Here is a 57,671-nt window from a genome sequence, read left to right as displayed (position 1 = left end):
CTAATTTCCTATCCGTAATATTCGGTTCATACAGATCCATTTTTATAACGACTTTCCTAATTCCACCAGCAACTACTAATTGCATCACAACCTTGGCAACCCATTGACCTAATATGGCATAGGGCACTAGATTCCACGGAACGAATTCCAGTCCAAGCGGTCCAATACCGATAATGACAAAGATTGCTGAATCCAAAAATCCTGCAACGATACCTGAATACATGACCCTTTTTACAAATGGTAATTTAAACCGTGTATAAATTTCGGTGTCGGCTGTCTCGGAAATAATGAAGCTTAATGTACTTGCAAAAACGACCCATAATGGATCCCCTATTAAATAGCTTGAAAGAGCTGAGAGTAACAGGGCTAGCCCAATGAGCAGATAGGTCCGTAATCTGCCGAATCTATTTTGCACCATATCTCTCATGACAAGGGTTAATCCGATCAGCAAGGTACCATACGGGATGATGAGTGGACCTAGTTCCAAGGGAGCGAATCTTGCAGTAATGACATTGGCTAAAATGATAGATAATAGGTAGATAGCTATTCGAATCATACTACATGTCGCCCTTGTAGATAGGTTTCTAACCCATCATTTCTTAGTTTACAAGCAGGGCATTCACCACAACCATCCCCGATAATCCCGTTATAGCATGTCAACGTGTTTTCCCTAATATACGCTAGGCGATCCATCCGATCTGCCATTTTCCAAACCTCTGATTTATCTTTCCACATGAGAGGGGTGATTAATTTAAAAGGAAAATCCATTGCAAGATTTAACGACGTGTTGAGTGATTGAATAAAAACATTTCGACAATCCGGATATCCGCTGGACTCTGTTTCACTGACCCCGGTGATAATATTTTTTATGCCCATTGATTTTGCATAAATGGCAGCAAATGAAAGGAAGATATGATTTCTTCCTTCTACATATGTATTTGGTATTGTTCCTTCTTCTATTTCCATATCTTTTCTCGTTAAGGAATTTTCAGTTAATTGATTCAGTAGATCCATCTGAATAATTTTCTGATTGACACCGAGATCCTTTGCTATTTTCTTCGCGCATTCGACCTCCGATTCATGTCTTTGCCCATACAAAAAAGTGACGGTTTCCACTTGATCGAATTCTTCCAATGTCCATAACAAGCATGTGGTCGAATCCTGTCCGCCACTAAATACAACCATTGCCTTTTCCATTGTACATTCCTCCATAGTTTTTATTTAAGAGGGGATGGTTTCGAACCCTCTATGAGTAGTTAGAACGAGATATCCATTATTGTTGGTCTTCCTATTCTAACCGTTTCCTTTATAGGATGGATAATAAAGTAACCAAATTTTTATATTCACCATTATAAGGAAAGAAAAGTGGAAACGCAATAGTAGTAAAAAATTGTATGGAGTTGTGTTAATTCTGGCGTTGGGTGTACTGAATTATCGAGGACGCTGTCGTAAGTTAAATTTCTAACTCAAACCTTCTGCGTCTGCCCCGAACCCTAGCATTCTCTTTTCGTTTTTTCAGTATGGATAACCATCTCGCAGTTATCCGTACTGGTTATATAATTAAGGATTGTTCAGTAAACCCTTCCTAAAACATTAAATCCTATTCCTTTAAAAGCTTATAAATACAACACTGTCCACTACTACTATTTGTTAGTAATTGTGATCTCCGTTACAGTCAAATTATCACGCGGTTCAACATTGTTCATAATAATTTCTGCTACGTCGTCCGGATTCATTAAGTGTTTTGTTTCTTCTTCCGTATAAATCCCATCCCAAAATTCAGTTTTCATGCCTCCCATGTATGCAGCATAAACATGAATATTCGTATTTTTTAATTCGGCTACTAGGCTCTCTGTAAATCCTCGTACTCCAAATTTGCTAGCACAGTATACCGATTCGTTTATTTTACCAGTCTTTCCTGCTGTTGAGACAACGTTAATAATTCTTCCTTGGTTCCTTGCTTTCATCTCTTTTAGGGCTTCTTGCGTACAAAAGATGGTTCCTTTCAAATTAATATCAATCATTTGGTTTATATGGGTTTCTTCGATATTTTCAGCGAGATCAAATACACCTAGCCCAGCATTATTTATTAACAGATCTATGGTACCGACTTCACGCTTAATGGAATTAAAGACATTTACTACCTCTGTTTTAGAGGAAACGTCAAGCTCGTAAATTGTATAATCTGATACGAGTGACTCTGAAACCTTAAGAAGCTTCTGTTTCGTGCGTCCTAATAAAACAACATGAAACCCTAATTTCGAATATTTTATTGCTAAAGAGGCACCTAGTCCGCTTCCTGCACCTGTTATGATCACATTCTTTTTCCTCATCTTTACATTCATTCTCCTTTGTGAATAAAGTATTTTAAGTAATATACGTTTGTTTTTAATCGCTAGCCTATGTCAAAATAGAATAATGTGTAACCCTTTACACATATATGATAAAATACTTCTAATTTGATTTCAACTCTCTAATGTAATTGTTTATAATTATTTATTTCCAGTTGAACATGGAATGATTCAAATTTAAAATAAGTATCTGCTCGTAATATCATCATATCGTATTGCAATAATGTTTTATAACAATATATAGCTTATAATAGAGATTAAACTATGATCCTATCTTACTTAGTCTTTACATAGGATCTAAATAGGTGGGGGTTTGTATGGTTACGATAAAAGAAGTGGCAGAAGAAGCAGGGGTTTCGGTTGCAACTGTTTCCCGGGTAATCAATCAAAATGGTTATGTTAGTGAAGAAACTTTGGAAAAAGTAAAAAGTGTAATTGACAAATTAAATTATAAGCCGAATTCAATAGCTAGATCACTTTATCATAAAACTTCAAATATGATTGGTCTCATTATTCCTGACATAACTAACCCTTTTTTTCCAGAATTGGCAAGGGCAGTTGAAGATGTTGCAATGATGTATGGATTTAAAGTTGTACTTTGCAACTCAGATCAAAACCCAGAAAAAGAAATGAAATATCTCGATTTGTTTAAGGAAAAATATGTTGATGGCATTATCTTTACTACACAATCACAAGAATCAACGGTTTATTCAGATTTAAATGTCCCTATAGTTGCTTTGGACCGTATTGGAGATACGACGATCCCTTCCGTTGTTTCAAATAACTATAAAGGTGCTAAGAAAGCTACTGAGCTATTGTTGCAAAAAGGTGTAAAAAATATTGCTCATATTAGAGGTCCAAAAAATATCGCACCTTCAGAAGCACGTTATCACGGTTTTATCGATGCCGTGGAAGGAAAAGGAGTTAATTATACGATAAGTGAAGCTGAATTTCAGCTGAAAGATGCGGAAAGAAAAGCCGAGCAATTCTTTGAAACTCACACAGGTATAGATGGAATTTTTTGTAGTAATGATACAATTGCAGCTGGGTTTTTGAAAGTAGCTTTAAAAAAAGGAATTAAAGTACCCGAAGACCTTCAAATTGTTGGATTCGATGGATCGTTTTTTGGCGAATTTATTTATCCAGAATTAACGACTGTATCCCAGCCTATATATGATATGGGAGCAGTAGCTACTCGATTGTTAATAAAAATAATTCAGGGCAATCAACCGGAAAAGTTACTATATGAAATGCCAACGACAATTATAGAGAGAGGTACGACCAGATAGTAATGGAGGAGATTGTATGAAGAAACCAGTGGTTTCAGTAGTTGGAAGTATAAATATGGACTTAGTGGTGAGTGCCTCCAAGCGTCCCATAGCCGGTGAAACAATCTTAGGAAATGACTTCCAGATTATTCCGGGCGGGAAAGGGGCGAATCAAGCTGTTGCCATTTCGCGTCTTGGGGCTGAAGTTCATATGATTGGAAGAGTTGGAGAAGATACGTTTGGTGCCAATTTAATAGAATTTCTAGAGAAGGAAAGTATATTCTTAGGTGGAGTAGAAACATTACCTGATATATCTTCAGGAGTAGCAGTTGTTACTTTAGCAGATCAAGACAATGATATTATTGTCGTACAAGGAGCCAATAAATATGTAACACCTGATTATATAAGAAAGTTCGAAAAGCAAATTGCGGAAAGTGACGTTGTGCTTGCCCAACTAGAGATTCCTATTGAATCAGTAGACGAGGCTGCAAGGCTTTGTCATAAGTATGGAACTACATTTATCTTAGATCCAGCTCCTGCCCAAGAACTTCCTTCTTCATTAGTAGAATATGCGGATTATATTACACCTAATCAATCAGAGCTTTCTCAGTTAACGTCAGAAGGAATGATGAGTTTAAAACAATACCCACAAAAACTGATTGTTACAGAGGGGAAAAGTGGAGTTATGTATTTTGATGGAAATGATATTATTAAAATATCTAGTTACCCTGTTAAAGCAGTAGATACTACGGGTGCCGGTGATACGTTTAACGGAGCATTCGGTTATGCTATCAGTCAAAAATACGATTTACAAACTGCTTGTGAATTTGCAAATGCAGCAGCAGCCTTATCTGTTACGAAGCTGGGAGCTCAAGGTGGAATGCCAACGATGGATGAGGTTAAAGAATTTCTTTATAAAAATGGAAAAGGAGATATTGTAATTGCTTGAAATAATTAAAAAAGAGAAGTACTAAAAGTTGTGGTATCTAAATTATTCTAAGTTTTTTATTGACTCTAGCTTGTGAATTTATTTTCCCTTTAAGCACCAACTACTATCTCTTCGGGGCCAGTTTACGATAAAGGCATAAAGTATACCAATCAGAAGCAACGATGCGGGAATGTTAAGGGAGGGGGGAACGAGAGTCCCCGACATTCCCCCATGTAACTTAATTATTTTTCGTTTGAGCCAAATTCATAATCGTCATATCATCCATCGGCGGGTTATGAAGGCCGGCACGAACATCGCGGTAATAGCGCTGTAATGGATTGTTCTCTGACAGACTTCGGGCACCGACGATACGCATCGCTAGATCCACTACATGAATTGCCTTGTTGACAACCGATAATTTTACGGCGCCAAGCTCTGGTCCCATTGTTTGCCTCATGCTTTCATCTGCTCCGTCCCATTTTCTAGCTACAGAGAAAAGGAAGTGTTTTGATTCTAATATCGCTAATTCCATTTCTCCCATCTTCTGTTTGACGTTTGGCAAGTCGGAAATGGTTCCGGATATGCTGTTAGGTGAATAAGTTCTAGCAAATTGATTAGCATAATCCTGAGCAGCGCGGGCGATACCGAGATAACAGGCTGGAATATGAAGCAGCCAACCCGTTGCTTTTCTCTTTCCACCTGTGAGTTCTTCCACGAGATCATCTTTTTCTACCTGCACATTTTCGAGAACGAGGTCGTGACTGCCTGTTCCTCTCATAGCAATGGAATCCCAGGTTTCATCAATGCTTACTCCTTTAATATCATGTTTAATTAAAAAGTTACCTATTTTCTCCGTCCCATCAATCGAGGCACTTACTACAAAATAATCAAGAATTGGAGCGAGGGTCGTGAATGTTTTTCTGCCATTAATTACCCACCCTTGTTCGGTTTTCTTGGCATACGTTTCCGGCTTTCCTCCACGTGTCGGACTGCCAGTGGCCGGTTCGGATGCTGCGTTATTCAGCAAGGAACCAGTTGCAACCACGTCTTTTGCTACGCTTGCAAACTTATCCTTATCCCAGATATTATTTTCGCCAAGATGTTTCATGATTCCCATATGCCAGCCAATGGAAAGGGCTGTTGACCCGTCTGCTTTACCGATGATCGCTTGCAGGTAAAGCATTTCACTGAGAGAAATCTCGCCACCACCATACTTTTTAGGTAATGTAAGAGCTGGATAACCGATACTTTTTAGTGCGTTGAAGTTTTCAAAAGGAAAAGTGCCTTTCTTATCATGCTGTGCAGCTCGTTCTGTAAAGGGAGCAACTGTTTTCTTGAGTAAATCAGCACGTTCCTCCATCGTTTGTAGCTCTGTGATTTTCATTCCATATCCCTCCGTTAGTTTGAGTAACCTTCCGTAAGTTGTAATCCTATTAATTTACTTGGTTTTATACAATTTATTATGTCATTAGGAGGTAGAAAGTTCAATAAATAGGTGGATTGGTCTCCCGTGATGGTAAGCAAAGTATGCCATTGACACGTTATATTTACTTAGGATGCTAACACGTATTCGTGGTAAATGTGAATTAGTGTATTAACTACATATTTAACTAACAAAATCAACACTTACATAAACTGAAACTTCATTCAGTGGAAGAAAAACAAAAACTCCGACTGAATGAAGTTTCAGTTTATAAGAAGGTACATGGATACCTTTGCCTAATCGTTTACTTATTCAACACACTTCCCTTTTCATAAGCAAGTGGTGTTACTTCCTTCTTGTTTCGGATTCTTTTTATATCTAGTCGTATCCATAAGGAAAGTGCCAAGGCGACGACGAATAATAAACTAAAAATCATCATAGTCAAATCATAACTATTGGTTGAATCATAAATCAGGGATAAAAGAAGCGGTCCAGCTAAACCAGCCATTGCCCAGGCAGTCAAGATGTAACCGTGTATAGCGCCCAGCTGCTTTGTACCGAATAAATCCCCAATATACGCAGGAATCGAAGCGAATCCTCCACCATAACACGAAAGAATTGCAAACAATAAAATTTGGAAAACGATTGGGTTGCTTGCAAAAGGTAATATAAAGAATGCAGCAACTTGAATAACAAAAAATACGGTGTATACATTCGGGCGTCCAATATAATCACTTAACGAGGCCCAGCCTAGTCGACCGGCACCATTAAACACACCCATGATGCCGACCATCGTAGCTGCAGCAAGCGCGGTCATCCCTGTGATCTCCTGTGCCATTGGAGATGCAACTGCAAGAATCGCAATGCCACATGTAATATTGATAAATAACATGAACCAAAGAAACCAGAAACGTCGTGTTTTAATTGCTTCATTTGCTGTTAACTGAGATAGATCGGGTTTGATCTTTTGGTTACTGGATTTCTTTTCCTCAAATCCTTTTGGTACCCAATCTTTTGGTGGCGGCGCTAAATAAAGGGAGGAAAGGTTCATGACAGTAAAGTATATTACTCCTAATATAAAGAAGGTGGCGGGAATATTGATTGCGTCAATTAACGCTGCAGCAAGAGGGCCGGAAATCATTGCCGCAAATCCAAATCCCATAATAGCTAGTCCAGTAGCAAGCCCCCTGCGATCCGGGAACCATTTCACAAGTGTAGAAACCGGCGCGATGTAACCAATTCCGAGCCCAATCCCACCAATAACACCATAGAATAAGTATAATAATAGTAAGGATTCTGTTAATGTAGCAAGTCCCGAACCAGCGACTCCAACGCTGAAAAATAAGGCAGAAAGCATCCCGGATTTTTTAGGACCATGCTTCTCTACAAATCTACCCATAAAAGCGGCGGACATTCCTAAAAAGAAAATTGCGATACTGAATGCTGTAGATACCTGCGCCGTGTCCCATCCGTACTGCTCGACCATAGGATTTGTAAACACACTCCATGCATAAGCAGAACCAATGGAAAGATGAATACCTAAGGCTGAAGCAGCAATTAACCATCTGTTTTTAACTTTTCCCATCTAACATCCTCCTTTTTTAATATATGGAAAATTCTTGGTTGATATAATATTCTCTATCTATTAATCTAAAATATACACCAATTTGTAAGCGATTTCAATTCCGGATTTTATTTTGTTTTTGTCTGTCCACAGCTGAATAATGATAGACCTTTCTGTAATAATTAATGGTGAATTCTATGATGAAGAAGTTAAACTCGGATTTTTAGTTGGAAAGGAGGTCGGCAAGCCTGTTTTATTCCGAGCAAGGTTTTACAGTAAAGAAATGGATTAGGTCTTCAAGACTGCATTTTACGGTAGTGATTGGCAATAAAAGTTAAATCCTCAATGAATAATGAGCGTAAATTCGGTCGGCGTCTGACAGCTAATGGATGATAAGCCACCGCTGTCTTAAACCCATGTATTTCATGCATGAAGCCGCGCAGTGATTTTACATCTACATCGGGATCTTGGAAAAAAGATTGGACTGCAACATTTCCTAAACAGAGAATAAAATCTGGCTGTTTAAGTTGAAGCTGTTGAGTCAAGTGCATCATGCAGACTTGTCGGACTAGCTCTTTATCATAAGCACGTACCGGCCTTCTTTTTAAAATGTATGTAATATACAATTCCTCCATTTCTAGTCCAACCTCTTTGGCACCCTGCTGAAGTGTCTGCCTTGTGCCACAAACAAATGCATTACCTTCACGATCTTCACGTGCACCAGGATTATCAAGAATAACCATAATAGGTGCATTTGGATGTCCTTCACCCCACACCATACGTGAGCCTTGTAGGTATAACCCGCATTCCTTGCACTCTCTAACGTCTTTTGGGACCGGTTCCTCAGGCCACGGCATCGGACAAAAATCAGACAAAGAATTCGCCTCCTTTTGCTTGCAAAATGTATACATCTTAATCTGCCCAAATATCCTCAGTTCATAACTTCCCCTGTAGATATTCATTGCTTCTTCATCACCTATTAGTCTAAACTCTTACATAGGAGTAGATAAACTATGAATGAAAGACAAAAAGAACTTCTAAAAATACTTTTAACTGAATATCAAGTCCCGCTCCTTATCCAAGAACTTGCCTCGCGACTAGATTGTTCAGAGAAGACAGTGCGAAATGATTTAAAACAAATTGATTTATATTTAGTCGAGGTGTCAAATGGCAGTATCGAGCGAAAGCCAGGTGTTGGTGTTACGCTTGAAATGGATGAAACGGAACGTATAGAAGTATTGCACTTGCTTTTATCAACGTCTCCTTTTCAAGGTAAGGGAGAGCGAATTATAGAAATTGCTTTTCAATTACTTACAAGTAATAATCCGGTTACAATCCAAGCCTTTGTAAATAAATATTATGTGGCAAAGACTGTGATTAAGAAAGAATTGGACAACATACAGCATTGGTTAGCGTCTTTTGACCTGGAATTGATTTCTAAACCAGGGCTTGGGCACATGATTAAGGGGACAGAATTGCAGAAACGCCAAGCATTATCACGGCTGCCGCTACTAGTTTCAACGGCCGATCGAAAATACGTCCTTGATTTATTTTTGCCCCATGAGATTACGACAATTAAGAAAGCGTTGCGTGATCTGCGGCTGAACTATCGTTTATCTTTTACAGATGAAGCAATGGAGAGTCTCCTTGTACATGCTCTCATTATGCTAAAGCGTACGAGACAAAAATCGCCTGTGCTTGTTAATGAAAAAGAAAAAGTACACGTTTTTGGTCAGGAAGAGTATCGCTATGCTGTCTCTTTTTTTGAACAACTGGAAGCCGTATTTCGAATTTCTTTTCCTGAAGATGAACGTGTTTATTTTACTTGGCATCTTATAAGCAGTAAGGTGACTGAAGACGGTCTAAATGATAAATTAAGTTCCGATTCCTTTTTACTGGAAGTAGTATCTAATCTAATTAGGAAGCTAAGCAAACTAACATTGTTTCCATTTAAAAAAGATGCGGTACTAGAAAAAGGATTAGTTGTGCATATGCATTCTGTGATTAATCGCATCCGATATGGTTTTCCCATTACGAACCCAATGTTACTTGAAATTAAAAAGATGTACCCGTACATGTTTAGCATGATTATTTTGGCATTGGGAGAGATAAGGCAAACATATAATCTTGATATTAAAGAGGATGAGGCTGCATATCTCGTTTTACATTTCCAAGCCTCTATAGAAAGAATGGAAGGATTCAAAAATGAACGTAGGAAAACTTTAATTGTCTGTCATATGGGTGTAGGGATGTCCCATTTACTTGAGGCTAAAATTGCTCAAAATTATAAGGGAATTGAAATTGTCGCTTGTATAAGTAGAGCAGAGATAGATCAAGTTTTAAAGACAAAAGAAGTAGATTTTATTATTTCTACCGTTCCACTAGAAAAAGTGGAGGTACCCTTTATTGTTATTTCTCCTTTGCTGGAGACAAAAGATAAGGAAAAGCTTAGTCAGTTTTTGGATGAGCTAGATCATAAGGTTGAAAAAAGTAGCGGTTCTTTAATTCAAAGCTTCATCTCTAAAGATTTGTTCTTCCTCGAAGTGGACAGGGAACATCGTTATGAAGTAGTTGAGTTACTCGGAAATGCACTGATTCAAAAAGGATATGTAAAGGAAAACTTTACTCATAGCGCACTACTTAGAGAAAGAAAATCTGCAACCTCAATTGGCGGAGGTATTGCTATACCACACGCTGATCCTGTTCTTATAAAAAAATCGGCGATCGCAGTAGCTGTTTTGAAGGATCCGATTGAATGGGGAAATGAATTTGTCTCTGTTGTCTTCATGCTTGCAATAGCAAATGCCGATCAAAAAATAACTAGGGAAGTTATCGGACAAATTGCAGCAATCAGCGAGGAACCGTTAATAGGGAAGGAACTAGCAAATGTGCAAAACATGCAAACATTTATAGACGTTTTAGAGAAGAGAGTAGGTTATTAAGCCTGCTTTCTTTTTTATGTATGGTAAGGTCTAATTGATCATTTATTACCACTAGTTCCGGTAAAAATAAAAACTTATTCATGGACAAGCTAGAGTTATAATAAGTTTAGAACGCAATTACTTTTCAAGGAGGATACATGATGAAAGTATTAGCTGTGACAGCTTGTCCAGTTGGAATTGCTCATACGTACATGGCTGCAGAAAATTTACAAAAAGCAGGCGAAGAAATGGGTATTGACATAAAAGTGGAGACGCAAGGATCAATTGGTGTAGAGAATCCATTAACGGAACAAGACATCGAAGAAGCAGATGCAATTATTATTGCTGCTGATAAAGAGGTATCAAAGGAACGTTTTGTAGGGAAGAAACTGATTGTGACAGGTGTACAGGATGGAATTCGTAAACCAAAGGAATTGATTGAACAAATCCAAAGTGGTGATGTAGCTATTTATCGTCCTGCATTAAGAGATGCAGAAAATATTAAGAACGAACGTAAGAAAAAGGAAAATCCTATTTATAAACATCTAATGAATGGTGTTTCCTATATGGTGCCATTTATTGTTGTCGGTGGTTTATTGATTGCGATTGCATTGACACTTGGTGGAGAGCAAACTCCAGGTGGAATCGTGATACCGGAAGATTCGATCTGGAAACAAATTGAATCTCTTGGCAGTACAGCATTTATGTTTATGGTTCCGATATTAGCTGGATTCATTGCTGTAAGTATTGCTGATAGACCAGGCCTTGTACCAGGTATGATTGGTGGTTATATTGCTGCTAACGGAAGTTTTTACGGTAGTGAAGCTGGCGCAGGTTTTATCGGTGGGATTATTGCTGGTTTTCTAGCTGGTTATGTTGCATTGGCTATTAAGAAAATTAAAGTACCAAAAGCTGTTCAACCTGTTATGCCGATCATATTTATTCCAATTATTGCATCCTTTATTGTTGGATTATTATTTATCTTTGTTATCGGTGCACCAGTTGCACAAATCTTTGAGGCGTTAACGGTATGGCTTGCAGGTATGGAAGGATCAAGCTCGATTTTATTGGCACTTATTCTTGGTGCGATGATTGCGATAGATATGGGTGGACCATTCAATAAAGTTGCTTTCTTATTTGGATCTGCCATGATAGCAGAAGGTAACTATGAAATTATGGGACCAATTGCTGTTGCTATTTGTATCCCACCAATTGGAATGGGACTAGCAACGATGATGAATAAGAAAAAATATCTAGATAATGAAAAAGAAGCTGGAAAAGCCTCTTTTACGATGGGCCTTTTTGGCATTACAGAAGGTGCGATACCATTCGCAGCACAAGATCCACTTCGTGTAATACCAAGTATTGTTGTTGGTTCTATGGTTGGATCCGTTATTGCGATGATTGGTAATGTAGGTGATCGGGTTGCCCATGGTGGACCAATCGTAGCTGTGTTAGGTGCGGTAGATAATGTAGCGATGTTCTTTATTGCATCCATTATTGGAGTTATTGTAACGGCATTTATGGTTAACTTCTTGAAGAAAGACGTGGTTGACGAGTCAACTCTTGCAGTGGCAGGTGGAGGTACGATCGGTGATTTAAATGAGGAAGTTCAAGAAGATGCTGAATCCGAGGAAGTTGAAATAGAAGAAATCAATAAACTAACCTCTATTACGAATATTGATTTAATTGAAACGGATTTAGCTGGTGAAACTCGTGATGATGTTATCGATGAGCTTATTGGAAAGTTTGATGCATCCGGAATTTTAAATTCGAAAGAGGTTTTTAGACAAGCAATTTTAAATCGTGAAAGTCAAAGCACAACAGGACTCGGTATGAATATCGCAATTCCGCACGGCAAGTCAAACACAGTGAAACGCCCTGCGGTTGCATTTGGTATTAAGCGAGACGGTGTTGACTGGCAAAGTTTAGACGGAACGAAGGCGAAGCTCATCTTTATGATTGCAGTACCAGAGGAAAGTGCTGGAGACACTCATTTAAAGATTTTACAAATGTTATCCCGTAAATTGATGGACGAAGAGTTTAGAGAGCAGCTTTTGAATGTGCGCAGTTCAGAAGAAGCTTATGAGCTGTTAGATACGATAAGCTAGTTTGAGGGGCTATCTACTAAAATGACAGAAGGGAACCTTGTGTTTTCTTCTGTTCCTCTTATGATAGAATGACACTGTACATAAAAGAAAAATTAGATTAATGGAGGTCACTATGTATAACGAACCTATTTTTCTACAACCTGTATTTCAAGAAAGAATCTGGGGTGGACAAAAACTAAATACACAATTTAATTATGACATTCCTTATGAACACACTGGTGAGGCTTGGGTTGTCTCTGCTCATCCTAATGGGCCAAGCATTATAGAGAATGGTCCATTAAAGGGAAAGACTTTAGCAGATGCTTGGATGTCGCATGGTGAATTATTTAATAGGCGTAAAGACTATGAGGGTGATTATCCTTTATTAGTAAAAATTTTAGATGCAGCTGATAATCTGTCCGTGCAAGTACACCCGAATGATCAATTTGCACAAGAAGTAGAAGACGTACCATATGGAAAGACAGAGTGCTGGTATGTTTTAAGTGCAGAAGAGGGTGCGGAGCTTGTGTTAGGACATCATGCAACGACACAAGAAGAACTTGAAGATATGATCAATCGTGGTGAATGGGATCAATTGTTACGCCGTGTCAGTGTAAAGGCCGGAGATTTTGTATATGTTCCAAGTGGTACGATTCATGCAATTGGAAAAGGTATTGTAATCTTGGAAATACAACAAAGTTCAGACATTACGTATCGAGTATATGATTATAACCGAACAGATGTAGCGGGGAATAAGCGTGAACTGCATTTAGAACGTGCAAAACAAGTAACAACAGTTCCACATCAAGATGCAGAGGTAGAACAAACGGAAAATGTGGTAGGCGATTTAACAGTTAAGAAATTGGTGGAAGAGAAGTATTTTTCTGTGTATCACTGGGAGTTAAACGGTAATGCTGCACTTACGATGGATGAGGACTTTTTACAGGTGAGTGTCATTGCAGGTCAAGCAAAGCTAACAGTGAATGGTCAGGATTTTGAAATAGAGAAGGGGAGTCACTTTGTAATCCCACATAGTGTTGAAACATATGAGCTTACCGGTGAAGCGGAGTTGGTTGTTTCTCATACTTAAATGAAATTACTTAGAATAGTTATAAAGATGTAAGAACAGAAACCAACTGATAGTTCATGAAAATCACCCTACAAAAAGGTTCCGTCACAAATGATCGGAACCTTTTTTCGATACTCATGACTGTTTATGAGTTATGTCTCAGTTTTTCCCATTCAGCCCAACAAAGCCAGCGCAATAGCACCTTTAATCCCCTGTTCATCATTTAATGTAGGTGCTACAATCATTTCATCCAAATTTTCAAGCTGCATGTATGTATTCGACAATGCCATTACTTTTTTACGAATAAGTGGATATAGCTGCTCCTGTTTCATTACGCCACCACCAATGATTACTTTTTCAGGAGAAAGAATAAGAAGATAATTAATGATAGCTTGTGCTAAATAGTCTGCTGTCATTTCCCATGCAACATGATCTGTTCCTAATAAATCTCCTTTTTTACCAAAGCGCTTTTCAATCGCTGGTCCTGAAGCCAAACCTTCTAAACAGGTACCATGGTAAGGACAGTTTCCTTCAAAATTATCGTCTTTTCTTTGCTGAATAAAGATGTGTCCCATCTCGGGATGATTTTTGCCAATATAAGTCTGTCCGTCTTTCACAAATCCGGCTCCAATACCTGTGCCTACAGTGATATAAAGGACACTAGCAGCATTTTTTGCAGCACCATATTTGAATTCTCCTAATGCTGCAGCATTGACATCCGTATCTAACGTTATTGGTATATTATAATCTAGTTTTAGCTGATCTAATAGACGGTACTGCTTCCATTCTAGCTTCGGTGTGTTTAAAATCCTGCCAAATGTTTTACTTTTTTTATTCAAGTCAACAGGGCCAAAACTTCCTACGCCTAGTGCTTGGATATTATAATTGTTGAAGAATTGCTTTGCTGCACCCAGTGTATTTACAGGGTCTTCTGTAGGGAATGTTACCTTGTCTAAAACATTTCCTGATTCATCTCCAACAGCACATACAAATTTGGTACCACCTGCTTCAATCCCACCTATAAGCATGTTTCTCATCTCCTAAGTACTAGTTTTCTTACTCAATATAAAATAACATGAAAGCGCATAAAGAAAAAGAATAACTTAGATGAGAAGTGTTTTAAAGAAACTACCAAGAAGAATCTTTATGATTTGACTTGGAGGCATTGCACAAGCAAAAAACTAAAACAGATTGTTATTATGCGGAGTCTGTTATAAATTTACGAGAAGTGAAAAAGTAGTGAGAGCGTTTAATAACTTCCCCTTCCTAGAGGAAAAACAATGCGTGTTAATGAAATCGCTTTAGCGTTACTATAAATAATAGATAGGAAATAAATTACATTAGAAACTAGGAGGAATTATCAAATGAAAAATATATTATTAGCATGCTCGTCAGGAATGTCAACAAGTCTTTTAGTTAACAAGATGAAAGAAGCAGCTGCTTCTAGAGGAGTAGAAGTCAATATTTGGGCTGTTGCACAAGATAAAGCACCAACTGAAATCGAAAAGGCTGATGTTCTTTTAATCGGCCCGCAAATGAGATTTATGAAGAAGAAATTCTCAGTAGTGGCAGAGAAGGCTGGAGTTCCATTAGATATTATTGATCCCATGGCTTATGGTCGTGTAGATGGAGAAGCGGTTTTAAATAAAGCATTGGAGCTAATTGGTGAATAATTATTAAGAGGGGGAGCAAAAAATGAACAGGTTTATGGAAGTCTTGGAAAATATACTGTTACCAATTGCAGACAAACTTAACAATAATAAATATTTGACGGCATTACGTGACGGCTTCATGGTTTCATTACCATTAATTATTTTTGGTTCAATATTCGTTGTGCTCGCAAATCTGCCATTTTTAGATAAATTGATTGGGGAAAAAGCATTTGTAACCTATCAAGATGCATTAGGGCCTGCTTCAGCCGCAACCTTAAGTATTATGGGTTTGTTTGTCATTATTGGTATTGGATATAAGCTAACCGAGCAATATGGTTTGGAGGCTATTTATGGTGGGGCGGTTGCTTTAGCTTCATTCTTAATCTTAACACCGCAAGTGGTTGAGGGAGTGTCAGGTGTTATTCCAACAGTAAGCTTAGGTGCACAAGGGATGTTCTTAGGAATCATTACAGCATTCGTTTCGGCTGAACTATACCGGTTTTTTACACAGAAAGATTGGACAATCAAAATGCCACCAGGCGTTCCAGATGCAGTTTCTAAATCATTTAGTGCGTTAATTCCAATCACATTAACATTATCATTCTTTTTAATCATTCGTATTATTTTTAGCTATACACCATTTGAAACCATACAGAACTTTATCTATACCATCATTCAACAGCCATTGACTGCTCTAGGTAGTGGCTTGCCAGCAACTATTGTTGCAGTACTTTTAATTCAAGTTTTCTGGTTCTTTGGTTTACATGGTCAAATTATCGTAAACTCTGTATTTGATCCAATTTGGTACGCATTAAACGATGAAAACCTACAAGCGTTCCAAGCTGGTCTTGAGTTGCCAAACGTTGTAACAAAACAGTTTATTGATACTTTCTTGGTTGGTATGGGTGGGACTGGTATGACGTTAGCGGTCATCATCCTTATCTTTATGATTGGGCGAAGCAGGCAGTTAAAAGAGTTAGGAAAGCTTGGTGCGCCAGCGGGTATATTCAACGTAAACGAGCCAATTATCTTTGGATTACCGATTGTTATGAATCCATTAGTTCTGATTCCTTGGATTATCTCTCCGGTTGTTATAACAATTATTACGTATATTGCGATGTCAACTGGAATCGTACCGAAGCCAGCTGGAATTATTGTCCCCTGGACTACACCACCGCTTATAAGCGGATTTTTAGCAACAGGTAATGCATGGCAAGGTGCGGTACTGCAGGCATTTAATATAATGGTCGTAATGGTAATCTGGTGGCCGTTTTTGAAAATTCTAGATAAAAACTATTATGAGAAAGAGAAAAGCGGGAATAAGTAAATAAAAAAATGGCCCGATTTTTAAAATGGGTTTCATCTTATTTGGGATGTATGATGCTAGCAACTTATGAGAGGTGAAGGAGTATGGACAACATAACAGAAATTGCATTTCAAATCATTTTATATGCAGGAAATGGTCGTTCTAGTGCGATGGAGGCTATTCAAGATGCCAAAGAGGGGATTTTTGAAGAGGCTGATCGAAAAATTGTAGAAGCGGGTGAAGAACTAACGAAGGCACATGATTTTCAGACAAAGCTATTACAAGAGGAAGCTAATGGAGGAGGGGCGAATGTGAATGTTATTTTAATTCATTCACAGGATCATTTAATGAACGCTATGACTATACGGGATCTAGCAGTAGAATTCATTGAAATCTATCGCAGAAAATAATAAGGAGGCACATAAAATGTCAATTCAATATAAGTTCCCAGAAGGATTTTGGTGGGGAAGTGCAACCTCGGCAACGCAAATGGAGGGGGCTGCCAATGAGGAAGGAAAGGGAAAAAATATCTGGGATCATTGGTACGAAATTGAACCAAATCGCTTTTTTGAAGGCGTAGGACCAGAATCTACTTCTGACTTTTATTACCGTTATAAAGAGGATATCCAATTAATGAAGAAAATTGGTCACAACACATTTCGGCTATCAATCTCTTGGTCTCGGCTAATCCCTGGTGGACGTGGTGAAGTCAATCAAGAGGCTGTGAAATTTTACAATAATGTTATTGATGAACTACTTGCTAATGGGATTGAGCCTTTTGTAAACCTATACCATTTTGATATGCCATTCGAGTTACAAGAAGAAGGTGGCTGGGAAAGCAGATCTGTTGTTGATGCATATGCAGCATATGCTAAAGAGGCTTTCCATCTATTTGGTGATCGTGTTTCAAAATGGTTTACTTTCAACGAGCCAATTGTGCCAGTTGAAGGCGGTTACCTATATGACTTTCATTATCCTAATGTAGTGGATGGAAGACGAGCGGTACAAGTTGCATACAACACAATGATTGCTCATGCAAAAGCGGTGGAAGTTTTCCGTACATTTGCGATTAAAGATGGAAAAGTAGGTATAATTTTAAATCTAACGCCATCTTATCCGCGTAGTCAAAACCCTGCTGACTTAAAAGCTTCTCAGATTGCAGATTTATTTTTCAACCGTAGCTTCTTGGATCCAGCAGTCTTAGGGGAGTATCCTGAAGAATTAATCGAAATTTTACGGGAACACGGTCAATTACCTATTACAGAAAATGGAGATCGTGAGCTAATTAAAGCAAACACTACTGATATTCTAGGTGTCAATTATTATCAACCACGTCGTGTAAAAGCAAAAGAGCATTTGCCAAACCCACATGGGCCTTTCATGCCTGATTGGTTCTTCGATAACTATGATATGCCGGGGCGTAAAATGAATCCTTATCGCGGCTGGGAAATTTACGAAAAAGGTATCTATGATATTATGATTAATTTAAAAGAAAACTATGGCAACATTGAATCCTTCATCTCGGAAAATGGTATGGGAGTTCAGGATGAAGAACGCTTCTTAGAAGAAGGAGAAATTCAAGACGACTACCGAATTGACTTTATCCGTGAGCATCTAAAGTGGTTACATAAAGCAATCCAGGAAGGGTGTAACGCAAAAGGCTACCACCTCTGGACATTTATGGACAACTGGTCTTGGATGAACGCTTATAAAAATCGATATGGATTCTTTTCAGTCGATGTAAAGACAAAGGAACGCACACCGAAGAAAAGTGCATACTGGATTAAAGAGGTGTCCGAGCAAAACGGGTTTTAATAAGAATCAAGTAGTATTTCTTTTGTTAGTAAAGTCAATATTAGTAAAATAAGAAGAAGGTATTGATGACTCTATTATATTAGTATTTTTTCTAAAAGGTTCTGGCTCGAGATGTGTATCAGAGCCTTTTATCACGTATTAACGGTCTGTAATCCCCACTGAATGAATTTCACTTTACGGTTAAAATAATGATAAAGGAATCATGTTAATAGGAACTGGTACACCGGAAGAAGGTGGAATAAGATGCTAGAATATAGAACAAAAACGATATTACGAGAATTAATCGCAGTTGAAGCTCCCGTTACCGGTAGTTACTTAGCTTCTTTAACTCAAGTAACAGTTCGAACCACGAGGGAAGATATTAAAAATCTTTCGATGCTATTAAAGGGAAATGGGGCTATTATTGAGTCATTAAAAGGGAAGGGGTATCAGCTGAAAATTATAGATGAACAACTTTTCCGAGACTTTTTAACAGAAATATCAAGTAATAGCCAATCAATGAACGAGTTTGTTCCAGATACACCTGAGGAAAGAACGAAATATATCATTATACGACTTCTACTTAATAAGAATTATATTAAATTAGATGATTTAGCGGATGAGATGTATATCAGTAGGTCTACTATTCAAAATGATTTAAAGCAAGTAAGAAAAATATTGCTTAAATACGAACTTAGCTTAGAAGTACGTCCGAATTATGGTTTTAAAGTGAATGGAAATGAAATGAAACTTCGCTTTTGTATGGCTGAATATATTTTTGACTGGAATGAAGATATTGGGGAGCAACTGATGGACCCATATCTCGCTTCCTTTGATCAGAAAGTACTTGATGTTTTTTTGAAGATTATCATAGAGCAAATTAATTCCCATTCTATCACTCTTTCAGACATAGCGTTAAATAATTTACTCGTTCATATTGCCATTGCTTATAAGCGGATAAAAAGTGGTAATCATGTGAAATTATATAATATGGACTTACAGGATATTTTGAACCAAAAAGAATATAAAGTTGCGCAGGAGATCGTAGAAGAGATAGAAGAAAAGTTCCAAGTTGAATTTCCGCAATTAGAGGTAGCCTATATTGCCATACATTTACTTGGGACAAAAATGCTTTCTCAGGCGAATCATGCTGTTGAAGAGGTAATTGATAAGGATATCTTTCATCTTGTTAAATCGGCGTTGAATAAAGTCGAGCAAGAATTGAACCTTGGAATTGATGAGGATAAGGAGTTAATATTTGGGTTATGTCTTCATTTAAAGCCGGCTGTTAATCGGTATAAGTATGGCATGAATATACGGAATCCAATGCTGGAAGATATTAAAAAGAATTATCCATTGGCATTTGAAGCGGCTGTCTATGCCGGAATAATAATCGGAGAAGAAACAGGAACTGAAATAGATGAACCTGAGGTTGGCTATATTGCCCTTCATATAGGAGCAGCGATTGAAAGAAGGAAGTTGAAAAGTGGACCAAAGCGCTGTTTAATCGTATGTGCGTCTGGCTTTGGAACAGCACAATTAATCTATTATAAATTGAAAAATCAATTCGGTGAGGATTTAGATGTTGTTGGGACAACGGAATATTATAAATTACGTGATTATAATTTGTATGATATAGATTTTATTGTCAGTTCGATTCCAATTCAAGATAATATTCCAGTACCAGTTATTCAAGTTAATGCCATTTTAGGAGATCGCGATTTAACGAAGATTGGACGATTTGTGGGAGAGCAAGGCCAATCGATGAATCGTTATTTTAGTGAGGAGTTAACGTTTCTTCGGAAAAAACACCAAACCATGGATGAGGTTTTGAGTTTTCTAAATGATGAATTGCTTAAGAGAGGTATAGTAGACGAGACGTTTCTAGAAGCGGTTTACGAAAGAGAAAAAGTGGCTCCGACTTCATATGGCAATTTAGTAGCAATACCACATCCGATAACACCAAAGACTAAAAAAACCTTTCTAACTATATGTACTTTAGAAAAGCCAATAAGATGGGAAGACAAACCGGTTCAATTTATTTGCCTTCTATGTGTTAAGAAAAATTCCCAAGAAGACCTACAGGCAATGTATGAAATGCTTGGTGAGATAATTGACAGTAGCACAATGGTTGAAAGGCTGATTAAAGCTAGAAATTATAAGGAGTTTGTTGGGAGTTTTTTAAGCTAAGGGATGGTGTTATAATGTGCCCGAGCGAAATATCACTCTGCAACAAGTTTTCTCATTTTCATTTCGTTCTCACCCATCCAAATCAACTGCATTCCCCACATAATCCCGTAAAAAAAATAATAGAAATACCATAGAGAGAGGTATACACTGCAGTATAAAAAACTACCTAATTAGAAGATAGCACGATAATTAGGTAGTTTTATAGTCCAGCGCTCCTCATCGTACAACTCGCGAAGTTAAGAATGATATTCATTTCATCAATTTTTCGGGTAAACAATCGAAATTCAAGTTGATAAATTTGTAGGAAATATATTCTTGAGGTAGAGGGGGTATATTACTTTAAATCCCTCCTTATCCTTCCCAGTTCTAGTTATCATCATCGTTTCTTGAATATATGCTTTCTTCTTCGCTGAATCATCCATGCTTCCAAACCTCCGGAACCAAAGATTACACCTGAAACAATAAAAATGAGTCCGATAAAATGCGAAAATAGTATGGCTTCATTTAGGAAGATTGCTGCCCCAATAAGGGAGAAAAATGTATTTAAATTTAAAAATATAGACGTTTCCGCTGGTCCCAATTGACTAATGGCATAATTGTAGGTCATATGGCCAACTCCAGTTGCAATAATAGCTGAAAAAAGAAACACGAGCCAGATGGAGTAATCAACATTGCCTAAAGAAGCGATCCCCTTTGGCTCTGTCCCAAGACTAATCAGAAATAGAACGATAGAGCCAATCACTAACATGTAACCAGTCAGCAGTCTTGGATCCATTGTTTCTGCTGCTTGCTTGATGACGATAAAACTAAGTGCCTGAGCAAGGATCGCCAATAAAATATAAAAATCGCCGATGTTAATTGTATTTAGTCCTCCATTTCCTGCTAACACTGTGAAGCTCACACCGATAAAACCTAAGATAAAACCGATAAATTGAAGTATCGTTGGTTTTCGTTTTAAAATGATCGTTGCAAAGATAACGGTTAAAACTGGTCCCATACCTAAAATCAACCCAGCATTTGTCGCACTTGTCATCGTTAAGCCGCTTGCTAAGAAATAATGATGCATGACCACACTAAAGATAGATCCGCCGACTACATAAAACCATTCTTTATTCTTGGGAAGTCTTACCAACTTTGTAAAGGTTAATATGATAAATACAACCAACCCAGCAGTTAAAATTCGTAAGGAGGTAATTGTAATTGGCATAAAGTTTTCAACAATTACTTTAAGGGCAGATACATTTATCCCCCACATAAGCATGACGAATATAACGACAAGATACGTATTGCGTGTCTTCTTATTCAATCTTGAAGCACCACCTGAGGATTTAATAGCTACCAACTACCAATCTGTATGGGCAGGATATGTTTTATGTTAGTCTATCATATATTATTTGGATTAGAGAAAAAAATACAAAAAAAGGCCAACGACCGATACCTGTTCAATAACCAAAATCAGGTGTTGATTGTTGACCGTTAAAGCATAGGTTGTTTGAATTTATCCGCGTGTGCAATTACTTTTTAAAAATTACTCTACATCAATCTGGGCACGTTGTAATTTACCGCTATAATCTACATAGACTGCTTTCCATTCTGTGAAAACATCTAAAGCTTGAACACCAGAGTCACGATGACCATTTCCAGTACCTTTTGTTCCACCGAACGGCAGATGAATTTCTGCTCCAGTTGTTCCTGCGTTTACGTATACAATTCCAGTATCTAAATCTCTTTGCGCCTTAAATACTTTATTCACATCCCGAGTGAAAATAGAGCTGGATAAACCGTATTCCACACTGTTATTGACTTCTATAGCCTCTTCAAACGATCCAACAGGAATTAATGATACAACTGGACCAAAAATTTCTTCTTGAGAAATCCTCATATCAATTGTTGCATCCGTAAACACAGTTGGTTCAAAGTATAAACCTGCAGCATACTCATCCCCAGTTAGTTCATTTCCCCCAGCAATTAGTTTTGCGCCTTCATCTTTGCCGATTTTTATATAGGACTTAATTTTTTCCAAACCAGCTTTATTGATGATTGGTCCGACCTTAACGTCATCATGCAAGCCATTTCCAATTTTTAACTCTTTTATTTTCTTTAATATGAGTTGTTCGAGGTCCTCTTTCACAGCTTCATGTACAATTACACGGCTACATGCTGTACATCTCTGTCCGCTCGTACCGAATGCACTCCATACGATTCCTTCTGCAGCAAGTTCCAAATCTGCATCATCCATCACAGTTACTGCATTTTTGCCACCCATTTCAAGGGAAACTTTTTTCAATTGCTCTCCGCATTTAGCTGCGATGCGTCTTCCTGTATCATTCGAACCTGTAAATGAAATGACCCGAATATCTTTATGGTTCACAAGAGCATCTCCAACTGTTCCTCCAGATCCAAATACAACGTTTAAAACTCCCTTAGGAAGACCAGCCTCGATAAAAATCTTCATCAGTTCATTCGCCATTAAAGGTGTTTCTGTTGCGGGCTTCCAAACGACAGCATTACCTGCAACAATTGCCGGAAAGGATTTCCATGTAGCAATTGCAATTGGGAAATTCCAAGGTGTGATCAGACCAACAACACCAATTGGGGCTCGTACACTCATTGCGAACTTATCCTTTAATTCGGCATTTGTTGTCTGGCCAAAAAGACGACGTCCTTCCCCAGCCATATAATATGCCATATCGATTCCTTCTTGAACTTCTCCACGAGCTTCTTCGAGTACTTTTCCATTTTCCATCGTGAGCAGCTTAGATAAATGTTCTTTCTTTTCTTTCATGATCCTGCCCACTTCAAATAAAACTTCTGCTCTCATAGGTGCTGGCACGAGTGCCCATTCTTTTTGTGCAGCTTTTGCAGCTTTCACTGCCTGATCCACATCCTCCTGAGAAGAAAGAGGGACTTTAATAATACTTTCTCCAGTTGCCGGATTAATTACATCTGTTGTTTCATTCGCTTCAATCCACTCACCATTAACATAATTCATCAGCACTTCTTTATCTAACAATTTTTCTGTCATTTACACCTCTCCTTATCCAACTTTGTATTACTTTACCTAAAGATTTTAATTCACCATAGCGCACATTCCTTTTAATTTCTATGGTTATTATGCACAAATAATTAGGAGAAGGGGCAGAATCTGGTTTCGAATTAGCAAAAGAACGGAAAAAGGGAGCTGTTCCTCTGTTCTAAAATTAATTGTATGAGTTACACAAAATATCTAGCGATAAAGTGAAACTTCATTCGGTTGGGGTTTCCTTCCCTCCTGTTTAGAGGTAGGGGTATTACAGACCGTTAATGCGTGATAAATAATATACGTTGTCAAATTGAAAGTTGGGCAGTATAATAAAAAAATGATACATAATTTACAGATAATTCTATCATAAGAGGGGAGAGGGAGTTACATGAAAATTCTTGTAACAGAACTAATGTGGGAAGACGGGATTGAAGAATTGAGAAGAAAGGGATATACGGTGGATTACGATATGGAATTAAGCCGGAAAAGAGAGGAATTGCTGCGTTTACTTCCGGGATATGATGCCTTAATCGTTCGTAATGAGACGAAAGTAGATACAGAGTTTCTTGAAGCTGCAAAGAAAACGCAGGTAATTGGCCGTCTGGGTGTCGGGCTTGATAATATCGATTTGCAAGGTGCGAGGGAAAGGGGTATCCCTGTAATCTCTGCTCGGAATGCAAATGCTACTTCTGTTGCAGAATACGTAATGGCGGCGATGCTTGATGCTTCTCGACCACTTGCAGCTGCGGATGCAGATGTACGTGAGGGAAACTGGAATCGTAAATTCTTCACAGGGTATGAACTGAGTAAACGGACACTTGGACTTGTCGGTATGGGGGAAATCGCTCATCGTGTAGCGAAGCGGGCAAAAGCGTTTGGAATGAACGTGATTGGTTATGACCCGTTTATTGCTCCTTTTGATCATGTCATTCAGGAAACCGGAATCAAACAAGTGGAAATGGATGAGTTACTAAAGGAGTCCGACTTTGTTTCCATTCATGTACCGTTGAACAAAGCAACAAAACACCTGATTAATCGTAAAAAGTTCCCGCTAATGAAGCCACATGCATATGTAATTAATTCAGCAAGAGGCGGAATTATTCATGAAGAAGATCTGGTCGAAGCAGTGGAGGCAAAACAAATTGCTGGTGCTTACCTTGATGTGCTGGAAAAAGAACCAGTGCAAAAAGATTCTCCGTTAGCAAGGGTTGACTCTATTAAGCTTTCGCCACATATCGCAGGGTTAACGATTGAAGCCCAATCTCGGACAGCGATGCTAATTGCTGAAGAAGTAGATCGGGTAATGAATGGCGGACAGTCACTTTGTCGAGTAAATTAATTAAAGTAATATGAAAAAGCAGCCGATGAAAGGCTGCTTTTTTATTACCAAACTTTCGCACTGATTAACTTCATAAAATGATTTAATCTTTAAATAATCCCTTTATAAAGATTTGTTAAAAAATTTTGACGAGTCATTGACATTTTACAAATCGATGACTATAATAAAATTTAACATAATGTAGAATAATCATTCCGTAAAGTGGAATAAAATCTAATGCTATTTTCTATTAAAGATCAAGTGACGATGAAGTGTTTCAATGATTCATAGGATATGAGATTTTAGTAATGAAGGAGGAAACTTAGTGAATAAATTAATTGATAAGTCGGAAATAAACAAATACATAAAGGACGGTGATACTTTACTTGTCGGTGGTTTCGGACTATCAGGAACACCATTCACACTAATTGATGAGTTAGCGATATTAGGGAAAAAAGAATTAACAGTTGTCAGTAATAATCTCGGTGAAAAGGATAAAGGACTTGGAATACTTTTGCACACGGGGAGTTTGAAAAAAGCGATGGGCTCCTACTTTACATCCAATCGTGATGCAGTGAGTGAGTGGTCAAAAGGCAATTTGGAAATAGAATTAATTCCACAAGGAACATTGGCGGAGCGAATCCGTTGCGGTGGAGCTGGGATTGCAGGGTTCTATACGAAGACAGCTGCCGGAACGAAGCTTGCTGAAGGAAAAGAGGAAAAGGTTTTTGATGGGGAAACTTATATATTAGAAAGAGCAATTAAAGGGGACGTTTCCTTAGTTAAAGCTTTGAAAGCGGATACACTCGGAAACTTAATTTATGACCATACCGGAAGAAACTTTAACCCGGTAATGGCAACTGCAGGAAAAATCGTGATTGCTGAAGTTGATGAAATTGTCGAAGTCGGTGAATTGAAACCTGATGAAATAACGACTCCACATGTATATGTTGATTATCTCGTGATGAATGAATATGAAAAGATAGGGGGTAAATACGTTGTCCCAACAAGATCGAATTAAAATAGCTAAACGAATTTCAAAGGAATTACCGGATGGCGCTTCCATTAATCTAGGTGTTGGGATTCCTACACTTATTCCTGATTACCTTGGCGATAAAAAAGTAGATTTACATTCAGAAAATGGACTTCTTGGAATGGGGCCGACACCGGATGAGGAAAATATAAATATGGATTTGATCAGTGCAAGCAAGAAACCGATTACCATGGATAAAGGCGCTTGCTTATTTGACAGCGCAGATTCGTTTGTTATGATTCGTGGCGGTCATATAGATGTAGCTGTTATGGGAGCGCTGCAAATTGATCAATATGGAGAAATTGCAAATTGGGCGATTCCTGGAAAGGATATTTTGGGTGTCGGTGGTGCGATGGATTTAGTTGCTGGTGCGAAGAGAATTATTATTGCTTCCATGCACCAGGCGAAAGACGGTTCACCAAAGTTTGTAGAAAAACTTACTTTCCCAACTAGTGGTAACGGAAGAGCAGATTTACTTGTTACGGAACACGCGGTATTTAAGTTTACTGAAAATGGCGCAGAACTAGTAGAACAGTTGTCAGATTTGAGTTTAGAAGAGTTAAAGGACATAACTGGTGCAAAGTTCACCTATTAAAAAAATTAGATTGCTAAATGAAATGGAGGAGATGAAATTGAGAAAGAAGATTTTCCTATTTATAGTTTCAATACTTTTGTTAGCGTTAGTCGCATGCGACAACAATGGGGATGAAGCAAAATCAGATAACACGAAGGAAAATGGAAATATTACAACTCCGGATTCGATTGGATTCGGTGCTGCTAGTGTAGGTGGATTCTGGTATACGCTAGCAGGAGCGATGGGCGATCAAATGAAAGAAATATTTTCAGATTCAACGGTTTCTATTGTAGAAGGTGGCTCAATTGCGAATCTAATGGGACTTGGAAATGGTACGTTCGATGTAGCTTTTACGAATAGTGAAGCAATTTCTGAGGCGAATAATGGGGAGGGTGAATTTGATGAACCGATTGATAACTTCAGTACGATTGCAACATTGTATCCGAACCCACTTCAAATTGTAGTGCGAGCTGATTCTGATATCTATTCGATTAAGGATTTGAAAGGAAAAAAAGTGAGTCCAGGAATTAAAGGATATAGTGGAGAAATTGCTTTTCAGAAAATATTAGGCTTAGTTGGTATGAGTTACGATGATTTAAAAGGAATTGAATATATCGGGACAGAAGATGCATCTGAGTTAATGCGTGATAACCATCTTGATGCTTGGGTAGGAGTGCTAGATACACCAGCTGCTACTTGGCAAGAGCTAGATACGACAGTAGGTATTCGCCTTATCTCATTAGAACAAGAGACGATTGACGGATTGAATGAGGATAATCCAGGTTATATCCCTCATACGATTGAAGAAGGAACCTATCCGAATCAGGATGAGGATGTTGAGACGGTAGCACCTTACACTGTACTTCTGGTAAATGACGATACGATGTCAGAAGAAGATGTATACAATTTGACAAAGTTAGTAGTGGAAAAAAAGGAAGTCTGGCAAAATCTATCTGCTACATTTAATGACTTTAATGCAGAGTATTCGGTAGAGAACAACGTAGGCGATATGCACCCAGGTGCAGTAAGATACTATGAAGAAATCGGGGCGATGGAATAATCGGTATCTAGGATACGTATCTAAGTAAAGGAAGGTGAAAATAAATGGAAAAGTCGAATCAACAAATACAATTAAATGTGGAAAAACACGAAGATTATGATGATGACGGTAATAAACAAGCAAAGCTTCGAGTACTGGGGGGGAAAGCTGGCCTCATTATTTCGATACTTGCAATTGCAATGTCCTTATTCCACTTATACACTGGATTATTCGGTGTATTTGAATCGATACTACAAAGGTCTGCGCACCTTGGGTTCGCATTGATGCTAGTCTTTGCTATCTATAAGCCAGCATCTAAAGCAGCCAAATCAAAAAGTATTCCGTGGTATGACTGGTTGCTTATTTTAACATCTGGTTTAATATATAGTTATTTTGTGTTTAATGCAACAGATATTGCAGCTAGAATGACCTATATTGAACCTCTATCTGGGCTGCAGATCGGACTTGCTATTGTAGGTGGATTGATCTTAATTGAAGCTACAAGAAGAGTAATTGGGAATGTACTTGTCATCATTATTGCTCTATTTTTACTTTATGGCATCTTCGGGGATAAACTACCTGGGCCAATCGCGCATGGTGGATTCGATTTGCAATGGATTACCGATCATTTATTTTTCACAACGACAGGTGTATTTAGTACACCACTTGGAGTATCCGCTACCTTTATCTTTCTGTTTATTTTATTTGGGAAATTTTTGGAAGTATCTGGAGCAGGTCAATTTTTTATCGACTTATCTGTATCGGCGATGGGGAAATATCGTGGGGGACCAGCTAAGGTAGCTGTTGTAGCGAGTGCTATCATGGGAACAATTTCAGGAAGTGCAGTCGCTAACACAGTTACAACAGGAGCTTTTACCATTCCTATGATGAAAAAGACAGGGTATAAAGGACACTTTGCAGGAGCAGTTGAATCAGTTGCCTCTACAGGTGGACAAATAACACCACCAATCATGGGTGCATCAGCATTTATTATTGCAAGTTATTTGGGAGTTCCATATATTGAGATTGCTATTGCAGCAATTATCCCTGCAGTACTGTTTTATATTAGTGTGTTTATGCAGGTCGATTTACGAGCAAAGCGAATAGGATTACACGGCCTTAACAAGGAAAATCTAGAAAGTACGTGGTCAGTATTTAAGAAAGGTTTCATTTTCTTCCTGCCTCTTATCGTTATTGTTGTAATGTTAGCTGGTGGTAGTTCTCCAATGAGAGCGGGTTTATTTGCTATCGGCGCCACGATACTAGTTGGGATCATTAATCGTATTGCAAAAATGGATTTCAAACCCATTGTAAAGGCATTGGATCTTGGAGCAAGAGCTTCATTAGAGACAGCCATTGCATGTGCCGCCGCTGGTTTAATTGTTGGAGTTATTGGATTTACAGGAATTGGGCTACAGTTTAGTAGTCTTATTATCAGTCTTGCTGGTGGAGTACTATTAATTACATTGGTACTAACAGCGATTACAAGTATTATTTTAGGGATGGGGCTTCCAACAGTAGCTGCATATATTGTACAAGTTCCATTAACCATTCCAGCTTTAATAGAACTAGGAGTTTCGCCACTTGCTGCGCATTTCTTTGTATTCTACTTTGCGTCTATTTCAGCAATTACACCACCTGTTGCACTTGCAGCATTTGCAGCATCTGGAATTGCTGGTTCAGATCCAATGAAGACTAGTCTATCAGCTTTAAAACTTGGTATTGCTGCATTTATAGTACCTTTCATTTTTGTCTATGGGGAACAACTTTTATTAGTTGGAAGTCCAGGGGATATCATTCTCGCAACGGTTACTGCAATAATAGGAATTATCGGAGTTGCGGCAGCTGTTGAAGGTTGGGTGTTAAGAAACGCTTTCTGGTATGAACGAATTCTCTTGTTTATAGGTTCAATCATTATGATTATGACTGGAATTTGGACAGACTTAATAGGAATTGTCATACTGGCAGGTATCTATCTATTGCAACGTTTTTATCGCAAAGATTTATTAACAGGTATATAAAAGTCTGTTAATAGCTGTAAACTTCAGTTTGATTTTGAGTTTTATAGAAGATTATATAAAAGGATGATTACATGAGAAAAGTTACCGTTGTCGGTTCGGGAGTAATGGGAACAGGAATTGCCTATGCATTTTCCATTAGTGGGTATGATGTATGTGTCAATGATATAAATGAACAGGCTTTAAATAAGGCAAAGGAAAATATTTATGCATTAATGGATGGGAGTGTTAAAAAAGGCTATTTAAAAGAAGAAGTCTATCAATCCGCAAAAAATAATTTGAAATTTGAATCTGATTTAAAAATGGCAGCCGACGGAGCAGAACTAGTAATCGAGGCTGTTTTAGAAAGAATGGATGTAAAGGTTGATGTGTTCAAGCAATTGGATGAAATCTGCGGTCCTGACACGGTACTTGCAACAAATACATCCACGATGAGCCCAACGGAAATTGGTGCACAAACATCGAGACCGGATAAAGTAGTTGCGATGCACTTCTTCAATCCAGTGCATAAAATGAAGCTAATTGAAGTTATTCGCGGATTGGAGACATCGGATGAAACGATGAAATATGTACATGATACAGCTGCAAAAATTAATAAAACTACCGTTGAAGTCAACGAATTTCCGGGATTTGTCACTTCTCGCATGAATTGCTTGATCGGCAATGAAGCAATGAATCTATTAATGGAAGGTGTAGCTTCAGCGGAGGATATTGATAATGCGATGAAGCTAGGTCTAAATCATCCAATGGGTCCTCTAGAGCTTGCAGATTTAGTAGGACTCGATACGAGATTAAGAAACATGGAATATTTATATGAAACCTTGGGTGAGAAATACCGTCCATGTCCACTCTTAGTGAAATATGTGAAAGCAGGCCGTTTAGGTAAGAAGTCAGGTCGCGGCTTTTATGAATACAGTTAGGAGGAAAAACATGAGGACTGAATATAAAAGTGTGAAGGTTGAATTGGAAGACGGAATTTTTTGGCTAACGTTGAATCGTCCAGAAGCACGGAATGCATTAGATGCAAACATGCTTCATGAAATAGATGCGGCGATACAGGAAGCTGAAGCACATAAGGATGTAAAAGTGATTGTCATTCAGGGAGCTGGCGAAAAGTCATTTGCAGCAGGAGCCGATATTCGTCAGCTAAATGAAAGAGACCCACTGGAAGCACTTGTACCGGGGATGCAAGGCGTATATAGCAAAATTGAGAGTTGCACGAAAGTCACCATTGCTGCTGTTCGCGGCTTTGCATTGGGTGGCGGCTGTGAGCTTGCGATGGCATGTGATATCCGTCTGGCAACAAAAAATGCTAAATTTGGATTGCCAGAATTGAATTTAGGGATTGTTCCGGCAGCCGGCGGTACACAGCGTTTGTCACGTATGGTTGGAAAAGGTAGAGCATTGGATATGATATTAACCGGAAAGATTATTGATGGTGAAGAAGCGGAACGAATTGGACTTGTATCGTATTTCGTTGAAGAAGAAGCGCTTCAGGAAAAAATTCAGGAAGTAGCTGAACAGACGTTGAAAAAAGGTCCTGTTGCAGTAATGCTTGCAAAACGCGCTGTACATAAAGGTTATGACATTGATACAGATACTGCGCTATGGATGGAAAAATTGTCCCAAGCTGTAGCTTTCGGGACAGAAGATAAGCATGAGGGAACATTGGCTTTCCTCGAAAAAAGACAAGCAGAATTTAGAAATCGATAAGGAGAGGTTAGGATGGACTTTAAATTTTCTGAGGATATTGAGTTTTTAAGACAGAATGTACGTAAATTTGTAAGAGAAGAAGTAGAACCTGTTGCTATGGAAATCGAGGAGAAGAATGAAATCCCAGAAAGAATTGTTGAACAGTCAAAAGAAATGGGGTTATTCAGCTTAGGAATCCCTGAAGAATATGGCGGACTTGGTTTAGATATGGTAGGAAAATGTGCGATTTACGAAGAGCTTGGAAAAACACATAACGGATACACAACATTGATTGGAGCGCATACAGGGATCGGTTCTGTTGGTATTGTGGAACTTGGAAATGAGCAACAAAAAGAAAAATTCCTGCCAAAATTAGCTTCAGGTGAATGGATAGGATCCTTCGCGCTTACAGAGCCTAGTGCTGGTTCAAATGCAGCTAATATGAAAACAACGGCCGAGAAAAAAGGCGATAAATATGTTATTAACGGTTCAAAGCACTATATTACAAATGCTGTAGATGGCCATGTGTTTACTGTCATGGCAGTAACTGATCCTTCCAAAGGTGCAAAAGGGATTACATCATTTATCGTTGAAAAAGACACGCCAGGATTTATCGTAGGCGCTGTGGAAGACAAAATGGGGCTACGTGGTTCTCATTCTGCAGAGCTCTTCTTTGAAGATATGGAAGTCCCAGCAGAGAACATACTTGGAGAAGAAGGACACGGCTATGTAAACGCGTTAAAAATTTTAGCAAATGGCCGCGCAGGTCTTGCAGCGCGTAACCTTGGATCAAGTAAACGTCTATTGGAGCATTGCTTGGATTACGCACAGGAACGTGAGCAATTCGGTAAACCAATCATTGAAATGCAGGCGATCCAGCATATGCTTGCAGAAATCAGCAAAGAGATCGCTGCATTAGAAGCTCTAACGTATAAAGTTGCTTGGATGACAGATCAAGGTCAGCGTGTTGTTAAAGATGCAGCAATTGCAAAATTATATGGTTCGGAAGTTTACAACAAAGTAGCTGATTTAGCTGTACAAATTCACGGGGGAATTGGTTATATGAGAGATTATCCGATTGAGCGTTATTACCGTGATGCACGAATTACGAAAATCTATGAAGGAACATCTGAAATTCAAAAAAATATCATCGCTGGTGAATTAAAACGCGAATTGAAGAAATAGGAGTGTTAGGGAATGAATGAATCGTATATTGTTGGCTCAGTAAGGACAGCTGTCGGTAAAATGGGCGGGACATTAAAGGATGTACCTGTTGATTATTTAGCTGAAAAAGTAATTCGTGAATTGATGGAACGAAACGGTTCAGACATTAGCGTAGATGAAGTCATTCTTGGCCAGGCAAAACAGAGCGCAGATACTTCCAATTTGGCACGTCTTGCTGCATTGCGCGCTGAATTACCGGTTGATGTGAGCGGCTATACCGTTCACCGCCAGTGTGGTTCAGGACTGCAGGCAATTAATAATGCTGACATGCAAATAAAACTTGGATTATCTGACGTCGTTATTGCTGGTGGGGCGGAAAGCATGAGTACGGCACCTTACTATTTAAGGCATGCTCGCTTTGGTTACCGTGCTGGAAATGGGGTCTTGCTTGATCCGAACACAGAGAGCCAGCCATGCTCTCAGCCACAGGAGAAATATGGTAATCTGACAATGGGTCTCACTGCTGAAAATCTAGCGGAGCAGTACAAGATATCCAGAGAAGAGCAGGATGAATTTGCACATCGCAGTCAAACATTGACAGATCAGGCGATTAAAGCGGGCCGTTTTGAAAAAGAAATTGTTCCTTATGAAGTAAAAGAACGTAAAAAAACAATTATCTTTGATACAGATGAACATCCATTCCTGACTTCACTGGAAAAACTTGCTACATTACCAGCCGTGTTTAAAAAAGGTGGTTCTGTAACTCCAGGGAATGCAAGTGGGAGAAATGATGGGGCTTCCGTTGTTCTCATGATGAACAAAGAGAAAGTGAATGCGTATGATCTAAAGCCAAAAGCAAGAATTCTTGGTCAGGCTACAAGTGGTGTATCACCTGAGATTATGGGGATTGGACCAGTTGAGTCAACCTATAAAGCTTTAAAACAAGCAAATCTTAAAATGGAAGACCTTGGTTTAATTGAATTAAATGAGGCTTTCGCGGCACAATCACTTGCGGTGATCAAAGAAGCGAAAATGGATATCAATAAAGTGAACGTAAATGGCGGGGCAATCGCACTTGGCCACCCAATCGGTGCAACAGGGGCTATTCTGATGACAAAGCTTCTTCATGAAATGGAAAGAAGAGGGGAAAGATACGGTCTTGTAACACTTTGTATTGGTGGAGGGCAAGGGATTTCCACAGTGATTGAATATCTGGGTTAATTCATTCGGATGGTGATTCAAACGAATCACCATCTGATTTATAACAAGGATATATATAAATCAAGGAGGTAACTTTGTGAAATCCATACATATTGTACAAATTCTCTCTATGTATCATACAGACGGGGAAGATGTTTTAAATGAAAATGCAAAGGTAACAAAGTTTGATACCTTTGATGAGAAGGAAATTATATCATTCTTAAATAATAACAAAGTCGATGGCATCATTCTTCGGGCACCAGCCCGGATTACGCCTGCTATTTTAGATGCATGTGAAAATGTGAAGGCGATATCCGGAGCAGGAGTAGGACTGGATAATATCGATGTTGATTATGCAACAAAAAAAGGAATCCGCATCCTTCATGCGCCAAAAATCAACACCAATTCGACGGCTGAACATGCGGTAAGCTTGATTCTTGCCGTAATGAAAAATATTGTAAAGTTCAACGATGAAATGGAAAAAGGAAACTACTCCTATCGGGATGGAAAATATACGAGCGAGCTGAAAGGGAAGACCCTTGGGCTTGTTGGATTTGGCTCTATTTCACAGAGAGTAGCCAAGATCATGAAGCATGGCTTTGAAATGAATGTAACAGCGTATGTAAGAAGAATTCCGGAAGAAAGGCAGAAAATAGCTAATACAATCGGGGTTGAACTTACAAAGGATATGGGAGAAGTGTTTAAGAATAGCGATGTAATCAGTTTGCATATCCCGTTGAATGAAAATACAGATGGCAGTATCGATAAAACATATTTTGACATGATGAAGTTAGATGCGGTGCTGATCAATACGGCACGTGGTGGTGTGATTAATGAAGGTGATCTGGTAGCTGCAATTAAAAATAAACAAATCCGTGCTGCGGGTGTAGATGTGTTCCGAGTCGAACCAGCTCCGGCAGATCATCCATTTCTTGGTGTGGAAGAGATCATCAAAACACCTCATATTGGTGGCATCAGTCTGGAAGCAGCGAAACAAACAAGTACAACGATAGCTTCCAATCTAATTAAAGCAGTTGAAGGGGAACAATTACCGACAATCGTCAATTGGGATGAGCTGTCTGCAGGAGAGTGAAAAAATGGATACTGAAAAAATGTTACAGGATTTTGAAGGAAGTAATTTTTGGCAGTTTATTGGTCTAGAAATGGAAAAGGTGGAAAAGGGAAGTGTGACACTGAAGCTTCCTGTTATTCCTTCATTTTTTAATGTAAAAAATTCCGTACATGGTGGAATTTATGCTTCGATCCTTGATACTTCGATGGGTTTCTCAGCTCGTTCTCTTGGATTCGATGAAGTAACGACACTGGAAATGGATGTTCATTTTTTAAAGGGCGTCAAAGAAGGAACGATTTATGCGACGGGGAATGTGATTCATCAGAATCGTTCCACCGTGCTGGTCGAGGCCGGATTATATGATGAAGAAGGCGATAGACTTGCCCATTCAACAGGAACGTTCCGCGTTGTGAAGTTTGCTAAATAAGCCAAGTGAATTTGAATTAAACTCAGAATGACAAAGATCATGCAGGAAGAGCTGGTTGATCAATGTTTCGTTATATTATTTTCAGCAGGTATACTTATTCATTACTTTTACGGAAACAGTGGGCTCGATTTATTGGAAGGTCTTACGCAAAACCTTGTCCTTCTTGTTATTATCTTACTTGCGCCATTGATTTTTCTGCCGCTTGAAGGAGAAGGAGTCATCAGCACAGAATCAGCTCCTGCGTGCATGTAAATGGAGTAAAAGTAGGGATTGGTTGGAATGGGAAATATTTTCTGGCTACCTTTATAATAGCAATGGGATATATCTCAATTATAATATAGTTTCAGGCATGTTATTTAGTATCAAAAAAATAACTGAGGTGGTTAATATTGAGCAAAAGTTTAGTAAGAGCGATTCAAGTACTCGATTGTTTTTTAGAACAGCCGGTCATGACAATTAATGAATTGGCTGAAAGGGCGAATATGCCCAAGACCACAGTATTTCGGCTAGCTGGCGGATTAGAGGAAGCTGGATTACTGATAAAAGACAGAAAAACAAGTCATGATGTAACCTACCGGATGTCTCTGAAGTTCCTTACATATGGTAAACATGTAAGTGAACAGCTGGAATATAATAAAATCGCACTTCGTTATATGAAGGAATTAAATGAAGAAATCGATGAGCTTATCCACGTTACGATCATGGAAGGTAATGAAGCAGTTTATGTAGAAACAGTGAATAGCTCCAAGCCAGTGCGCCTCGTCGTAAAAGTTGGTGCGAGAGCGCCTTTATATGCTGGTTCAGCTCCAAAATTGCTCTTATCAAGTATGACCGATGAAGAATTAGACGTTTATTTAAACGAGGTCGAACTGAAAAAGCGTTCATTAAATACACTGACAGATAAAGAAAAAATAAAAGAAGAAGTAGAAAAAATAAGAAAGCGTGGCTATTCCATCAGTTATTCGGAAAACTTCGAAGCGACAGTTGGGATGTCTTATCCAATTTATAACTACGACGGAAAAATGGTTGCAGCAATCGGGATAAGTATTCCGGATATAGACCATACGAAGGAGAGGGAAGAATTTCTGTTGGATAAACTGGAGAAAACAGCATGGAAAATATGGGAGGAACTTGGTTATACAGACTAATAGTTTAAGCAGGTTCTTGAAACTGTAACCCATTGTATTCTTATGGAGAGGAGTCTGATCTGAAAATTGAAAGTATCTGCATCTGGTCTGAAAGAATTTTACGCAGATGTTCCAGAAAAAAATCTGATACCTGCAAAAGAAGCAGAAGTGATTGCTGATAGTCTTGTTGATGCTGATTTAATCGGGATCAAGTCACATGGTATAACAAAAATAAAGTTAGTCATGACGGAAGAATAGACCGGGAACACGTTGGGAATAACGAACTGAAACTGAGGTGTTCTCATCAGGATACCGATAGCTCCAAACAGAATCCGAAAATATATGTAGCTTTGGAGTTATGCGCGTATTCCTGATGGAGCTGGCATTCGTCTGGCATCTGTTTAACTATCTTTATTTTGCAAACGCTTCCAATTCTATGTGTGCAAAATGACCAATAATTTATTTCGTTTTATTTTTTCTGTTATGGTGTTATTTCAATTTGTATCTTTGAAGAACAAAAATTAACGAAGTATTTAAGCGTATTTTTTAGGCAAACTGACTATAGAAATATTATTTGAAGTGAGTTATAAATTAAAATAGTTCAATAATTCTGATGAAACGTTATCTAACTGATTAAGTATATAGGGAGGTTATATTTTGTTGTATTTAAATGAACAAGCTATTCGAGATGCGGTTACGATGAAGGATGCAGTAAATGCAATAGACACAGCCTACAAGCTTTATGAAAAAAATGAATTTCAGATGCCGGATAGACTGCAGGTGAAGGAAAATGACAATACATTGTTGTTAATGCCAAGTATTATCGAAGGTGCAATCGGGACCAAGCTTGTCACAATATTTCCAAATAATATAGAGCATCCAACACTGCACGGGCTGGTTATTTTAATTGACAGTAAAACAGGTCAGATTAAATCTCTAATCGATGGTTCTTTCCTGACAGGATTGCGGACAGGCGCTATAGGAGGATCAGCAGTTAGAAATTTGACTGATGAAGGTGTTTCTAAACTGGCTGTTATCGGAACAGGAGTACAAGGTTTGTATCAAACAATTGCAGCCTGTGTTGAAAGAGAATTTAAAGATATATATTTATACAATAGAAGTCCTGAAAAGATTCCAGCATTTCAAGAGGAGTTACGAAGCTGGCTTGGGGAGGACATTCGGTTGCACGCAGCAGATTCCCGGGAAGCAGCTGTACGAAATGCAGAAGTAATTATTACGGCGACCACTTCGGATAATCCAGTTTTACCTGATGATAAAGAACTTCTAAAAGATAAAGTCGTCATAGGCGTTGGTTCATTTCAGCCGACCATGCGTGAATTTCCAAAGTCTCTCTATGAATTAGCGGATAAAATATATTTGGATACAGATCATGCCATAGAGGAATCTGGTGATATTATTCATCCGTTGGAACAAGGCTGGATTACCGAAGAGAAACTAGAAAATATGGCATCCTTTATAGCGGGTTCAAAGAAAGTTAATAAGGAAGCAGGAAGGAGTGTTGTCTTTAAATCAACAGGTATGGCGTTATTTGATGTGGTTGTCGGAAAGTTGGTGTATCAAAAGGCGCTGGAAAAAGGGGTTGGTATGAAACTGGATTGACAGATAAGATTCAGTTCCATTTAACATTTGGATACTAAAAAAATGCAAGGGGGAAAGTGAAATGAATTCAAAGCTGAAAGACCCTGGAATTATTTTATTGTATGTACTAGTAGCAGTGGTCGCAATCGTACTGATATGGTGGCCAACGGACATTTATCTATTGGGTATTTCTTTAGCTGGTTGGTTAATGTTTTCCACTTATCTCATCTGGTTTTTATTAGCTATCATTTATGTGTTATGGATAGAAAGGGTACAAAAAGAAAAAGAAAATGAATAGATAGGGGGGACGACAATGCAATTAACTGAAACAATTATATTGGTGATCTATTTAATCTTAATGACGTTAATGGGTATTTATTTTACAAAACGTGCTCATACATCTGAAAGTGATTATTGGACAGCAGGTAGACAAATAAATACATTTGTCGGTGCATTTGCATTATTTGCCGCACTTGCAAGCTCTAGTTCGTTAATGGGAGCGGTTGGATCAGGAGTCTCACTGGGCGTTCCGTTCCTTTTTGCCTATGGTTTTGGTGCGGTAGCTATTCTTCCATTTACAATGTTTCTCGTTTCTGGGCAAATAAGAAGGTCAGGTGTTGCTACATTACCGGAGTTTTTTAAACAAAGATATGGGAATAAGGTACAACTATTAGCTGTAGCGATTGTAGTTATCGGGATGACATTTTACATGGTGCCGCAATTAACCGCTTCCGGATTAATTGGTTCATATATACTTGGTGTTGAATATACAACCGCAGTTATTGTACTTGGTATCGGCTTCACGCTTTACGCTGCCCTTGGAGGTATGTGGGCAATCACTTATACCGACCTCGTCCAGGGAGCACTTATTCTTGTAGGTATGTTCATTCTGTCAATTATTATTTTAATACAGCATAATGGTTTTGGCTCGCTTTTACAGGATGCTCTGGCGGTTACACCCCATTTTGGAGATATAACACAACCATGGATGTCCTATTTTGGTTTGTTTTTAGCTTTCCTTTGGTTTGGAATTGTTTCCCCATCCGCGGTTATGCGCAACTTCGCTTCACGCGATGCCCGAGTAGCCCGTCGCTCGGCAATGTGGGCTTGTTTGCTCTATTTGACCATATTTATCTTTGGATTCATTGTTGCTTCTGCAGGAGCTACTCTAGGGATTGCTGAGAGCCTGACGAATCAGGATATGATTTTTATTTCAGTGATTGAGCATTATATGACACCAATACTGGCCGGAATCATGTTTGCGGGATTGATTGCAGCTATTATGTCGTCTGCTGATGCAATGCTACTAGCAATTTCCGCTGGTGTCGCCCGCGATATTTATAAAGAATATATTAAGAAAGATGCCTCGGAAAAACAGGTTACAAGGTTAGGTTTCGTTGTTATGTTCATTGCGAGTTTAATAGGAATTCTTATTGCTATCAATCCTCCTCAGCTGATAGCAATTATGGTTGGCTGGGTTGGTGGAGGTCTTCTTTCCACATTTGGTTTTCCGCTTGTTCTTGGTATCTGGTGGAAACGGGCAAATACAGCTGGTGCACTTGCAGGAATGATTGGTGGAGGATTGACTTTTGTTATTCTCGTTATTACAGAGCCGTTTGGAGTAGTGGCCGAGCCGATCATTGCAGCACCTGTTTCGTTAATTTTATTAATAGTTGTAAGTTTAATGACACCACCGCCACCAGAAGAAACGCAAAAACAGGTAGATCGTTATCATGGCGAAAGAATAGTATCTTAAATTGTTTTGCTTTTGAAAGCTAAATTGGGATAAAGCCTGTCTTCGTGAAAAATATGGGGCAGGCTTTATTTCCAAAAGTTTCCATATTTCGTTTCATTACAGCTTGTTGCAGGAAAAGAGAGGAGAAATAATGATGCAAGCAACTGAAATATCTACAAAAAAAATTCAGCGTATCGGCAGTGAAACAATTTCCGATAAGATTCTTTATAAAGCAATCTATAAAAGTATTGGTGTAAAGAGAAGATTTAACAAGACATGGAGCCCCGATTATATTCGTAATCACCTTGTGAAAAAGGAACTAATCTATCACCCGTTCTGGATCGTAAAAAACTTAGTGGTTGCAGCACGCCCGCCATTTCCTCCTAAAAAAACTCCAAATATTATTTTTATTGATGCCGTGTCAGGATACCGTGGTTTGTTTACAAAAGTTCCTCCTTTAAAGGATGAAGAAGTGGAGATGGATGTACTGGTAAAAGTGCAGTTACCAGAGGAAGAATTAGATAAATATATAAAAAACGTGCAGCAGAAGCAAATCAATCGTTCCTATGTTTTAAAAAAACCGCACCATGAAGTGAAGGAGGTTTCCCTTGTTTATTTGCCGATATGGAAGGCGAAAATAAAGGGTGATCAAATAAATGAAACCTTCTATATTAATGGGAATTCTGGTGAATCGGAGAAATATATGAGCGAACGGTGGAAGAACAGAAAGGATTTGCTTGAATAATTACTGTGTGAAAAGGCCTATATGGATATTGAATACAAGAAATTGTGACTTTGTATTTAATATCGATTGTCATTTACTCTGGAACTAACAGGATAAAATCAAGCAAGGAGGAATGATAATGAAAGTATTTGCTCTATATGGCAGTTCTCGAAAAAATGGTAACTCTGATTTGCTTGCTGATAAGGTGCTCTATAATATCAAGCATACCAAGCGTTATCTCACTGATTATAATATTACACCAATTGACGATAAGAGACATGAGCCGGAAGGGTTTTTAGAACGGGTGAATGATGACTATAATGAGTTGGTTTCTGAAATGCTTGATCATGATGTTGTCATCTATGTTACACCTCTGTATTGGTATGGGATGTCTGGTCTGATGAAGAACTTTATTGACAGATCTACAGAAAGCATGCGTATTCCGGAACGCAACTTTACGGAGAGAATGAAGGAGATGAAACATTATGTAGTTATTGCGGGTGGCGATTCGCCTTATGAAAAAGGAAAGCCATTAGTGCAGCAATTTGCATATATTTTTGATTTCATGGGTACCAGGCTGGAAGGTTGGATTATTGGTGATGGAAATAAGCCTGGAGAAGTATTGGAAGATAAAGTTGCCATGGAAAATGCAAGTAAAATGAATGCAGAGGTTAAACAACTATTCTCACATAAATAAAAAAGCGGCAGGAACGATACACATATATATGGAAGCTGTGTAAACGACCTGCTGCTTTATTTTTTTAACGCCAAGTAGAGAAGTATGCAGTCCTGAAAATTACTCGTGTTGAGCCCAGTCATTTCCTCTATTTTCTTTAATCTGTAAATAAGCGTATTTCTGTGAATGAACAGTACTTTTGCTGTTTGGCTAATATTCATATTGTTTTCGCAGTATGCTATAAAGAGATCCGCCATTTCCTTAAATCGATCATGTTCCATAAGAGTATGGATCCGAAATTGAATTTTGTTACGATATTCTTTAGATGTTTCTAGTGGTAATTGTTCTAAAATGATTTCCCAATCAAATATGGTATGTATGTTTGATTCGAGGCTACGTTCTTTGGCGAACTGTATTAGTTTCACTGCCTCATGGTAAGACTCACTTACTTGTTCAATAGCAGGTGAAAGACTACCAGCTGCAATTGAAGGGTCTTTAATTGAATATATCCTATATAATCTGATTAATTCCCTGCTTTGTTTCTCAAATTGCTGCAGGAGCTCCCTGTATTCCCCCTCACTCCCCACTTGCCTCACAACAACTATTTTTTCGCTATTTAAAAATGTAGCTAACCCACAATCAGTGCATATATAGGCTTCCTGAGTGCATCTTAACAGGTTATCTTTCAGCTGGTCGATGGAAATATGTTTTTTAGCGCTGTGCAGTAAGGAATTGCCAATATCAATGACAATACAAAAGCTCTTTTTTCCATAAGGAATGCCAAGCACCCCACAGTATTGTTTGACCCTTTCTGTTTGGACTACTTCATTTAATAATATATATTGTGCAAATGTTTCCCTGGTTTTTGCCTTCATATCCGTTATTTGCCGATGAAAAGTTTCCTGCCACATTATTTCAACATAATTTTTAATTAATAATCCATAAGGTTTGACTTGAGCGGGCGGCCCAATTATTCCCAAGACTCCAACTGTTTTGTGATCAAATTGAAGCGGAAATGCGATGCCCTCATACACATTAACCATATTTTTTATTTGTACTTTATCAAATATAATGTGATCGTTCTTTTCAATTACTTCTTTTGAAGGCAAGTGGTAGGTGCCAACCCTGCTGGAGTCCGTAGAACCAATAATATAACCGTTGTGATCGCTCAGGCTGATAGCAAATGGTGAAATTTTTGAAACCGCTTCCACTACTTTTTGTGCAAATTGTACTAAGAGGTCCACTACACACCACCCTTTCAATCTTCTGTTTTTGTATTTATATCATATCATAATAAAGATAAATAGATAAGGTTAAATATTTAGAAAGCTTAAATATTTAGGCGGATTGTCCATAGTATAAGAGAAAAAAATAAGGTATAACTAATGAAAATTATAAATAAACAATGGATATTATTCTTAGTGAGAGGTGGTTTATATGTCAAAGAAAACAGATATTATAATTGTTGGTGGTGGTGTCATTGGTTCCAGTATTGCTTATAATTTATTGAATGACGGATTTACAGGTGAAATTACCGTATTTGAAAAAGATAAAGTATACGAGTTTTCTTCGACTCCAAGAAGTGCCGGAGGGATCAGACAGCTATTTACAACAGGAATTAATATACAAATTAGCAGGTATAGCTTAAAAAAATATATGACATTCGCGGAAGATATGGCGATAGGAGGCGAAAAAGCGGAAATTGATTTTAAAAATCCGGGTTACCTTTTTCTCGCTAAAAATGAAAACATCAGTCAGTTAAAAAGGCAGATGGAGCTGCAGCGAAGTTTCGGGGTACCTTCAGAGTTTCTTGAACAAGAAGAATTGTTATCAATCATCCCAGAATTAAATAATGAAGATTTGCAGGGAGGACTTTATTGCGGGGAAGATGGATACTTAGATCCGTATTCTGTCATGCAGGGTTATGCTCGAAAAGCAAAAGAGCTGGGAGCAAATTATGTGTATGAAGAGGTCGATGTTGTTACGACGGAGAGCGGAAAAGTAACTGGTGTGCAATGTAAAAATGGAGAGAGATATGAGGCCCATACGGTAATAAATTCAGCAGGTCCATGGGCACCTGAGCTAAGTAAAAAGATAGGACTGCCAATTCCGGTAGTTCCGCTCAAGAGACAAATCATTCAATTTGATATTGCTGAACCGTTGAAAAACAAATTGCCGTTAACGGTAGACCCAACCGGTGTTTATTTCAGGCATGAAGGATCATCGATAATTTCAGGATTTGGTGAGAAGGTGAAGCCGGGCATTGATTTCAGGTGGAATCGTTCTTTTTTCGAAGAGCAGCTATGGCCGGTATTGGCTACGCGGATATCCAATTTTGAAAGAGCAAAAATAACCGCTGGATGGGCGGGTATGTACAGTCATAATACAGAAGATCAAAATGCGATTATCGGAGGTCACCCGAAAATGAAAGGATATTTTATGGCAGTTGGGTTTAGTGGTCATGGCATGCAGCAAGCGCCAGCTGTAGGGAAAGGTTTGTCTGAGCTGATTCGAACAGGAAAATATGAAACATTAGATCTCAGTCCACTTCGATTTGAACGTTTTGCGGAAAAAGAATTGATAATTGAAGGCGCAATCGTTTAGTTACTAAGTATACGAAAATAATAGGGAGGGGAATTTCATGAGTGATCCTAAAACGGATAAAAAAAGAGAAACATGGGGATCAAGATTTGGGTTTATCATGGCCGCTGCAGGATTTGCCATTGGTTTAGGGAACATATGGCGATTTCCCTATTTAGTAGGTGAAAACGGTGGTGGAGCTTTTCTATTAATCTATATTGCTATTATTATTGTCATTGGGATTCCCTTATTTTATGTTGAAGCAGGTCTTGGTAGAAAAGCACAGTCTGGTGCTATTACTGGTTTGCGTAAACTAACTAAAAAGGGCAGTACTTGGGTGTCGATAGGATGGCTTGGCGTGTTTACGTCGTTACTTATCTTTTCGTACTATCTGATGATCATGGGCTGGCTATTTGCTTATTTTGTAAAGGTAGGTCTTGGTACATTTCAAGGAGTTACATTTGATCAGGCAGCCGATATTTATGATAAGTTTGTCGCAAACCCATGGCTTGTTACTGGATACGCAATTATCCCAATGTTGATTCTTGCGTTTGTAGTAGTGAAAGGATTGAAAGATGGTACAGAAAAATTTGTGCGACTATTAATGCCTTTACTCATCATCATGTTACTAGCTCTAAGTGTATTTTCACTTTCTTTAGAGGGTTCATGGGAGGGGGTTGTATGGTATTTGAAACCAGACTTTTCACAAATTAGTGGAGATTCTGTACTGCAGGCTTTGGGGCAGGCTTTCTTCTCCATTGGTATTGGGATGGCTGCTGCCTTCACTTATGGAAGTTATCTGAAGAGAGAGAAGTCCAATCTAGTTGTAGACGGAGTGTGGGTAATTTCGCTTGACACATTTGTTGCTTTTATCTCAGGAATGGTCATATTTCCGGCAATATTTGCTTTTAATGTTGCCCCAAATTCAGGACCAGGTTTGATTTTCCTGACATTGCCGACTATATTTGATCAAATGCCTGGTGGAACAATTTTTGGTCTTTTATTCTTCTTCCTGGTTATAGTAGCCGCACTTACAACCGGGGTTGGTTTTGTGGAAACGTTAGCAGCTAATGCATCCGAATTATTTAATCTGAATCGTAAAACAAGTGTTTGGCTTGTGAGTATTGCTAGTTTGGTGTTGGCAATTCCGTCTATTTTATCACAGGGACCATGGTCAAACATTCAGATTTTCGGTATGGATATATTCACATTTATTGATTACTTCTCTGGCAATATAATGCTTGTCGTTGGTGCACTTTTGCTTTCTTTGTATGTTGTATTTAAGTGGAAAACGGAGAACTTCATTGATGAAATCAATATTGGAACAACAGGAGTGAAAATTCCTTATGCTGTTAAACCAATCTTTGCTTTTGTTATTCCGGTGGTAATCGCTGTAATTTTCATAACTGGTATTCTATAAAGAACTAAAGTTTTAAATATAAAAAATGGATTGCTGGGGAGAGAGAGAGTTTGAATATTGGAGAAAAACAAATTATTGTAAGTGAAAAGGATATTGATGGACTCAACCATGTAAATAATAGTGTATACCTTAATTATCTGGAGAGCGGAAGAGAAGCATGGTACATAAAGTACGCTGGTTATTCTTATGATGATTTTCATAGAAATAATCTTGGGACGGTCGTTTTGAGGATTGACATTATGTATAAAAAGGAAGCGGTAATTCACGATCAGCTTCAAGTGATTACGATACCGAAGGAGCTTGGGAATACGAGTTTTGTATTTGAACAAAAAATAATGAATCAAAATGAAGAAGTGGTCTGTGAAGCGACAATTACGAAAGTGATGATTGATTTGACTACAAGGAAAAGCAGACCAGTGATTGAAGAGATTGCACGGAATTTTAGGCAATAGAAAACATAACCTAAATAGATAATAGCTATAGTCCACATCAAAAAACACTATTACAAGTAAAACGTATCTACGTGATACCATTTGCGGGAAAATATTGATATCAAATTGCGTATCAGGTTGAAAGTTCTAATAAAAAGCTTTATTAAATAAGAGTAAATAACATGTGGGGGGATAGTAATGGGTTATATAGAATTAAAAACAGAAATTCCAGGACCAAGGTCAAAAGAGTTATTAAAGAAGCGTGAAGATTCTATTGCAAGAGGTTTAGCAACAAATTTATCTATAGGAATCGCTGAAGCTGATGGAGCTATAGTAATGGATATAGATGGGAACCGTTTAATTGATCTTGCGGGAGGTATTGGAAGTTTAAATGCCGGACACACCCCTAAAGCAGTAGTGGATGCACTAAAGAGACAATTGGATCATTATATAAATCCGGTATTTCCCGTCGTTTTGTATGATTCCTATATTCAGCTTGCAGAAAAGCTTAATCACTTAGTTCCCGGTAATTTCTCAAAAAAAACCGTTTTATTTAATAGTGGTGCAGAAGCGAATGAAAATGCTATAAAAATTGCACGGAGATATACAAAACGTTCAGGGGTCATTTCATTTGAAAGAGGGTTTCATGGAAGAACCTTTATGACCATGTCCATGACAAGTAAGGTAAAGGGATTTAAAAAAGGATTTGGTACAATGGCGACGGAAGTATATCATTTACCCTACCCATATCCTTACCGGGATACTCGGACAACAATAGAATTATTAGAAGCTATTGACAATCTGTTTCAAATGACAGTGGATCCCTCGGAAATTGCAGCTATTATAATAGAACCTGTCCAAGGGGATGGGGGGATTGTTGTCCCTAATAGAGAGTTTTTTGAAGGCATACGAAAATTGTGTACGCAACATGGAATCGTATTTATAGCTGATGAAGTGCAGACCGGATTTGCACGTACAGGTAAGTTCTTTGCAATGGAGCATTTTGGAGTAGCTGCAGATATTACAGTAATGGGAAAATCGATTGGTGCTGGAATACCTTTATCTGCGGTGACAGGTAATGCGGAGATAATGGATGCTCCGGAGAAAAAGGAGTTAGGTACAACATTGGGTGGGACCCCTTTAGGTTGTGTTGCTGGACTTAAAGTAATTGAGGATATTGAGAATAACAATTTGATGGATAGAGCTCAAGAAATAGGAAATAAAATTCGTTCTAAACTAACATTCCCATCAAAATTTGTTGGTGAAGTGCGGGGACTAGGGGCGATGATTGGTATAGAGTTTGTAAAAGATTTGGAGACAAAAGAACCCTACCCGGAATTAGTGAAGAATGTCGTTCGAAAATGTCACGAAAACGGGGTGATTGTGATTACCGCAGGATCTCGTGGTAATATAATCCGTTTACTTCCACCATTAATCATTAATGATAAACAATTGAATGAAGCATTAGATGTAATAGTTAATGTGATTAAACAAATAGAAAATAATGAAGAAACATTAACACATATAGAGTAGGTTATGATTCAATAATTTATCCCAGAGAGTCTTACTTGTCGTTTATTTTTAACTTCCCAAAATAAAGTCGAAAATCAACATATGATCCTATCGTTGATGTAACGGAAGATCATATTATTGTTTTACGAAATGCTGGACCAAAGGGCGGATCTGGAATGCCAGAGTGGGGAATGCTCCCTACCGAAGAAGCTTATTAAAAAAGGGGTGCGACTTTGATTATTTAGAGACAGGATTCGGCGCCCCGACGAGAAAACCAGAGATTAATTAATCATTTATTTGAATTATAACATGAAATTCCGGAATAAAAACTGGATAAAGTAAATTGTGAGGTTAACAAGTATAAAGCCATTAGTGTTGCATAAACAATAAACTCAGTATCAAATATTAATCGAATGAGTTTGTGCCAAGCCTTTCTCAGTACCCTTTTCACGCTAGTGTTTCAGACATTCTATTTTTGTACGCTTTTTCAGCTACCGCGCGAATGTCTTCGCTTGGTTCCCGGTCATTTTAAAGTTACGTTCTAATATCAAGAACGTAACTTAAAATGCGAGGATGGTTATCTAAAACTTTTGGCTAGCTTCCCAATCGCGGATGAATGAGGTTTGTATACACCGATTGAATCACCTCTATACCTCTTGGATACCAATGCATGCCTCGCTTTTTCATACGGCAAGTAACGCGACGTTTGTTGGATTCCATTTGGTGACTTCCGGTGGGTGGTGAGGGGGTGTCTTCCAATTTTACAGCTTACCCAACGTATGCAATAATCCCAGCCTCATCATCTAATTCCAGTTTAATCCCTGCGAAAGGATCCTCATTAAGGAATTCATCTAGCCATAACCGTAGTGCTTCGATAATGTTTGACATTACGAGTACTTGTTTCCTACCATTCCAGAATGATTCTGCAGAAAAGCCAGTATCATCGTCATACATTAATTCTACTTCGACTTCTTCTGGTTTTATGTGTTTTTTCCGAGAAACATAAACGCAAATTGCGTTAATAATATCTTGTTCAGGAAGGACTAATTTCTCCATACATTAGCTTCCTCTTTTCTTTTCCTTTTGAAAAAGTGATAAATTTTTACTGCCACTAAGATCGAGAAAATAATTGCGAGCCCGTTGATTAACAAGCCTAGAATAGATCCAAAGATACCCATGTTACCAAGCAGCCCACCGAATAATAATCCAGCAAGCCCACCGAGCATGAGGCCCTTCATTAGACCACCTGACATCATGCCGCCTTTATTGTCCGTATTTTGTTTTGTCGTGGATTTGTTCACTTTAGAATCTTTTTTATTATTTTGGAATAAGGAATTATTGTTGTTAGAGTTGATGCCGCTATTTCCTGGGTTAAATGACTTTTCCCGGATTTATAACGTTTCGCCTCCACCGTTGTGTCCTGATCTTGGAAAACAACATCTCCAATTGGTGAAAATACTAGTGCGATGGCACATAATGCTACGATAATTTTCTTCATTAATCTTTTTCCCCCTGATGATATCTTTGTATAGTCATCCTCCCATTATAATATAGCTTTATGCTTTTGTCTGTTTGGAGGAAGGAAATGGCTTTATATAAAAGAACGAAATCCGTTCCATTAATTAAGAAAAGTTAGGATAGCATCAACCAAACTGTAGGTACCAAGTCCGGTACAAATCAGTGCTACTATTCCGCCGATAATATTAGCCTTTAAAGAGTTTGTATAGTTGCCGAGACGCTTTTTGTTATTCATGATAACAAGGAGCGTAATTGCAATCACAGGGAGCAGGATACCATTCAAGGCTTGTGCGAATAGCAGAACGCTCAGAGGATTAAGTTCAAGGGCTGAGCCGATGATCCCAATTGATATAATGATGACAAACACGATTTTAAAGCGTTTGTCTTTCATATTGTTGCCCCATTTTAAGACACTGCTTACTGTCATCGCTGCACCAAGTGGAGCGGCAAGCGCAGAAGATAAGCCAGCTGCAAATAAACCGATACTGATGAAAATCAGTGCCCACTCTCCCATGATTGGTTCGAGCTGAAGTGACAAGTCAGCGCCACTTTGTATTTCCATACCTTTGATCGTCGCACCAGCTGTAATCAGTACCGCTGCAGTAATCAATCCTCCCACACAAATGGATATGATCGTGTCCCATCGCGAATCTTTTAAATCAGACGGCTTGTTCCAGCGTTCCTGCACATTTGAAGCATGAAGAAAAAGGTTGTAAGGGACGACAGTTGTACCGATTAATGCGATAATCATAATGATGGAACCGGGAGGGATGTTTGGGATAAAAGTTCCCTTGAATAATTCTCCAATAGCCGGCTGTGTCATAAACATGGTCGTAATAAATGTAATAGACATGATGACGATGAGGAAAATCATCAATTTTTCTATCAGTTTATAACTGCCGGAAAGGCCGAGAAATAAAATAATGACTCCTACAATCGGTCCAAGTACATTCGTCGGTATTCCGGTAATAGTGGAAATGCCTAGTGATGTGCCGAGCAGATCACCCGCCATATAAGCGGCACAGCCAACACTGATAGCAATAATCACAAGCCACATGGAGCCGTATTTCAATATTGGATTTATGAATTGTTCGCGGACCGCATCCCCAAGCCCTTTCCGCGTAATGATTCCGAGCCTTCCTGTCATTTCCTGAAGCACAATTGTTGCGATAATGGAAAAAACGATCGCCCACAACAATGCGAAGCCAAATGATGCTCCTGCTCGTGTCGCAGTTGTTACGGTGCCAGGACCAATAAAGGAAGCAGTGACAATTGCCCCTGGCCCAATGATATTCAATCTATCTTTCCATGTTCTTTTCCCTGAATCAGAGTTACTTATTCTATTAGGTATTGCCATATTTTTTCTCCTCCACCTTCATTTCATCTTCGGTTCTGTTACTTTTCGACCCCAGCAAATATTATTTAGCTCTTCTCACTGGGGCGTCTATATTTAAAAACAGCACAAGTATCCTTGTTTATACTTGTGCTGAACTGCCAATATCACTATTTGCTATTAATCAAACCCGCGAGCGCATATAAAATAACTGTAGAAACAAAGTGGGCAGAATTTTGATTTGCGTCCTGCTGCGGATATACTTCCACAAAGTCCATGCCAATGACGCCTTGCTTGCAGATTTCGTGGACGAGTGTTACAAGTTCAAAAGAAGTAAGTCCATTTCCATCAACAGGACCGCCGGGATTAAAAGCAAAATCTAAAACATCACTGCAAATGCTCAAGTACACACAGTCCACATCTTCCTTCGCTTGGGCATGAAGTTCACGGGCAAGCTCCGATAAATCATGATGCTTTCGGATATCGTTGATTGTTACCGTAACAGCACCTGCATCGCGGGCATTCCGACCTGCTTCAGGCTGATTTCTCGGTCCATGAATACCTGTGTGAATAATACTTTCATTGCGTACACCTTCCTGTTCATATAAACGGGCGAAAGGACTGCAACGTGCATACTGATCACCTTGATGGGAAGGAAGGTTGTCGAAGTGCGCGTCCAGATGAATGATGCCGACTTTCTTTCCTTGTTCTGTAAGTGCCCTCACGATAGGGTAAGTGATGCCATGATCTCCTCCGAGACCGATTAGAAATTTCCCGCTCTCCCAAAGCTTACCCGAGAAATTTGTAATTCGTTGCATCGTTTCTTCCACATCAGCGGGAACAACATCTACATCACCAACATCCCCAAGCTCGATATGTTCGAACACGTCAATATGGTCGAGCTCCGGCAAGTAGCCACTGTACCTTGCAGATGTCAGCCGCATTACTTTCGGTCCAAGTGCACATCCTGTGTAATCGCCCCATGTAACTGCACCTTCCCATGGAACTCCGTATACGATAGCGTCAATGTCTCCTAATGAATCGAGAGAAGAAGAAAGATTCTTTGCCCCGAGAAAAGTTGGTGTGTTTCCGTAAAGATAATTATTCAACGTGTATCCCTTCCTTTTTTGAATAATGGAGCAGGCTGATTCACGTGTAACGATTCACCTGCATCATACTTGTTTGGTTGGCTGTTTCATTAATAAGTATTGCTTGTTAAATATCTGGTTTCCCTTCCATTAAGGAGATGAAACTCGGAAAGGCTCATATCCCCACCATTTGGCTTGGAATATGAATATTTATATGATTGAGAAAGGGAAATATGAGGGAATTCGTCCGTTGAATGGTGAGGTTTTTGAAGAGGTCTTCATTTAAAAAATGATAAACCGCATGAAATGGGATAACAACCAATTCATGCGGCTTTTTTAGATAATACTAAAATCGATTTATACCCATTCTCAGTCAATGGTTATAGGTAAATGTTTCCTTTATAAATAAAACATCTCCGCAAAAACTAAGTTCACCGAAAAAAGCGAGGTGACTTTATGGAAAATAATACAAAATATACAGCATCCGGTACCAATATTGAAGAAGTAAAACGGGCAAATGAAAATTCTGGTATGTCATATAACGAAGCAAAAGAGTATATTGCAAGGACTACTGGTGGCCATGGAACTGAAATTTATAGCAATACAAACGCTGAACAAGTTCGGAAAAAGAATCAACAAGGACAATAAAAAAAGCTAATCCTGCTGGTTCATGTGTTAAAACCAGCAGGAGAGTCTTAATTATTTGTTTGCAATCTGCTCTTTTGCCATTTTAACCATTTCTTTAACCATATTGCCACCGATTGGTCCGCCAACTTTTCCTGCTTGCTCAGAGGTAAGATGTCCGTTATTTCCTTTTTGTAAAGGTACGCCTTGTTCTTCAGCAACTTCGTATTTTATCGATTCTGGATTATTAAGATCTACGTCATATCCAGCTTCCTTCATTACACGTCCTTTAAACTGACTGAGATTTTTCTTTGCCACGTAAAACACCTCCTTATGAATAGAATTTCCGAAAAATTTTGGTTTATCCTGTTAAAGGTTTTCAATTATTTGTTATCAAAATCTAAAGTGGCTAATATGGATAATATAGTGATGTTTCTTTAAGGGGATAATTGCTTGTCGGGGGCATTTATGCTGTTTTTTTAAATTTAAAAAGCACGAAATACGGTAGAGTGGAATTCACATGGAAAGGAGATTATGATGCAAAGTAATATAGGTAAACTTTACTTGAAGTTGTGTGAAGATTATATTAAAAATTAAATCATTCTGGTATAAGTGGTGAAAGACTGGCTAAACGATTGGATGAACTTTCACAGCTTCCTTCTTGAGTTTACTTTGACATCGATTCCAAATAAGTATATCATTTCGGTAAAATGATTGGTTCAGAGAGAACCGATACATCTAGAAAAGACCATTATCTATCAAACTCTGATCATAGGAGGGTATCTATCATGGCGATACAAGAAGTCCAGTTTAAATCATTTAATGAAAAGGACACTATAAAAGCATGGATTTACACGCCAATTCGTAAGCCGAGAGGAATTGTCCAGATTGTCCATGGTTTTGGTGAACATTCGCGCAGGTATTTACATATGATTCTTGTGCTTAATGAAGCGGGTTTTATAGTTGCAGCAGATGATCATGTTGGCCACGGGAAAACGGCGTATGATTCAGGCAATTGGAATGACTGGGGCGATAAGGGCTACATGACGATGGCAGAAGATGAGCACAAATTACGAGAAATTGTTCAGAAAGAGTATGACGGACTTCCATATTTCATGTTCGGACATAGTATGGGCTCCATGATTGTAAGAGGATATGCAACCAAATATGGGGAAGGAATCTCTGGACTTATTTTATGTGGAACATCTGGTGTTTTCCCGAATTTAAAAGAGATATCTGAAGAAATGAAAAAGCGTATCGATGAGGGGGATGGTGAAGTTGTCGAAGATAGTTATCTTGAAAGCTTATTTGGCTGGATGACAGAGCGGATAGAGAACCCAAATAGTCCAAATGACTGGATAAGTGGCGACCCTGACGTTGTGACAGACCATGCGAATGATCCGTTTAACAATTTTACTTCAACACCAAATATTCGCTCCCTCTATTTCTTTGTTCAAATGATGGAAACAATTATTGGTACGGAATGGGCAGAGAAGGTCCCTTCCTCTATTCCTGTTTATAATATTGCAGGTGACTTTGATCCGGTAGGTTTATATGGGGAGGGCGTGTATCAAGTCTCCAATTGGCTTGCAGAGACGGGCAACTTTGTAAAAACTAAGTTGTATTCCGGTTACCGACACGAAATTCATAATTACAGAGATATTCGTGATGAAGTAGTGGAGGGGATTATTGATTTTATAAATGGTACGATATAAAAGGAGTACCTAACAGAGGCGGTTGCAGGGAGAAGTGTTAGCGCGCTTCTCCCTATCTATATCCAGTGAAAACTTTTTTCCAGTTAAAATACATCCTATTGACAAAGAGAAGCGAACCATATATAGAAGAAAGTATGAAAGATTCATTTTAACTAGGATCTTTTGACAATACGGAAATCATACAAGGGGGAAAAACATGAAAGTCATTGTTATTGGCGCGGGAGTCGTCGGTGCTTGTGCTGCTTACTATTTATCGCAGAATGAAAATGTTGATGTCACGTTGATTGATGAGGAATTCGAAGGGAAGGCGACTTTAGCTGGCGCAGGGATTATTTGTCCATGGATTTCACGGTATAATGATTCTGATTGGTTCAGGATAGCAAGCAGGGGAGCCCAGTATTATCCAGAGCTGATCGAATCTCTTAAAGAACTGGGGGAGACAAACACTGGTTATCGGCAGACAGGTGCAATTGCAACGAGTGAAGACATAGAGGTCATTCGTAAATTGAAGGAGCAATTAGAAAAGAAAAAAGAGGCATTTCCTATAATTGGAAATATTGACGTATTACAAGCTGGACATGCCAATAAATTTTTCCCGCAAATAAATGAAAAATTGCATGCGCTCTATTTATCAGGTGCCGCTCGCTTGGATGGAAGATTGCTCGCTAGCGCTTTAGTAGAAGGCGTAAAGAAAAGTAATGGAAAAGTTATACAGGAAAAAGCTGCACTGAAAAAAGAAGGCAAGCTGGTTTCGGTTTCAACGAGCAGCGGAAATTTATCAGCTGATCAAGTTATTATTGCAGCTGGTGCTTGGACAAATGACTTGTTGCAATCTGTCGGTACTTCTATCAAATTGGAACCCCAGCGCGGGCAAATTGTCCATTTGGCTGTGAATGAAGATACTTCAAATTGGCCGGTTATTCTTCCACAAGATAGCAGTCATTATATTGTTCCTTTTGATGATAATCGAATTGCTTTTGGTGCGACACGTGAAGCTGGAAGTGGTTATGATTATCGGATAACGGCAGGTGGGATTCAGGAAGTACTGAATGAAGGATTGAAAGTCGCGCCAGGTCTCCAAAGTCAAACATTGCAGGACATCCGGATAGGGTTTCGGCCAATGAGTCCGGATAATAAACCTTTATTAGGCGAAGTTCCCAATTTGGAAAATGTCATTGTTGCAACAGGGTTGGGGGCTTCTGGGTTGACGATGGGGCCCTATGTGGGAGCATTGGCTGGAAAGATGGCGCTGAGAGAAGAGATTGATATTGATTTAGGACCGTATGATCCGATGAGGTAATTGATGTTGAAGTTTACCACATCCTATATTATTTTGTAAGGACGATGTAAGTAGCGGAGTAGGTATTATTCTGCTAAGTGAGAATAATGATAACTGTATTAATGTAGATTTAGGTGCGAAAAATAAACTTACTCCAGGAAATCAATTAAATGAATTATTATGAACTGATAAGGAGTTAATCATAATGACAAAAAGAGTATACCTCAATCACGATGGAGGTGTGGATGACCTCGTATCCTTATTTCTATTACTCCAGATGGAAGAGGTAGATTTATTAGGCGTTGGTGTTATCCCGGCAGACTGTTATTTGGAGCCGGCATTATATGCTAGCCGAAAAATTATTGATCGGTTTGGGAATAATAAAGGGATAGATGTAGCAGCCTCTAATTCTCGTGGAAAACATTCTTTTCCTAAAGATTGGCGTATGCACGCATTTTTTATCGATGCGTTACCAATCTTGAATGAATCGGGAAGAATCAACACAAATGTTTCAGAACTTAAGGCGCATGTACATTTGATTAAACACATTCGTGAAAGCGATGAACCTGTAACATTGGTGTTTATTGGACCACTGACAGATCTAGCTCGAGCATTATATGTTGCGCCAGATATTGAATCCAATATTGAAAAATTAGTTTGGATGGGTGGTACATTTTTAGAAAAAGGAAATGTCGAAGAGCCGGAACATGATGGTTCAGCTGAGTGGAATGCTTTTTGGGATCCGGATGCTGTCAAAGTTGTTTGGGATAGTAAAATTGAAATTGATCTAGTCGCGTTAGAAAGTACAAATATGGTTCCTTTAACAGTAGATATTCGAAATTATTGGGCGGCGCAGCGAACGAATATCGGAATCGATTTTCTTGGACAATGTTATGCGATGGTACCTCCTCTTGTACATTTTCAGACGAACTCGACTTATTTTCTCTGGGATGTGCTAACCGCAGCAAGCATTGGGAAACCGGATCTAGTCAAGCAAAAAGTAGTGAAGAGTATTGTTCATACTGAAGGGGCGAGTCAAGGTAAAACAGTTATTTCAGAGAATGGAAGACCGGTCAATTTAGTTTATGAAGTAGACCGCGATGCATTTTTTGAATACATTACAGAGCTAGCAAGACAACAAGATTGAGGTGTAAAGAATGCGAAAAATTATTATAGATACAGATACAGCTGGTGATGATGCAATTGCTCTATTAACAGCATTACATTATTTTAAAGTCGAAGGTGTAACAATTACAGGTGGAAATGTTGCGTTTGATCAACAAGTAGAGAATGCTTTATATTCTATTCAGGTTTCCAATCAAGATTATTATGTTCCTGTCTATAAAGGATACGAGGGCCCTATCCTCGCAACAGGAGAAGAGGAACATCGTACGGTAGAAGATGTCCATGGCAGGGATGGAATGGGTGATGCCTTTTTTGAAAAAGCAAAGCAACGACCAGAGGAAAAACATGCGGTTGATTTTATCATTGAAAAAGTAAAAGAAATGCCTGGTGAAGTCTCTCTATTAGCTATTGCACCACTAACCAATATTGCGATGGCAATTAAAAAGGATCCTACAATTATAAAGGACATCCCACATATTTACATTATGGGTGGAACAAATAACACATTAGGCAATATTACGGCTGCTGCTGAATATAACTTCTGGGTAGATCCTGAAGCTGCAAATATTGTTTTACATTCAGGTATACCGATTACAATGGTTGGTTGGGATATTTGCACAAAATATTCTCTAATGGACAATGATGACCATAAAGAGATTGAACAGTTGAATACAACCGGGTCCGATTTCTTTATTAAAATTAATAAAGTAGTGAAAGATTTCAATGCAAACGTTCATCGTCTGAATGGTACAACACATCCGGATACGATATTAGTAGCGATTGCAGCAAATGAAGAAATCATGACGTCATCTAATACGTATTATGTAGCTGTTGAAACGAAAGGTGAACTGACAAGAGGTTACAGCTTGGTTGATATTAATAATAGGAGTGGGAAACAACCTAATGTTCGTGTTTGTGAAGCTGTTGATCGAGCTAAGTATAAAGAGTGTTTATTACAGGTTTTAAAAACGATTCAATAAAATTCTTCCTTTCAAGAAGGCGTATGGCAAGTTTCTATGCATACGTCTTTTAATAAACGTTCTTAATGTTTCAATTAACTTCCATAACCTCGATGTCTCCAAAAACTTCCGCGTCATAGCTCCAATATTAATTCCTAGACATTGCGTTTTTAATCTTCTCCATAGCCACCTCGGTTTCAATCAAATCATAAAGATAAGATAATAAAACTAACTAGTAAAAATGTTTACCTAATAAACTAATTATTTCTTCTTTTCCATATTACCTTCAAAAACAGTACAAAAGACCGATATAGGTTATGTAGTATTATAGAGTTATTTGATGGAGGTACAGAGATGGATAAAACATCAATTATTGGTATTATTTTAGGAATTATTGCGGTTACTGTTGGGATGGTTTTAAAAGGTGTTGGTGCGGGAGCCTTAATTAATCCGGCAGCACTTCTCATTATATTTGTAGGAACGGCTGCATCTGTATTGATAGCATTTCCTGTAAGCACGATTAAAAAGATTCCTTCCTATTTTAAAATATTGCTTAAAGAAGAGGAACAAGATGATATACCAGTGCTTATTGAAAAGTTTTCAAAGATGTCCGATCAAGCTCGTAGGGAAGGTTTGTTATCTTTAGAAACTGAAATAGAAGCATGGGATGATGACTTTATTTCTTCCGGACTACAATTGACCGTTGATGGTCATTCACCGGAGTTCATCCGTGAAGTCATGCTCGAGAAAATTTATGCAATGGAAACGAGACATGAAGAAGGTGCAGCAGTTTTTACGCAAGCTGGTACGTATGCGCCCACGCTGGGAGTGTTAGGTGCTGTTATTGGATTAATTGCCGCACTTGGTAGTATGGATGATATGGAAATCTTGGGGGAAGCGATAGCAGCGGCTTTTGTTGCAACTTTATTAGGGATTTTTTCAGGTTATGTACTATGGCACCCGTTTGCAAATAAATTAAGACAGAAATCGAAAAAAGAGATTCAACGAAAGGAAATTATTGTGGAAGGGATTCTTTCCGTCGTGAATGGGGATTCTCCTGCGGCGATGAGGGATAAGCTGAGTTCGTACCTCACTTCAAAAGAAATTGCTA

Annotated in this window: 55 protein-coding genes and 1 pseudogene (2 of these 56 cut by a window edge); 40 read left to right on the top strand and 16 right to left on the bottom strand. The window is 38.5% G+C overall.

The window, feature by feature from the left end:
* From IEX94_RS04530 to IEX94_RS04520, 3 genes are all read right to left on the bottom strand, one after another.
* Positions 1-553, bottom strand: partial view of a VUT family protein gene (locus IEX94_RS04530; protein WP_156855250.1) — the 5' portion only. Its footprint begins 41 nt before the window's first position; the window shows 553 of its 594 coding nt (coding positions 1-553); it begins with the start codon at positions 551-553; the stop codon falls past the left edge of the window.
* Positions 553-1,212, bottom strand: coding sequence for a 7-cyano-7-deazaguanine synthase QueC (gene queC / locus IEX94_RS04525; protein WP_255454341.1), 660 nt, complete (start codon positions 1,210-1,212; stop codon positions 553-555). The genes IEX94_RS04530 and queC overlap by 1 nt, the downstream gene beginning before the upstream one ends.
* Before the next feature lie 431 nt (positions 1,213-1,643).
* Entirely contained in the window at positions 1,644-2,333 is a 690-nt protein-coding gene (locus IEX94_RS04520; protein WP_156855114.1) for an SDR family oxidoreductase, read from the bottom strand.
* A gap of 335 nt (positions 2,334-2,668) precedes the next feature.
* On the opposite strand from IEX94_RS04520, the gene IEX94_RS04515 reads away from it, so the two are divergent.
* Both IEX94_RS04515 and rbsK read left to right on the top strand, forming a co-directional pair.
* The gene (locus IEX94_RS04515; RefSeq protein ID WP_156855112.1) at positions 2,669-3,640 is read left to right on the top strand and encodes a LacI family DNA-binding transcriptional regulator; all 972 of its coding nucleotides are present in this window, start codon (positions 2,669-2,671) and stop codon (positions 3,638-3,640) included.
* Between the two features lie 16 nt (positions 3,641-3,656).
* Positions 3,657-4,568: a ribokinase gene (gene rbsK / locus IEX94_RS04510; RefSeq protein ID WP_188856201.1), complete on the top strand. Its 912-nt coding sequence runs from the start codon at positions 3,657-3,659 to the stop codon at positions 4,566-4,568.
* A gap of 217 nt (positions 4,569-4,785) precedes the next feature.
* Here the strand turns inward: rbsK and IEX94_RS04505 are convergent, their stop codons facing one another.
* The 3 genes from IEX94_RS04505 to IEX94_RS04495 form a co-directional block, all read right to left on the bottom strand.
* Complete coding sequence (locus tag IEX94_RS04505; RefSeq protein ID WP_188856200.1) at positions 4,786-5,931, bottom strand: acyl-CoA dehydrogenase family protein; 1,146 nt, start codon at positions 5,929-5,931, stop codon at positions 4,786-4,788.
* A gap of 343 nt (positions 5,932-6,274) precedes the next feature.
* Positions 6,275-7,555, bottom strand: a complete 1,281-nt coding sequence (locus IEX94_RS04500; protein ID WP_188856199.1) for an L-lactate MFS transporter — start codon at positions 7,553-7,555, stop codon at positions 6,275-6,277.
* A gap of 275 nt (positions 7,556-7,830) precedes the next feature.
* On the bottom strand, positions 7,831-8,409 hold the full coding sequence (locus IEX94_RS04495; RefSeq protein ID WP_156855249.1) for a uracil-DNA glycosylase: 579 nt from the start codon (positions 8,407-8,409) through the stop codon (positions 7,831-7,833).
* Positions 8,410-8,547: 138 nt separating this feature from the next.
* Here IEX94_RS04495 and IEX94_RS04490 point away from each other — a divergent pair, with 138 nt between their 5' ends.
* The 3 genes from IEX94_RS04490 (at position 8,548) to manA (ending at position 13,635) form a co-directional block, all read left to right on the top strand.
* Positions 8,548-10,476, top strand: coding sequence for a BglG family transcription antiterminator (locus IEX94_RS04490; protein WP_188856198.1), 1,929 nt, complete (start codon positions 8,548-8,550; stop codon positions 10,474-10,476).
* Between the two features lie 140 nt (positions 10,477-10,616).
* Positions 10,617-12,566, top strand: a complete 1,950-nt coding sequence (locus IEX94_RS04485; protein WP_188856197.1) for a PTS fructose transporter subunit IIABC — start codon at positions 10,617-10,619, stop codon at positions 12,564-12,566.
* A gap of 112 nt (positions 12,567-12,678) precedes the next feature.
* On the top strand, positions 12,679-13,635 hold the full coding sequence (manA, locus tag IEX94_RS04480; RefSeq protein WP_188856196.1) for a mannose-6-phosphate isomerase, class I: 957 nt from the start codon (positions 12,679-12,681) through the stop codon (positions 13,633-13,635).
* A 152-nt stretch (positions 13,636-13,787) separates the two neighbouring features.
* On the opposite strand, the gene IEX94_RS04475 is transcribed toward manA, so the two are convergent.
* Positions 13,788-14,642, bottom strand: coding sequence for an ROK family protein (locus tag IEX94_RS04475; RefSeq protein ID WP_188856195.1), 855 nt, complete (start codon positions 14,640-14,642; stop codon positions 13,788-13,790).
* A gap of 336 nt (positions 14,643-14,978) precedes the next feature.
* On the opposite strand from IEX94_RS04475, the gene IEX94_RS04470 reads away from it, so the two are divergent.
* The 5 genes from IEX94_RS04470 to IEX94_RS04450 all read left to right on the top strand — a co-directional run bounded on the left by IEX94_RS04470 (position 14,979) and on the right by IEX94_RS04450 (position 20,556).
* Positions 14,979-15,287, top strand: a complete 309-nt coding sequence (locus IEX94_RS04470; RefSeq protein ID WP_156855098.1) for a PTS sugar transporter subunit IIB — start codon at positions 14,979-14,981, stop codon at positions 15,285-15,287.
* A gap of 22 nt (positions 15,288-15,309) precedes the next feature.
* A complete protein-coding gene (gene celB / locus IEX94_RS04465; protein WP_156855096.1) occupies positions 15,310-16,593 on the top strand; it encodes a PTS cellobiose transporter subunit IIC in 1,284 nt (427 codons plus the stop codon).
* Between the two features lie 83 nt (positions 16,594-16,676).
* Positions 16,677-16,982 (top strand): PTS sugar transporter subunit IIA, encoded by a 306-nt coding sequence (locus IEX94_RS04460; protein ID WP_156855094.1) that lies wholly within the window; start codon positions 16,677-16,679, stop codon positions 16,980-16,982.
* Positions 16,983-16,998: 16 nt separating this feature from the next.
* Positions 16,999-18,387, top strand: coding sequence for a 6-phospho-beta-glucosidase GmuD (gene gmuD, locus IEX94_RS04455; protein WP_188856194.1), 1,389 nt, complete (start codon positions 16,999-17,001; stop codon positions 18,385-18,387).
* 243 nt (positions 18,388-18,630) lie between these two features.
* Complete coding sequence (locus IEX94_RS04450) at positions 18,631-20,556, top strand: BglG family transcription antiterminator (protein WP_188856193.1); 1,926 nt, start codon at positions 18,631-18,633, stop codon at positions 20,554-20,556.
* Between the two features lie 376 nt (positions 20,557-20,932).
* On the opposite strand, the gene IEX94_RS04445 is transcribed toward IEX94_RS04450, so the two are convergent.
* Positions 20,933-21,862, bottom strand: coding sequence for a DMT family transporter (locus IEX94_RS04445; protein WP_229782565.1), 930 nt, complete (start codon positions 21,860-21,862; stop codon positions 20,933-20,935).
* A 222-nt stretch (positions 21,863-22,084) separates the two neighbouring features.
* A complete protein-coding gene (locus IEX94_RS04440; protein ID WP_188856192.1) occupies positions 22,085-23,581 on the bottom strand; it encodes an aldehyde dehydrogenase family protein in 1,497 nt (498 codons plus the stop codon).
* Positions 23,582-23,966: 385 nt separating this feature from the next.
* Here IEX94_RS04440 and IEX94_RS04435 point away from each other — a divergent pair, with 385 nt between their 5' ends.
* The 19 genes from IEX94_RS04435 to IEX94_RS04345 all read left to right on the top strand — a co-directional run bounded on the left by IEX94_RS04435 (position 23,967) and on the right by IEX94_RS04345 (position 40,997).
* Entirely contained in the window at positions 23,967-24,917 is a 951-nt protein-coding gene (locus IEX94_RS04435; RefSeq protein ID WP_156855087.1) for a hydroxyacid dehydrogenase, read from the top strand.
* Between the two features lie 304 nt (positions 24,918-25,221).
* Positions 25,222-25,917 carry a CoA transferase subunit A gene (locus tag IEX94_RS04430; protein WP_156855086.1) on the top strand — a complete coding sequence of 232 codons (696 nt, stop codon included), beginning with the start codon at positions 25,222-25,224 and terminating at the stop codon, positions 25,915-25,917.
* A complete protein-coding gene (locus IEX94_RS04425) occupies positions 25,895-26,524 on the top strand; it encodes a 3-oxoacid CoA-transferase subunit B (protein ID WP_156855084.1) in 630 nt (209 codons plus the stop codon). The genes IEX94_RS04430 and IEX94_RS04425 overlap by 23 nt, the downstream gene beginning before the upstream one ends.
* 37 nt (positions 26,525-26,561) lie before the next feature.
* On the top strand, positions 26,562-27,563 hold the full coding sequence (locus IEX94_RS04420) for a TAXI family TRAP transporter solute-binding subunit (RefSeq protein WP_373290794.1): 1,002 nt from the start codon (positions 26,562-26,564) through the stop codon (positions 27,561-27,563).
* A gap of 44 nt (positions 27,564-27,607) precedes the next feature.
* Positions 27,608-29,563, top strand: coding sequence for a TRAP transporter permease (locus IEX94_RS04415; RefSeq protein WP_188856190.1), 1,956 nt, complete (start codon positions 27,608-27,610; stop codon positions 29,561-29,563).
* Between the two features lie 71 nt (positions 29,564-29,634).
* On the top strand, positions 29,635-30,480 hold the full coding sequence (locus IEX94_RS04410; protein WP_188856189.1) for a 3-hydroxyacyl-CoA dehydrogenase: 846 nt from the start codon (positions 29,635-29,637) through the stop codon (positions 30,478-30,480).
* Between the two features lie 10 nt (positions 30,481-30,490).
* The gene (locus IEX94_RS04405; RefSeq protein WP_188856188.1) at positions 30,491-31,273 is read left to right on the top strand and encodes an enoyl-CoA hydratase/isomerase family protein; all 783 of its coding nucleotides are present in this window, start codon (positions 30,491-30,493) and stop codon (positions 31,271-31,273) included.
* A gap of 12 nt (positions 31,274-31,285) precedes the next feature.
* Positions 31,286-32,437 (top strand): acyl-CoA dehydrogenase family protein, encoded by a 1,152-nt coding sequence (locus tag IEX94_RS04400; RefSeq protein ID WP_188856187.1) that lies wholly within the window; start codon positions 31,286-31,288, stop codon positions 32,435-32,437.
* Positions 32,438-32,449: 12 nt separating this feature from the next.
* Positions 32,450-33,637 carry a thiolase family protein gene (locus tag IEX94_RS04395; RefSeq protein ID WP_188856186.1) on the top strand — a complete coding sequence of 396 codons (1,188 nt, stop codon included), beginning with the start codon at positions 32,450-32,452 and terminating at the stop codon, positions 33,635-33,637.
* A 76-nt stretch (positions 33,638-33,713) separates the two neighbouring features.
* Positions 33,714-34,709 carry an NAD(P)-dependent oxidoreductase gene (locus IEX94_RS04390; protein ID WP_229782564.1) on the top strand — a complete coding sequence of 332 codons (996 nt, stop codon included), beginning with the start codon at positions 33,714-33,716 and terminating at the stop codon, positions 34,707-34,709.
* A 4-nt stretch (positions 34,710-34,713) separates the two neighbouring features.
* On the top strand, positions 34,714-35,115 hold the full coding sequence (locus IEX94_RS04385; RefSeq protein WP_188856185.1) for a PaaI family thioesterase: 402 nt from the start codon (positions 34,714-34,716) through the stop codon (positions 35,113-35,115).
* A 39-nt stretch (positions 35,116-35,154) separates the two neighbouring features.
* Positions 35,155-35,367 (top strand): hypothetical protein, encoded by a 213-nt coding sequence (locus IEX94_RS04380; protein ID WP_229782563.1) that lies wholly within the window; start codon positions 35,155-35,157, stop codon positions 35,365-35,367.
* Positions 35,368-35,504: 137 nt separating this feature from the next.
* Positions 35,505-36,263, top strand: coding sequence for an IclR family transcriptional regulator (locus tag IEX94_RS04375; RefSeq protein WP_156855066.1), 759 nt, complete (start codon positions 35,505-35,507; stop codon positions 36,261-36,263).
* A 66-nt stretch (positions 36,264-36,329) separates the two neighbouring features.
* Positions 36,330-36,500: a hypothetical protein gene (locus tag IEX94_RS04370; RefSeq protein ID WP_188856183.1), complete on the top strand. Its 171-nt coding sequence runs from the start codon at positions 36,330-36,332 to the stop codon at positions 36,498-36,500.
* 399 nt (positions 36,501-36,899) lie between these two features.
* Positions 36,900-37,862, top strand: a complete 963-nt coding sequence (locus IEX94_RS04365) for an ornithine cyclodeaminase family protein (RefSeq protein WP_188856182.1) — start codon at positions 36,900-36,902, stop codon at positions 37,860-37,862.
* Between the two features lie 61 nt (positions 37,863-37,923).
* Complete coding sequence (locus IEX94_RS04360; protein WP_188856181.1) at positions 37,924-38,139, top strand: hypothetical protein; 216 nt, start codon at positions 37,924-37,926, stop codon at positions 38,137-38,139.
* 15 nt (positions 38,140-38,154) lie between these two features.
* Positions 38,155-39,597 (top strand): sodium:solute symporter family protein, encoded by a 1,443-nt coding sequence (locus IEX94_RS04355; RefSeq protein WP_156855058.1) that lies wholly within the window; start codon positions 38,155-38,157, stop codon positions 39,595-39,597.
* Positions 39,598-39,727: 130 nt separating this feature from the next.
* Positions 39,728-40,321 carry a hypothetical protein gene (locus tag IEX94_RS04350; protein WP_229782562.1) on the top strand — a complete coding sequence of 198 codons (594 nt, stop codon included), beginning with the start codon at positions 39,728-39,730 and terminating at the stop codon, positions 40,319-40,321.
* 118 nt (positions 40,322-40,439) lie between these two features.
* Positions 40,440-40,997: a flavodoxin family protein gene (locus IEX94_RS04345; protein ID WP_156855056.1), complete on the top strand. Its 558-nt coding sequence runs from the start codon at positions 40,440-40,442 to the stop codon at positions 40,995-40,997.
* 74 nt (positions 40,998-41,071) lie between these two features.
* Here the strand turns inward: IEX94_RS04345 and IEX94_RS04340 are convergent.
* Positions 41,072-42,220 (bottom strand): annotated as a pseudogene (locus IEX94_RS04340) (CdaR family transcriptional regulator); the annotation flags it as partial.
* A 193-nt stretch (positions 42,221-42,413) separates the two neighbouring features.
* Here IEX94_RS04340 and IEX94_RS04335 point away from each other — a divergent pair.
* The 5 genes from IEX94_RS04335 (at position 42,414) to IEX94_RS20230 (ending at position 47,137) form a co-directional block, all read left to right on the top strand.
* Positions 42,414-43,580 carry an NAD(P)/FAD-dependent oxidoreductase gene (locus tag IEX94_RS04335; protein WP_188856178.1) on the top strand — a complete coding sequence of 389 codons (1,167 nt, stop codon included), beginning with the start codon at positions 42,414-42,416 and terminating at the stop codon, positions 43,578-43,580.
* A 37-nt stretch (positions 43,581-43,617) separates the two neighbouring features.
* On the top strand, positions 43,618-44,976 hold the full coding sequence (locus IEX94_RS04330) for a sodium-dependent transporter (RefSeq protein ID WP_188856177.1): 1,359 nt from the start codon (positions 43,618-43,620) through the stop codon (positions 44,974-44,976).
* Between the two features lie 50 nt (positions 44,977-45,026).
* Positions 45,027-45,428, top strand: a complete 402-nt coding sequence (locus IEX94_RS04325; RefSeq protein ID WP_188856176.1) for an acyl-CoA thioesterase — start codon at positions 45,027-45,029, stop codon at positions 45,426-45,428.
* 177 nt (positions 45,429-45,605) lie between these two features.
* The gene (gabT, locus tag IEX94_RS04320) at positions 45,606-46,940 is read left to right on the top strand and encodes a 4-aminobutyrate--2-oxoglutarate transaminase (protein WP_188856175.1); all 1,335 of its coding nucleotides are present in this window, start codon (positions 45,606-45,608) and stop codon (positions 46,938-46,940) included.
* Between the two features lie 89 nt (positions 46,941-47,029).
* Positions 47,030-47,137, top strand: coding sequence for a dihydroxy-acid dehydratase domain-containing protein (locus IEX94_RS20230; protein ID WP_188856217.1), 108 nt, complete (start codon positions 47,030-47,032; stop codon positions 47,135-47,137).
* Between the two features lie 550 nt (positions 47,138-47,687).
* On the opposite strand, the gene IEX94_RS04310 is transcribed toward IEX94_RS20230, so the two are convergent.
* From IEX94_RS04310 to IEX94_RS04295, 5 genes are all read right to left on the bottom strand, one after another.
* Entirely contained in the window at positions 47,688-47,975 is a 288-nt protein-coding gene (locus IEX94_RS04310; protein ID WP_188856174.1) for a YxcD family protein, read from the bottom strand.
* Positions 47,963-48,220 (bottom strand): hypothetical protein, encoded by a 258-nt coding sequence (locus tag IEX94_RS20100; RefSeq protein ID WP_308425576.1) that lies wholly within the window; start codon positions 48,218-48,220, stop codon positions 47,963-47,965. Before IEX94_RS20100 ends, IEX94_RS04310 begins: the two co-directional genes overlap by 13 nt.
* Positions 48,217-48,417: a hypothetical protein gene (locus IEX94_RS20095; protein ID WP_308425575.1), complete on the bottom strand. Its 201-nt coding sequence runs from the start codon at positions 48,415-48,417 to the stop codon at positions 48,217-48,219. The genes IEX94_RS20100 and IEX94_RS20095 overlap by 4 nt, the downstream gene beginning before the upstream one ends.
* Positions 48,418-48,537: 120 nt before the next feature.
* Positions 48,538-49,794 (bottom strand): Nramp family divalent metal transporter, encoded by a 1,257-nt coding sequence (locus tag IEX94_RS04300; RefSeq protein WP_188856173.1) that lies wholly within the window; start codon positions 49,792-49,794, stop codon positions 48,538-48,540.
* 146 nt (positions 49,795-49,940) lie between these two features.
* On the bottom strand, positions 49,941-50,879 hold the full coding sequence (locus tag IEX94_RS04295; RefSeq protein ID WP_188856172.1) for an agmatinase family protein: 939 nt from the start codon (positions 50,877-50,879) through the stop codon (positions 49,941-49,943).
* Between the two features lie 435 nt (positions 50,880-51,314).
* Between IEX94_RS04295 and IEX94_RS04290 the strand changes: the two genes are divergently transcribed.
* Positions 51,315-51,506 carry a gamma-type small acid-soluble spore protein gene (locus IEX94_RS04290; protein WP_156855036.1) on the top strand — a complete coding sequence of 64 codons (192 nt, stop codon included), beginning with the start codon at positions 51,315-51,317 and terminating at the stop codon, positions 51,504-51,506.
* 51 nt (positions 51,507-51,557) lie between these two features.
* Here the strand turns inward: IEX94_RS04290 and IEX94_RS04285 are convergent, their stop codons facing one another.
* Positions 51,558-51,800, bottom strand: a complete 243-nt coding sequence (locus tag IEX94_RS04285) for an alpha/beta-type small acid-soluble spore protein (RefSeq protein WP_268239576.1) — start codon at positions 51,798-51,800, stop codon at positions 51,558-51,560.
* 470 nt (positions 51,801-52,270) lie between these two features.
* Here IEX94_RS04285 and IEX94_RS04280 point away from each other — a divergent pair, with 470 nt between their 5' ends.
* The 5 genes from IEX94_RS04280 to motA all read left to right on the top strand — a co-directional run.
* The gene (locus IEX94_RS04280; protein ID WP_156858074.1) at positions 52,271-53,197 is read left to right on the top strand and encodes an alpha/beta fold hydrolase; all 927 of its coding nucleotides are present in this window, start codon (positions 52,271-52,273) and stop codon (positions 53,195-53,197) included.
* 196 nt (positions 53,198-53,393) lie between these two features.
* A complete protein-coding gene (locus tag IEX94_RS04275; protein ID WP_188856171.1) occupies positions 53,394-54,497 on the top strand; it encodes an NAD(P)/FAD-dependent oxidoreductase in 1,104 nt (367 codons plus the stop codon).
* Between the two features lie 184 nt (positions 54,498-54,681).
* Complete coding sequence (locus IEX94_RS04270) at positions 54,682-55,623, top strand: nucleoside hydrolase (protein ID WP_188856170.1); 942 nt, start codon at positions 54,682-54,684, stop codon at positions 55,621-55,623.
* 10 nt (positions 55,624-55,633) lie between these two features.
* The gene (locus IEX94_RS04265; RefSeq protein WP_188856169.1) at positions 55,634-56,581 is read left to right on the top strand and encodes a nucleoside hydrolase; all 948 of its coding nucleotides are present in this window, start codon (positions 55,634-55,636) and stop codon (positions 56,579-56,581) included.
* A gap of 333 nt (positions 56,582-56,914) precedes the next feature.
* A protein-coding gene (gene motA, locus IEX94_RS04260; protein WP_188856168.1) for a flagellar motor stator protein MotA crosses the window boundary here: on the top strand, positions 56,915-57,671 show its 5' portion. Its footprint extends 29 nt past the window's final position; only the first 757 of its 786 coding nucleotides appear in the window; the start codon lies at positions 56,915-56,917; its stop codon lies beyond the right edge, outside the window.

This window comes from Oceanobacillus indicireducens (assembly GCF_014647195.1).
GTDB classification, from domain to species: Bacteria; Bacillota; Bacilli; order Bacillales; family Amphibacillaceae; genus Oceanobacillus; species Oceanobacillus indicireducens.
Note: the sequence above shows the minus strand (reverse complement) of the source record. Positions and strands in the feature narration are given on the sequence as shown.

Coding starts and splice junctions, on each gene's coding strand:
- queC (WP_255454341.1), bottom strand. CDS start 1,212: ATGGAGGAATGTACAATGGAAAAGGCAATGGTTGTATTTAGTGGCGGA.
- IEX94_RS04520 (WP_156855114.1), bottom strand. CDS start 2,333: ATGAGGAAAAAGAATGTGATCATAACAGGTGCAGGAAGCGGACTAGGT.
- IEX94_RS04515 (WP_156855112.1), top strand. CDS start 2,669: ATGGTTACGATAAAAGAAGTGGCAGAAGAAGCAGGGGTTTCGGTTGCA.
- rbsK (WP_188856201.1), top strand. CDS start 3,657: ATGAAGAAACCAGTGGTTTCAGTAGTTGGAAGTATAAATATGGACTTA.
- IEX94_RS04505 (WP_188856200.1), bottom strand. CDS start 5,931: ATGAAAATCACAGAGCTACAAACGATGGAGGAACGTGCTGATTTACTC.
- IEX94_RS04500 (WP_188856199.1), bottom strand. CDS start 7,555: ATGGGAAAAGTTAAAAACAGATGGTTAATTGCTGCTTCAGCCTTAGGT.
- IEX94_RS04490 (WP_188856198.1), top strand. CDS start 8,548: ATGAATGAAAGACAAAAAGAACTTCTAAAAATACTTTTAACTGAATAT.
- IEX94_RS04485 (WP_188856197.1), top strand. CDS start 10,617: ATGAAAGTATTAGCTGTGACAGCTTGTCCAGTTGGAATTGCTCATACG.
- manA (WP_188856196.1), top strand. CDS start 12,679: ATGTATAACGAACCTATTTTTCTACAACCTGTATTTCAAGAAAGAATC.
- IEX94_RS04475 (WP_188856195.1), bottom strand. CDS start 14,642: ATGCTTATAGGTGGGATTGAAGCAGGTGGTACCAAATTTGTATGTGCT.
- IEX94_RS04470 (WP_156855098.1), top strand. CDS start 14,979: ATGAAAAATATATTATTAGCATGCTCGTCAGGAATGTCAACAAGTCTT.
- celB (WP_156855096.1), top strand. CDS start 15,310: ATGAACAGGTTTATGGAAGTCTTGGAAAATATACTGTTACCAATTGCA.
- IEX94_RS04460 (WP_156855094.1), top strand. CDS start 16,677: ATGGACAACATAACAGAAATTGCATTTCAAATCATTTTATATGCAGGA.
- gmuD (WP_188856194.1), top strand. CDS start 16,999: ATGTCAATTCAATATAAGTTCCCAGAAGGATTTTGGTGGGGAAGTGCA.
- IEX94_RS04450 (WP_188856193.1), top strand. CDS start 18,631: ATGCTAGAATATAGAACAAAAACGATATTACGAGAATTAATCGCAGTT.
- IEX94_RS04440 (WP_188856192.1), bottom strand. CDS start 23,581: ATGACAGAAAAATTGTTAGATAAAGAAGTGCTGATGAATTATGTTAAT.
- IEX94_RS04435 (WP_156855087.1), top strand. CDS start 23,967: ATGAAAATTCTTGTAACAGAACTAATGTGGGAAGACGGGATTGAAGAA.
- IEX94_RS04415 (WP_188856190.1), top strand. CDS start 27,608: ATGGAAAAGTCGAATCAACAAATACAATTAAATGTGGAAAAACACGAA.
- IEX94_RS04410 (WP_188856189.1), top strand. CDS start 29,635: ATGAGAAAAGTTACCGTTGTCGGTTCGGGAGTAATGGGAACAGGAATT.
- IEX94_RS04405 (WP_188856188.1), top strand. CDS start 30,491: ATGAGGACTGAATATAAAAGTGTGAAGGTTGAATTGGAAGACGGAATT.
- IEX94_RS04400 (WP_188856187.1), top strand. CDS start 31,286: ATGGACTTTAAATTTTCTGAGGATATTGAGTTTTTAAGACAGAATGTA.
- IEX94_RS04395 (WP_188856186.1), top strand. CDS start 32,450: ATGAATGAATCGTATATTGTTGGCTCAGTAAGGACAGCTGTCGGTAAA.
- IEX94_RS04385 (WP_188856185.1), top strand. CDS start 34,714: ATGGATACTGAAAAAATGTTACAGGATTTTGAAGGAAGTAATTTTTGG.
- IEX94_RS04380 (WP_229782563.1), top strand. CDS start 35,155: ATGCAGGAAGAGCTGGTTGATCAATGTTTCGTTATATTATTTTCAGCA.
- IEX94_RS04360 (WP_188856181.1), top strand. CDS start 37,924: ATGAATTCAAAGCTGAAAGACCCTGGAATTATTTTATTGTATGTACTA.
- IEX94_RS04355 (WP_156855058.1), top strand. CDS start 38,155: ATGCAATTAACTGAAACAATTATATTGGTGATCTATTTAATCTTAATG.
- IEX94_RS04350 (WP_229782562.1), top strand. CDS start 39,728: ATGATGCAAGCAACTGAAATATCTACAAAAAAAATTCAGCGTATCGGC.
- IEX94_RS04345 (WP_156855056.1), top strand. CDS start 40,440: ATGAAAGTATTTGCTCTATATGGCAGTTCTCGAAAAAATGGTAACTCT.
- IEX94_RS04335 (WP_188856178.1), top strand. CDS start 42,414: ATGTCAAAGAAAACAGATATTATAATTGTTGGTGGTGGTGTCATTGGT.
- IEX94_RS04330 (WP_188856177.1), top strand. CDS start 43,618: ATGAGTGATCCTAAAACGGATAAAAAAAGAGAAACATGGGGATCAAGA.
- gabT (WP_188856175.1), top strand. CDS start 45,606: ATGGGTTATATAGAATTAAAAACAGAAATTCCAGGACCAAGGTCAAAA.
- IEX94_RS04310 (WP_188856174.1), bottom strand. CDS start 47,975: ATGGAGAAATTAGTCCTTCCTGAACAAGATATTATTAACGCAATTTGC.
- IEX94_RS20095 (WP_308425575.1), bottom strand. CDS start 48,417: ATGAAGAAAATTATCGTAGCATTATGTGCCATCGCACTAGTATTTTCA.
- IEX94_RS04300 (WP_188856173.1), bottom strand. CDS start 49,794: ATGGCAATACCTAATAGAATAAGTAACTCTGATTCAGGGAAAAGAACA.
- IEX94_RS04290 (WP_156855036.1), top strand. CDS start 51,315: ATGGAAAATAATACAAAATATACAGCATCCGGTACCAATATTGAAGAA.
- IEX94_RS04280 (WP_156858074.1), top strand. CDS start 52,271: ATGGCGATACAAGAAGTCCAGTTTAAATCATTTAATGAAAAGGACACT.
- IEX94_RS04275 (WP_188856171.1), top strand. CDS start 53,394: ATGAAAGTCATTGTTATTGGCGCGGGAGTCGTCGGTGCTTGTGCTGCT.
- IEX94_RS04270 (WP_188856170.1), top strand. CDS start 54,682: ATGACAAAAAGAGTATACCTCAATCACGATGGAGGTGTGGATGACCTC.
- IEX94_RS04265 (WP_188856169.1), top strand. CDS start 55,634: ATGCGAAAAATTATTATAGATACAGATACAGCTGGTGATGATGCAATT.